At 38.2% G+C, this 57,671-nt stretch carries 54 protein-coding genes (1 of these 54 running past the window's edge); 24 read left to right on the top strand and 30 right to left on the bottom strand.

Going from position 1 to position 57,671, the window contains the following annotated elements:
• Positions 1-633 carry the 5' portion of an ATP-binding cassette domain-containing protein gene (locus A994_RS06665; RefSeq protein ID WP_004030623.1) on the bottom strand. It extends 309 nt beyond the left edge of the window, so only the first 633 of its 942 coding nucleotides appear in the window; the start codon lies at positions 631-633; its stop codon lies beyond the left edge, outside the window.
• 285 nt (positions 634-918) lie between these two features.
• On the opposite strand from A994_RS06665, the gene A994_RS06660 reads away from it, so the two are divergent.
• The 4 genes from A994_RS06660 to A994_RS06645 all read left to right on the top strand — a co-directional run bounded on the left by A994_RS06660 (position 919) and on the right by A994_RS06645 (position 4,679).
• Entirely contained in the window at positions 919-2,346 is a 1,428-nt protein-coding gene (locus A994_RS06660) for an MBL fold metallo-hydrolase (RefSeq protein ID WP_004030622.1), read from the top strand.
• A 144-nt stretch (positions 2,347-2,490) separates the two neighbouring features.
• Positions 2,491-2,964 (top strand): pyridoxamine 5'-phosphate oxidase family protein, encoded by a 474-nt coding sequence (locus tag A994_RS06655; RefSeq protein WP_004030621.1) that lies wholly within the window; start codon positions 2,491-2,493, stop codon positions 2,962-2,964.
• A gap of 264 nt (positions 2,965-3,228) precedes the next feature.
• Entirely contained in the window at positions 3,229-3,714 is a 486-nt protein-coding gene (locus A994_RS06650) for a TspO/MBR family protein (RefSeq protein WP_004030620.1), read from the top strand.
• Between the two features lie 191 nt (positions 3,715-3,905).
• Complete coding sequence (locus tag A994_RS06645; RefSeq protein WP_004030619.1) at positions 3,906-4,679, top strand: HEAT repeat domain-containing protein; 774 nt, start codon at positions 3,906-3,908, stop codon at positions 4,677-4,679.
• 208 nt (positions 4,680-4,887) lie between these two features.
• Here the strand turns inward: A994_RS06645 and A994_RS06640 are convergent, their stop codons facing one another.
• A complete protein-coding gene (locus tag A994_RS06640; RefSeq protein WP_004030618.1) occupies positions 4,888-6,657 on the bottom strand; it encodes a PAS domain S-box protein in 1,770 nt (589 codons plus the stop codon).
• Between the two features lie 302 nt (positions 6,658-6,959).
• On the opposite strand from A994_RS06640, the gene A994_RS06635 reads away from it, so the two are divergent.
• Both A994_RS06635 and atwA read left to right on the top strand, forming a co-directional pair.
• Entirely contained in the window at positions 6,960-7,544 is a 585-nt protein-coding gene (locus A994_RS06635) for a DUF134 domain-containing protein (RefSeq protein ID WP_048204129.1), read from the top strand.
• 150 nt (positions 7,545-7,694) lie between these two features.
• A complete protein-coding gene (gene atwA / locus A994_RS06630; protein ID WP_004030616.1) occupies positions 7,695-9,296 on the top strand; it encodes a methyl coenzyme M reductase system, component A2 in 1,602 nt (533 codons plus the stop codon).
• A 548-nt stretch (positions 9,297-9,844) separates the two neighbouring features.
• On the opposite strand, the gene A994_RS06625 is transcribed toward atwA, so the two are convergent.
• From A994_RS06625 to A994_RS06615, 3 genes are all read right to left on the bottom strand, one after another.
• Positions 9,845-10,168, bottom strand: a complete 324-nt coding sequence (locus tag A994_RS06625) for a hypothetical protein (protein ID WP_004030615.1) — start codon at positions 10,166-10,168, stop codon at positions 9,845-9,847.
• Between the two features lie 20 nt (positions 10,169-10,188).
• Positions 10,189-10,686, bottom strand: a complete 498-nt coding sequence (locus A994_RS06620) for an LRR adjacent (protein WP_100222268.1) — start codon at positions 10,684-10,686, stop codon at positions 10,189-10,191.
• A gap of 209 nt (positions 10,687-10,895) precedes the next feature.
• Positions 10,896-11,588: a DNA alkylation repair protein gene (locus A994_RS06615; RefSeq protein ID WP_004030613.1), complete on the bottom strand. Its 693-nt coding sequence runs from the start codon at positions 11,586-11,588 to the stop codon at positions 10,896-10,898.
• Between the two features lie 233 nt (positions 11,589-11,821).
• Between A994_RS06615 and A994_RS06610 the strand changes: the two genes are divergently transcribed.
• Positions 11,822-13,225 (top strand): MFS transporter, encoded by a 1,404-nt coding sequence (locus tag A994_RS06610; RefSeq protein WP_004030612.1) that lies wholly within the window; start codon positions 11,822-11,824, stop codon positions 13,223-13,225.
• A gap of 187 nt (positions 13,226-13,412) precedes the next feature.
• Here A994_RS06610 and A994_RS06605 read toward each other — a convergent pair whose 3' ends face one another.
• From A994_RS06605 to A994_RS06575, 7 genes are all read right to left on the bottom strand, one after another.
• Complete coding sequence (locus A994_RS06605) at positions 13,413-14,315, bottom strand: AEC family transporter (protein ID WP_004030611.1); 903 nt, start codon at positions 14,313-14,315, stop codon at positions 13,413-13,415.
• 107 nt (positions 14,316-14,422) lie between these two features.
• Positions 14,423-15,472, bottom strand: coding sequence for a prenyltransferase/squalene oxidase repeat-containing protein (locus tag A994_RS06600; protein ID WP_004030610.1), 1,050 nt, complete (start codon positions 15,470-15,472; stop codon positions 14,423-14,425).
• An 81-nt stretch (positions 15,473-15,553) separates the two neighbouring features.
• Complete coding sequence (locus tag A994_RS06595; protein ID WP_004030609.1) at positions 15,554-16,165, bottom strand: GyrI-like domain-containing protein; 612 nt, start codon at positions 16,163-16,165, stop codon at positions 15,554-15,556.
• 13 nt (positions 16,166-16,178) lie between these two features.
• A complete protein-coding gene (locus A994_RS06590) occupies positions 16,179-16,496 on the bottom strand; it encodes a hypothetical protein (RefSeq protein ID WP_237739710.1) in 318 nt (105 codons plus the stop codon).
• A 98-nt stretch (positions 16,497-16,594) separates the two neighbouring features.
• Positions 16,595-17,053 carry a GyrI-like domain-containing protein gene (locus A994_RS06585; protein WP_004030607.1) on the bottom strand — a complete coding sequence of 153 codons (459 nt, stop codon included), beginning with the start codon at positions 17,051-17,053 and terminating at the stop codon, positions 16,595-16,597.
• A gap of 68 nt (positions 17,054-17,121) precedes the next feature.
• The gene (locus A994_RS06580; protein ID WP_048204127.1) at positions 17,122-17,670 is read right to left on the bottom strand and encodes a PadR family transcriptional regulator; all 549 of its coding nucleotides are present in this window, start codon (positions 17,668-17,670) and stop codon (positions 17,122-17,124) included.
• A gap of 162 nt (positions 17,671-17,832) precedes the next feature.
• Complete coding sequence (locus A994_RS06575; RefSeq protein WP_004030605.1) at positions 17,833-18,657, bottom strand: ion channel; 825 nt, start codon at positions 18,655-18,657, stop codon at positions 17,833-17,835.
• Between the two features lie 168 nt (positions 18,658-18,825).
• Between A994_RS06575 and A994_RS06570 the strand changes: the two genes are divergently transcribed.
• Both A994_RS06570 and A994_RS06565 read left to right on the top strand, forming a co-directional pair.
• Positions 18,826-19,056 carry a hypothetical protein gene (locus A994_RS06570; protein ID WP_004030604.1) on the top strand — a complete coding sequence of 77 codons (231 nt, stop codon included), beginning with the start codon at positions 18,826-18,828 and terminating at the stop codon, positions 19,054-19,056.
• A gap of 161 nt (positions 19,057-19,217) precedes the next feature.
• Positions 19,218-19,967 carry a sulfite exporter TauE/SafE family protein gene (locus tag A994_RS06565; RefSeq protein ID WP_004030603.1) on the top strand — a complete coding sequence of 250 codons (750 nt, stop codon included), beginning with the start codon at positions 19,218-19,220 and terminating at the stop codon, positions 19,965-19,967.
• Between the two features lie 164 nt (positions 19,968-20,131).
• Here A994_RS06565 and A994_RS06560 read toward each other — a convergent pair whose 3' ends face one another.
• The gene (locus A994_RS06560) at positions 20,132-20,560 is read right to left on the bottom strand and encodes a YbaN family protein (RefSeq protein ID WP_004030602.1); all 429 of its coding nucleotides are present in this window, start codon (positions 20,558-20,560) and stop codon (positions 20,132-20,134) included.
• Positions 20,561-20,656: 96 nt separating this feature from the next.
• Positions 20,657-21,220 carry an archaeoflavoprotein AfpA gene (gene afpA, locus A994_RS06555; protein WP_004030601.1) on the bottom strand — a complete coding sequence of 188 codons (564 nt, stop codon included), beginning with the start codon at positions 21,218-21,220 and terminating at the stop codon, positions 20,657-20,659.
• 341 nt (positions 21,221-21,561) lie between these two features.
• Here afpA and A994_RS06550 point away from each other — a divergent pair, with 341 nt between their 5' ends.
• The 6 genes from A994_RS06550 to A994_RS06525 all read left to right on the top strand — a co-directional run bounded on the left by A994_RS06550 (position 21,562) and on the right by A994_RS06525 (position 27,362).
• Positions 21,562-21,951, top strand: coding sequence for a Fur family transcriptional regulator (locus tag A994_RS06550; RefSeq protein WP_004030600.1), 390 nt, complete (start codon positions 21,562-21,564; stop codon positions 21,949-21,951).
• A 312-nt stretch (positions 21,952-22,263) separates the two neighbouring features.
• Positions 22,264-23,514 (top strand): ABC transporter permease, encoded by a 1,251-nt coding sequence (locus tag A994_RS06545; protein WP_004030599.1) that lies wholly within the window; start codon positions 22,264-22,266, stop codon positions 23,512-23,514.
• A gap of 28 nt (positions 23,515-23,542) precedes the next feature.
• Positions 23,543-24,238, top strand: a complete 696-nt coding sequence (locus A994_RS06540) for an ABC transporter ATP-binding protein (protein WP_048204139.1) — start codon at positions 23,543-23,545, stop codon at positions 24,236-24,238.
• 275 nt (positions 24,239-24,513) lie between these two features.
• Positions 24,514-25,458, top strand: a complete 945-nt coding sequence (locus A994_RS06535) for a hypothetical protein (protein ID WP_004030596.1) — start codon at positions 24,514-24,516, stop codon at positions 25,456-25,458.
• 127 nt (positions 25,459-25,585) lie between these two features.
• On the top strand, positions 25,586-26,026 hold the full coding sequence (locus A994_RS06530) for a small multi-drug export protein (RefSeq protein ID WP_004030595.1): 441 nt from the start codon (positions 25,586-25,588) through the stop codon (positions 26,024-26,026).
• Positions 26,027-26,258: 232 nt separating this feature from the next.
• Complete coding sequence (locus tag A994_RS06525) at positions 26,259-27,362, top strand: inositol-3-phosphate synthase (protein ID WP_004030592.1); 1,104 nt, start codon at positions 26,259-26,261, stop codon at positions 27,360-27,362.
• 68 nt (positions 27,363-27,430) lie between these two features.
• Here A994_RS06525 and A994_RS06520 read toward each other — a convergent pair whose 3' ends face one another.
• From A994_RS06520 to A994_RS06505, 4 genes are all read right to left on the bottom strand, one after another.
• Positions 27,431-27,832, bottom strand: a complete 402-nt coding sequence (locus A994_RS06520) for a hypothetical protein (RefSeq protein WP_192812702.1) — start codon at positions 27,830-27,832, stop codon at positions 27,431-27,433.
• Between the two features lie 152 nt (positions 27,833-27,984).
• Complete coding sequence (locus tag A994_RS12895; protein WP_004030588.1) at positions 27,985-30,663, bottom strand: S8 family serine peptidase; 2,679 nt, start codon at positions 30,661-30,663, stop codon at positions 27,985-27,987.
• Between the two features lie 81 nt (positions 30,664-30,744).
• Positions 30,745-31,578 (bottom strand): caspase family protein, encoded by an 834-nt coding sequence (locus A994_RS06510; RefSeq protein ID WP_004030587.1) that lies wholly within the window; start codon positions 31,576-31,578, stop codon positions 30,745-30,747.
• 200 nt (positions 31,579-31,778) lie between these two features.
• On the bottom strand, positions 31,779-32,765 hold the full coding sequence (locus A994_RS06505) for a M4 family metallopeptidase (RefSeq protein ID WP_100222267.1): 987 nt from the start codon (positions 32,763-32,765) through the stop codon (positions 31,779-31,781).
• Positions 32,766-33,645: 880 nt separating this feature from the next.
• Between A994_RS06505 and oadA the strand changes: the two genes are divergently transcribed.
• The gene (oadA, locus tag A994_RS06500) at positions 33,646-35,364 is read left to right on the top strand and encodes a sodium-extruding oxaloacetate decarboxylase subunit alpha (RefSeq protein WP_004030584.1); all 1,719 of its coding nucleotides are present in this window, start codon (positions 33,646-33,648) and stop codon (positions 35,362-35,364) included.
• Positions 35,365-35,559: 195 nt separating this feature from the next.
• On the opposite strand, the gene A994_RS06495 is transcribed toward oadA, so the two are convergent.
• Together A994_RS06495 and A994_RS06490 are read right to left on the bottom strand one after the other, a co-directional pair.
• The gene (locus tag A994_RS06495; RefSeq protein ID WP_004030583.1) at positions 35,560-35,937 is read right to left on the bottom strand and encodes a roadblock/LC7 domain-containing protein; all 378 of its coding nucleotides are present in this window, start codon (positions 35,935-35,937) and stop codon (positions 35,560-35,562) included.
• A gap of 150 nt (positions 35,938-36,087) precedes the next feature.
• Positions 36,088-36,699 (bottom strand): V4R domain-containing protein, encoded by a 612-nt coding sequence (locus A994_RS06490; RefSeq protein ID WP_004030582.1) that lies wholly within the window; start codon positions 36,697-36,699, stop codon positions 36,088-36,090.
• Positions 36,700-37,019: 320 nt separating this feature from the next.
• Here A994_RS06490 and A994_RS06485 point away from each other — a divergent pair, with 320 nt between their 5' ends.
• Positions 37,020-37,334, top strand: a complete 315-nt coding sequence (locus tag A994_RS06485; RefSeq protein WP_004030581.1) for a hypothetical protein — start codon at positions 37,020-37,022, stop codon at positions 37,332-37,334.
• 126 nt (positions 37,335-37,460) lie between these two features.
• Here the strand turns inward: A994_RS06485 and queC are convergent, their stop codons facing one another.
• The 3 genes from queC to larC form a co-directional block, all read right to left on the bottom strand.
• Complete coding sequence (gene queC, locus A994_RS06480; RefSeq protein WP_004030580.1) at positions 37,461-38,150, bottom strand: 7-cyano-7-deazaguanine synthase QueC; 690 nt, start codon at positions 38,148-38,150, stop codon at positions 37,461-37,463.
• 122 nt (positions 38,151-38,272) lie between these two features.
• Positions 38,273-39,499, bottom strand: a complete 1,227-nt coding sequence (locus A994_RS06475; protein WP_192812701.1) for a hypothetical protein — start codon at positions 39,497-39,499, stop codon at positions 38,273-38,275.
• A gap of 199 nt (positions 39,500-39,698) precedes the next feature.
• Complete coding sequence (gene larC, locus A994_RS06470) at positions 39,699-40,889, bottom strand: nickel pincer cofactor biosynthesis protein LarC (protein WP_004030578.1); 1,191 nt, start codon at positions 40,887-40,889, stop codon at positions 39,699-39,701.
• Positions 40,890-41,148: 259 nt separating this feature from the next.
• Here larC and A994_RS06465 point away from each other — a divergent pair, with 259 nt between their 5' ends.
• Positions 41,149-41,592 (top strand): Hsp20/alpha crystallin family protein, encoded by a 444-nt coding sequence (locus A994_RS06465; protein WP_004030577.1) that lies wholly within the window; start codon positions 41,149-41,151, stop codon positions 41,590-41,592.
• Positions 41,593-41,681: 89 nt separating this feature from the next.
• Here A994_RS06465 and A994_RS13385 read toward each other — a convergent pair whose 3' ends face one another.
• Entirely contained in the window at positions 41,682-41,849 is a 168-nt protein-coding gene (locus tag A994_RS13385) for a hypothetical protein (RefSeq protein WP_004030575.1), read from the bottom strand.
• Entirely contained in the window at positions 41,849-42,355 is a 507-nt protein-coding gene (locus A994_RS06460) for an MJ1244 family protein (protein WP_237739709.1), read from the bottom strand. Before A994_RS06460 ends, A994_RS13385 begins: the two co-directional genes overlap by 1 nt.
• A gap of 310 nt (positions 42,356-42,665) precedes the next feature.
• Between A994_RS06460 and A994_RS06455 the strand changes: the two genes are divergently transcribed.
• From A994_RS06455 to A994_RS06445, 3 genes are all read left to right on the top strand, one after another.
• Positions 42,666-43,112 carry a phosphatidylglycerophosphatase A gene (locus A994_RS06455; protein WP_004030572.1) on the top strand — a complete coding sequence of 149 codons (447 nt, stop codon included), beginning with the start codon at positions 42,666-42,668 and terminating at the stop codon, positions 43,110-43,112.
• Positions 43,113-43,313: 201 nt separating this feature from the next.
• Positions 43,314-44,153: an adenosylcobinamide-GDP ribazoletransferase gene (gene cobS / locus A994_RS06450; protein ID WP_004030571.1), complete on the top strand. Its 840-nt coding sequence runs from the start codon at positions 43,314-43,316 to the stop codon at positions 44,151-44,153.
• Complete coding sequence (locus A994_RS06445; protein ID WP_004030569.1) at positions 44,154-44,708, top strand: tRNA methyltransferase; 555 nt, start codon at positions 44,154-44,156, stop codon at positions 44,706-44,708.
• A gap of 73 nt (positions 44,709-44,781) precedes the next feature.
• Here the strand turns inward: A994_RS06445 and A994_RS06440 are convergent, their stop codons facing one another.
• Positions 44,782-45,837 carry a PQQ-dependent sugar dehydrogenase gene (locus A994_RS06440; protein WP_004030568.1) on the bottom strand — a complete coding sequence of 352 codons (1,056 nt, stop codon included), beginning with the start codon at positions 45,835-45,837 and terminating at the stop codon, positions 44,782-44,784.
• 241 nt (positions 45,838-46,078) lie between these two features.
• Between A994_RS06440 and upp the strand changes: the two genes are divergently transcribed.
• A complete protein-coding gene (gene upp, locus A994_RS06435) occupies positions 46,079-46,714 on the top strand; it encodes a uracil phosphoribosyltransferase (RefSeq protein ID WP_004030567.1) in 636 nt (211 codons plus the stop codon).
• 57 nt (positions 46,715-46,771) lie between these two features.
• Here the strand turns inward: upp and A994_RS06430 are convergent, their stop codons facing one another.
• Complete coding sequence (locus A994_RS06430; protein ID WP_048204136.1) at positions 46,772-47,266, bottom strand: fumarate hydratase C-terminal domain-containing protein; 495 nt, start codon at positions 47,264-47,266, stop codon at positions 46,772-46,774.
• Positions 47,267-47,597: 331 nt separating this feature from the next.
• Here A994_RS06430 and A994_RS12890 point away from each other — a divergent pair, with 331 nt between their 5' ends.
• Complete coding sequence (locus tag A994_RS12890; protein WP_237739715.1) at positions 47,598-50,570, top strand: hypothetical protein; 2,973 nt, start codon at positions 47,598-47,600, stop codon at positions 50,568-50,570.
• Between the two features lie 459 nt (positions 50,571-51,029).
• On the opposite strand, the gene mfnA is transcribed toward A994_RS12890, so the two are convergent.
• From mfnA to rplJ, 3 genes are all read right to left on the bottom strand, one after another.
• A complete protein-coding gene (gene mfnA, locus A994_RS06420) occupies positions 51,030-52,172 on the bottom strand; it encodes a tyrosine decarboxylase MfnA (RefSeq protein WP_004030562.1) in 1,143 nt (380 codons plus the stop codon).
• 72 nt (positions 52,173-52,244) lie between these two features.
• Positions 52,245-54,536, bottom strand: coding sequence for a phosphoenolpyruvate synthase (gene ppsA, locus A994_RS06415; protein WP_004030561.1), 2,292 nt, complete (start codon positions 54,534-54,536; stop codon positions 52,245-52,247).
• A gap of 51 nt (positions 54,537-54,587) precedes the next feature.
• Complete coding sequence (gene rplJ, locus A994_RS06410) at positions 54,588-55,070, bottom strand: 50S ribosomal protein L16 (RefSeq protein WP_004030560.1); 483 nt, start codon at positions 55,068-55,070, stop codon at positions 54,588-54,590.
• Between the two features lie 1,193 nt (positions 55,071-56,263).
• On the opposite strand from rplJ, the gene A994_RS06405 reads away from it, so the two are divergent.
• The coding region (locus A994_RS06405) for a pseudomurein-binding repeat-containing protein (RefSeq protein WP_048204126.1) at positions 56,264-57,671 on the top strand (1,408 nt) is incomplete at its 3' end.

The following is a 57,671-nucleotide window of genomic DNA, read 5'->3' as shown; positions in this document are numbered from 1 at the left end:
CTGGTTGATTATAGCTATCTCATCACACAGTTTATCAGCTTCTTCCATGTAGTGAGTGGTCATCAAAACCGAAACATCCTGGTTCTGATTCAATTCCTGAATATATTCCCATATACTTTCCCTGGTCTGAGGATCCAACCCTAGAGTGGGTTCATCCAGGAAAAGAACCTTAGGACGGTGAATCAGACCCCGACCGATTTCCAGTCGGCGTTTCATACCTCCAGAATAGGTTTTAACAAATTCATCAGCCTTGGTACCCAGGGCTATCAGGTCCAGAATTTCTTCTATACGGTTTTCTCTTACATCCTTGGGAACTCCATAGAGTGAAGCATGCATTTCCAGGTGTTCACGGCCAGTGAGGATGTCATCCAGTGCCCTGGACTGGAAAACAATCCCAATGGATTCCCGGACCTCTTTTGGGTTTTTGGTAACATCGTAACCATTAACTGTGGCTGTTCCACCGGTGGGGTGCAGGATAGTGCACAGCATAGATATTAATGTGGTTTTACCCGCACCGTTAGGTCCTAAAACTCCATAAACACTATTTTTAGGTACTTTAAGATTCACTCCGTTAACTGCGGTGAAATCATCATATTTTTTGGATATATCATGGGTTTCGATAATGTATTCCATGCTCTTCCTCCAAGTAAAAAAAATTAATCTCTAGTATAAATGTGTTTTTGTAAGATTTAATAATATCGAAGTTTTTATTATATCGGAGTGAAGTTACCTCCCAATTAGAAATATCACCAATTAGGAGAATTAAAAATCATTCACACCCAAATTTATAAGCAAATATCATTATTTTTATTATCATTCTTTGTTTAAACTAATTATCGTTATTAGTTAAAATTATTAATTTCAGAAGATCCATATATTTAATATCTAAGTATTAGAAATTTGGGGGAAACACCATTGATGGTTAAACTAATTAAATCAAAGGGAATAGCCCATCATTCTTATTTTATTGAAGTCAGTGGTCGGGCAGTTGTGGTTGATCCTCGCCGGGACGTGGATGTTTACCTTCATCTAGCAGAATCATCTGAAATGGATATAACCCATATCTTTGAAACCCATCGTAACGAGGACTACGTCATTGGTTCATTGGAGCTAGCTTGTGCCACAGGAGCAGAGATATTCCATGGTAAAAACCTGGATTTTGCCTACGGAACTCCGGTAAGTGACCGGGACAAATTCCAGTGGGGAAGTATTGAACTGGAAGTTATGGACACACCAGGACACACCACTGAAAGCATATCTCTGGTTTTAAGAGATTTAAGTGTCTCTAAAGATGCTCAGATGGTTTTCACTGGCGATGTGATCTTTGCAGGGGAAACTGGACGTGTTGATCTCTATGGGCCTGATAAAAGTCAGAAAATGGCGGGACTGTTATATGACAGTATCTTTAATGGGATCCTGCCCCTGGGTGATCAGGTAATCCTCTGTCCGGCCCATGGCGCGGGTTCAGTGTGTGGGGCAGATATAAGGGAGCAGGACTACACTACCATTGGTTATGAGAGGAATACCAACCCGCAACTACAGTGCACCAGTAAAGAAGAATTCATCAAGATGAAGGTAGCTGAAGAGCTTTACACCCCACCCTACTTTAAGAAGATGGAATTCTACAACCAGAATGGGGCCCCAATAGCTGGTAGAATTCCTTATTTCAAACCTATTCCTCCTAAAATTCTGAAAGAAAAAATAAATAATGGAGCTTGTATCCTTGATGTTCGCAAACCAACCAGTTTTGCTGGAGCTCATATACCTGGTAGTTTGAATATCTGGAGGGATGGTGTTCCTGCCTTTGCTGGCTGGTTTTTGAACTACGATGACCCCATTATTGTGGTTGATGACCAGATCCAGGGTCTGGATGAGGTCCGTCAGGCCCTTTTCAGACTGGGTTTTGATAATATTTACGGCTACTTGGAGGGTGGTTTTCCCAGCTGGTACCTCCACGCAGGTCAAATTAACTCCATAAAGCTGTGGAGTGTACACCAGTTGAAGCAAAAACTAGAAAGTTTAAAAGAAAAGGGAGAAGGACTAACAGAAAACAGGAAAAAGTTCAAGGAAACTTCAGAAGAGGATTTTTTCTTACTGGACGTGCGCAAAATAGATGACCGCAGAAAAGATTACATTCAAGGATCTCACCACATCTACGTTGGCGACTTACCCCAAAGGATTCAAGAAGTGCCCCATGACATTCCCGTGGTTGTTTACTGTGATTCGGGTTATAAATCCACCACTGCCTGCAGTTATTTGAAGAAAAATGGTTACACTAAGCTAAGCACTGTTTTGGGCAGTATGACTGCATGGAAAAAAGCAAGCTACCCCGTCGTGAAGGCCTGATACAACTTTAGGAATTATACAAACAGATGAAATTCTAATAATTAACAAACACTCCCCTCCATGGTTTTAAACCCAATTAAGGAGATAAATATAACTGTAGTAGAGAATAAAATAAAAATATAGACATAATAACAGGTGATGATTTTGGACGTTCAAAAAATCCCTGCAATGGAAAGAAAAGAATATGATGCGTTTATCGCCAACCAGTACATGAGCAGAATCGCTTTCAAGGGAGATTATCCCTATGTTGCCCCATTTTTGTATGTTTTCAATGGGAAATTTATCTATTTCCTCAGTACCAGGTACGGCAAAAAGGTGGAACTTGTCAAGAGTGACCCTCAAGTTGCAGTGGAGATTGAGGATTACAGTAGTGATATGTCAGAATACCGTTTTGTGACACTTCAGGGCTGTATAAATGAAGTGGATAATGCAAGTGAAAAACTGGAAGTCAGGCAGATGTTCATAGAACTCATCCGGAAAAATAACCTCTCCCCAAATATACTGGCTGCCCTGGGACATTCCCCCCAAGACCCCTTGGAATCCCTTTTAAAAGAAGAAACATCCATTGTATGGAAATTAGTGGATGTCCAAGAAATTGTGGCACTTAAAAGTTCATGATTGGCCTTAAAAATTCTTGCTTAATATTGAAGTTCTGGAATACCCTGAAGTTCTAAATAAACCCTAAAATTTTAGATTAACCTTAAAAGTTCAAATTACATCTCGGGGGATACAATTTTACGATATATGTGATTTAACAAGACTTACGGTTAAAGTTAATGTAAATTCATATGTTACTCCATAATCAAGTACCATTATTGTGATAAGTTATAATTAAATAAATTATAAAAGCCGGTTAAATATAAAATGGAGGTTTGATAACTTATGGAAGGTTTTAAGTTAAATGAGATTCCGAAGTTAATTGCTTCAGTATTCATAGTTTTCATTTCTGGTGCTGTGGGAACCCTAGCCACTCTTCCCCAGATAACCACCTGGTATGCGGCCCTGGCCAAACCCAGCTGGACTCCACCCAATGATTGGTTTGGACCCATATGGACCACTATTTATATTCTTATTGGTATAGCTTTGTTCCTGGTGTGGAGACAGGGTTTAGAAAGGCGTGATGTGAAGTTCACAATTGGAATATTCGCAGTGCAACTGTTACTAAACGTTCTATGGTCCCTTGTATTTTTTGGATTGCACTCCATACTGGGCGGGTTCATACTGATCTGCTTGCTTTGGATAGCCATCCTGGCTAACATGATCGCATTTTATGTCATATCCAAACCAGCAGGACTCCTGTTCATACCATACATAATCTGGGTGAGCATTGCCTCCTACCTGAACTACAGCGTTCTTCTGTTGAACTAAATAATTACATCCCCACTTTTTTTATTTCTTTTAGTTCCAAACTCACTTAAATAAAAACCAATAAAACTCGCTATAAATCTAATAAAACCTAATAAAACTCGCTAATAAATTTAATAGAATCTCTGTTAATAAAATATATTTTAACTTATAAACCCCCCTAATTGGACTATGTCTCGGATGGAGCTGGATAAATGAAATATTATGACTTAACCAAGGAGGAACGGCAGAGTTTTGTGATTAAAATGGAAAATGAATTAATGCAGGACTTGGAAAGTAACAAAAACAGCCACATACTCCAGTACTCATCCAATGAAGATGTTTACATTCGAAAGAATGTTTCCAACATTTTAGGAAAAATTTACCGTGAACAGAGCCTTTTCAAAGAGGAAATAACTCAAGTAGCAGTCCAACTCCTGGAAAATGGTGATGAGAAGGTTAGGCAGACTGCAGTATATATCTTAGGGGAAATTGGGAAACAGGATGCAGATCCAGTTTTTGATTACCTTGAAATTGCCCTGGAAGACCCACAACACAGGGTTAAAAATGCAGTGATGAGTTCTCTGAAAGTTATGGGCCAAAAGAATCCCCAACCAACCTTAAACTTTGCAAAGGTTTTTATTCACCACCCCCAACCTGAAGTGCGGAAAAAAGTGATTCATGGAATTGAACTTAGAGGTAGAACACATCCCGAGGATGTTCTGCCATTATTGGAGGAATTACAGGATGAAACCAACCCAGCAGTACGGAAAATGTTAATCCATGTTCTGGGACAGATAAGTTATAAAAAAGGGTGTCTGGAAAAGGTGACTTCTGCACTTAAAACCTGGAAAAACAGGGAACTGGTGGAAGATACCATTCCTTACCTACTGGAAGTGCATGAAAATTATCCGTTCAGTGCCCTGAACCCTGAAGAAGCAAAAGAATATTTAAAAACAAATTTTAGTGAATTTAATATACAGCTCTAAACACAGTATACATCCCCAAATACTCAATATACCAGCCAAATACAGTTTACAGCCCCAAATACTACCAATATACAAACTAAATAGATAATACAAACTAAATAGATAGATAATGCAACTAAACACGGCATGAAAACTCTATTAACTCTTCTAAGAATAGATGAGATAAACTAGAATAGATGAAATATTCTAGAATAGATCAAATATGAAATTATATTCTCGTTTTGTAAGGTAATTCCCTGAATTTAATGGTGAATTTCGTACCGTTGCCCCTTTCAATTTCCATCAGACCATTTAACTGATTTACCAGCGTTTTGACAACCATTAACCCCAATTTTTTAGATTTCTTAGGATTAGCATCTTCGGGTAAGCCAATTCCATCATCTGCAAAACTTAAAATATAAAACTCACCATCTGATTTTAAATCTATTTTGATAGTGCCATTTCTATCTGGAAAAGCGTGTTTAATGCTGTTGGTTGCCAGTTCATTGATGATTAGACCACAGGGCATGGCAGTTTCAATATCCATTTTTAAACTTTCAATTTGTGTGTTTAAGTTGATGGATCCTTTATCCACATGGTATGAATTAAAAATATCATATAGCAACGTTTCAACATAGTTTCTGAAGTTTATGTAACCAATATCCTGTGATCTGTACAAGTTTTCGTGGATCATAGCCATGGTCCTGACTCTTCCCTGACACTCCCATAATATATCTGCAGTTTGTTTATCTTCCACCTGAATACGCTGCAAACTCAGGAGACTGGATATAATCTGAAGATTGTTCTTTACCCTGTGGTGAATTTCCCTTAACAGAATCTCTTTTTCTTCTAAAGAGTTTTTAAGACTATTTTCCACAGTTTTAAGTTCAGTTATGTCTTCCATAATCAATAATATGCCATTTATCGTATTTTTATCTTTTATTATGGATGGTCGAACCCTGAAAATTACTTCTTTCCCACTTTTATTTTGTATAGTCCATTCAATCTGTTTTAATTCATTTCCGGAGATCAGATGGTTGAAAACTATCTTGGCCGGGTTGTAATCCATTCCCATCATGGATACAATGTTCATAAAGTTCTGACCTATGATTTCCTCCTTTTTAAAGCCAAATATCTCTTCAATCTTATAATTGGATTCTATAATAATCCCCTGACAGTTAAACAGGATAATAGCCTCGGCTGCATTTTCAAAAATGCTTTTAAATTTCTCCCTGGATTCTTCAATGGCTTTTTTAGATACCCTTAACTCAGTCATATCTAAAATAGACATCATACTCTTCTGGTTGCCAGGTAACATAGCCACAGTTAAATAAACGTAGCGGATAGCACCATCACTAGCAAGTAGTTTTGCTTCATAATTTCTTGGAGCGTGATCTGGATTAATCCTGCGCAGATTGTGGTATTCTTCCATCTGCAAACGGTCTTCAGGGGCAAAAAAATCCGTCCACTTCATTCTGCCCTCAATTTCTTCCTTCAAATATCCAGTTAAGGTAGAAAATTCCATATTAACCAGGGAAATCAGTTTGTTTTCCTCAATAATTATGGTGGCAGAACTTGTATTTTCAAAAATAGTTTGGTAATAATTATCCTGAGATTGTTTAAGTTTATTTTCCATTTGTTTTTTATAAAGAGCTACTTCAATGGATATTTTTAATTTACGAGTATTAAATGGTTTGATTAAATAACCATAAGGTGCACTGAGGAGAGCTCGATTAACAGTGGAATCATCAGGAAGAGCAGTAATATATATAACCGGTATTCCTAGTTTTGAAATAGCATTTGCAACAGCTATCCCATCCATACTACCCTTCAAAATAATGTCCATCAGAATAAGATCAGGTTTTAAATTTTGTGCTTTTTCAACTGCTTCTTCACCATAGGATGCAATGGCAACCACATCATAACCCATTGATTGGAGGCTTATTTTTATGTTCATGGCCTCCACCATTTCATCTTCTACCAGGAGAATATTTGCCAAAATTTTGCACCTCTTATTCCTGATGATCCCTTCTTAATCATCAAAACTTAATTTTATAATTTATTGTCTTTTAGAATTATAATTCTTTTAGAATTAATATCTACTGTCAATCCCCAAAAAGATACACTTAAAAATGAGTGATATGCATTTTTTTGCGCATAATCATATATATTTCTTTATTAGACCAGAGATTGAATTTTATTTCAAATTAAAGTAGAAACCAGCAGTTATTACCATAAATTAGTATATGCTACTATATTTACAATAAGTATATATTGGACTATTGAATATATATTCATAACATGGCAAGACCCCGGAGACTAAGAAAAATTTCGGAAGAGCCCCATATAAGGTGCTTCAAACCAGAAAGAGACGATTTAGACTCAATGAAACCTATAGAAATATTTATAGATGAGTTTGAAGCAATCAGGCTAAGAGATTACCATGATATCCAACAGAAAAGATCTGCTGAAATAATGGGAGTGTCACAGCCCACATTTCATCGTATATTAACTTCTGCCCGGAAAAAAATAGCTAATGCACTGATTAATGGGAATACTATTGTTATAAGAGGGAAAGACCAGTTAATACGCTACAAATGTGATGATTGTGGGTTCAAATGGCAACATCCCTTTAAGGAATATAAAAAATGTCCAGACTGCGGATCTATCCGCATCATCTTATTAAAAGAGGATGAAAAGTCATCTCAAGACTCTGAAGAATCTTTGATGGATAGAAAATCTTATGGAGGAAAAGGACTTGGTGCAGGACCACCAGCAGTTTGTAAATGTCCTAATTGCGGTTATGAATCCCCAAAAACACAAGGAGTGCCCTGCAGCAATACCAAATGTCCCGAATGTGAAACCCCACTTTGTGGGAACCCTTGAACACTAAATAAAAATGACTGTCTTTAATCACGCTATTTAATCAAGAATAAATACAACAACACGGTTAATAAAAGATAAAATAAAATTAAAACTTAAACAAGCGTTTTAAGATCACTTTAAGGAGATTATAATAAAAAATTGGGTGATTGAATGTCTTTCATCGAAATAAAAAACATTAACAAAACATTCAATGGCGTTGAAGTCCTGAAAAACTTGAACATTAATGTGGAAGAAGGAACAATATTAGGAATTCTGGGAAAGAGCGGTTCTGGAAAATCAGTTCTAATAAACATGCTCCGTGGAATGAAAGATTACAAGCCAGATGACGGCCAGATAATTTATAACATTGCACTTTGTCCTGAATGCCTTGCTGTTGAACCACCATCCAAAGAAGGCCAGTCCTGTAAATGTGGAGGGCAATTTGAGAAGAAGGAAGTTGATTTCTGGAATTGTGACCGCCATATATTCACAGCCATCAGACGACGTATTTCCATAATGCTTCAGAGAACCTTTGCACTGTATGAAGACGAAACTGTGATTGATAATGTTTTAAAATCTATCACTGAACATGATGAAGAAGAAAGCACTTACATGGCCATTGACCTCCTTGAACTGGCCCAGATGACCCATAGGATCACTCACATTGCACGCGATCTGTCTGGTGGGGAAAAGCAGAGAGTGGTGCTGGCCAGACAACTGGCCAAAGAACCCATGATATTCCTGGCAGATGAACCAACCGGTACTCTGGATCCAACCACCGCTGAATTCATACACCAGGCCCTTATTGAAGGTATTAAAGGTCAGGGTTTAAGTATGGTAATTACCTCCCACTGGCCAGAGGTAATGAGAGATCTTTCTGATGAGGTGATCTGGCTGGATAATGGTGAAATTATCCAGAAGGGAGATCCAGAGCAAGTTGTGGAAAGCTTCATGGAACACGTACCCCAACCCCAAAAAAACAAAAAGTTTGAAACCGGTGGCCCCATTATCGAGCTCCAAGATGTTAAAAAGCATTATTACTCCATTGATAGGGGAGTGGTTAAAGCCGTGGACGGTGTTAACCTCAGTGTAGATGAAGGCGAAATATACGGAGTGGTAGGTCTTTCTGGAGCAGGTAAAACCACCCTATCAAGACTGTTATATGGCCTCACCGATCCCAGCAGTGGCCAGATAAAGGTGAAACTGGGAGACCAGTGGATCGACATGACTGAAAAAGGTCCTTTCGGCCGGGGCCAGGTAAAACCATATCTGGGGATACTTCACCAGGAATACAGTCTTTACCCCCATCGTAATGTGTTGGGAAACCTGACCGAAGCCATCAGCCTGGAGTTACCCGCAGAATTTGCCAAGATAAAAGCACTTTACGTTTTAAACGCAGTTGGGTTTAGTGAGGAATACGCTGAAAAGATCCTCCATAAATATCATGATGAATTGAGTGGAGGAGAACGCCACCGGGTGGCCCTGGCCCAGGTACTCATTAAAGAACCTAAAATAGTTATTCTGGACGAACCAACCGGCACCATGGACCCCATTACCAGAGTTCAGGTTACAGATTCCATTAGAAAAGCACGAAAAGAGCTTAATCAAACTTTCCTCATAATATCACATGATATGGATTTTGTACTGGATGTTTGTGACCAGGCTTCCATTATGAGAGGTGGGAAAATCCTTAAAACAGGACTCCCATCGGAAGTGGTGGAAGACCTTACCAGTAAAGAAAAAAACAAGATGTTGAAAAAGGGCAAAACCTGAAAAAATCAGTGTTAAGTGAACTTGAAATGTTACTAAATTGGATAATGTTACAATAACTTGGATAATTTACAATTAATTTAAGGCTACAATAAGCCAGATAATGATACAGTTAACTGTAATGTTACAATAAATGGATTAAATACAGTTCTTAACAAAATGAAGGATATGATCCTTCTTTTGACTTTTTTTATCTGAACTTTTTTTATAGATAATTTAATCCCTAATCTGGAAATATTTAGATGAATATTTAAAAATCAATTCGTAAAAGGTGAAAATGTGTATAAAATACTCTTATTGGCTTTAGTTATAGTGGTGGTTGTTTTTGTGATAATAAACGACCCTTTGAAAAAATATTGAAAAATAAGCCACCATTGTTTTTGTCGCTCACAAATGCACCTAATGCATATCATTCCCCATAATAATGAAAATGATAAGAATAACTGAGAATAATTAAGAATAAATGAGGTAATTGAAAATAAATAAGAATAACTGAGAATAAATTAGAATAAAGGAAAATAAATGAGAATAAACCCTTTTTTAAAACAAATTTACTTAGTTTTATGGGTTATTTCTAAACAGATTATAAGTAGTGAGATTAATCCTCCCACTACCCAGCAGAGGGGAGAAGTGAATGAAATTCCGGAAATAACTCCAAAAAAGATTGCCAGTATAGCCCACATGGCAAAAATAAGGAGAATCAAAACTCCACCGATTATTAAGCCAAAAATAACCACCAGACATCCTAATTTAAGAGCCTTAATTAGGTTAGTATCTCCTTTTTTGGAAGTTTCCAGGGGTGTCAACTGTGAATTCCCTTTTTCACCATATTCTGATTCTTGATCAGCTCCGAGTCCCTTTTCATGGTATTTCATGTTTATCTTAAAAATTTGAGTTATGCTGGGATTTTCTTTATTTTAAGGGTGTTCAGGATCTCTTTGTAGGCAGATTTATATTCTGATTTGAAATCCATCTGCAGTATCTTAACTGGTGCATCCGTAGATGATAACAGGATATAGATGTAAGGTCCATTGTTATTTTCTCCTTGCCATGTGCGGTATCCATTGTATTGGCCGGAAGAACCATCAGGGTATACTTTCTTCAGATTTGTCAGGTTACCTGTGGAAAAACGGATATTCCCAACGTAGTTACTGGTACTGGTTTGGTTGGAGTTATAAAAGTCTACTATGGTGTAATTTTCAAAGGTGTATTGCACTGCCACCAATGAAGTAGGATAATTGAATTTTACATACTGGTCTTCGAAAGTCCCATTACTGCTTATTTCCTTTTGGGAAGTTCCAGTTGCCCATAGTAATACAACCACCACTGCAATCACTAAAATCAACAACAATAACACGATGTTAAATTTCTTGTATTTTACTTTTTTAATCAAATCGCCTCCAATAGGGAGAATGAAACATACTTATCCAATGAATATTTAAATCAATAGTTTATCCTTAAATTCACAATGTAAACAGTTTGATATGTAAATATTATTGAAATATTAATATTATAACTAATAATTGACGAATCTTTATAAGAATATTTCCCCAAATTAGACCCAGATCAAAATCAAGTTATGAAAAGAAATAATCGCATACCTCAAATTGATTGTGATCGTTTATATAGTCTTTCCTGAACTTTTTCACTCTTAAGTTCCCTTAAAGCATCTGAAGCTATCCATTTAGCACTCTTTGAATCCATTTTCTTAATTTCACTTGCAACAACAATTGCCTTTTTGTTTAAGGAAGTATTCTTTTTCCCAATATGTCTTAAAGCCCAGTTAACAGCTTTTTTAACGTAAGTTCTATCATCAGTTGATTCTTTGATTATTAATGGGAAAAACTGTTCAAATTTTTCATCTGGTGCATTCTTATCATGAACTGCTAAGGCTGCGATTAAAGCAAATGCCGCCCTCTTTTTAAACTCTTCTTCACTTTCACTCCACTGGAAAATTTTCTGATAAGCAAATGGTGTCAAGCGGAATAATTTCATACAGCACTGGTCACATATCTCCCAGTAATCAAATTCAACAGCCCACAAATCCATCTGATCCGAGGTGACCTGTTTAGGATCCTCAATCATGCAGGCCAGTATCCGAGTTTCACGGTAACCTGCCCCCCACAGTCTCAATGCCAGTTTATGATTTTTTCCTGCCTTTTTAGCAATTTTTCGAAGTTCAGGAATGCGGACAGCATAGGTTTTTTGAGGGTTGATCCCAAAACGAGCCATTCCCTCCACATCCTGTGGGCTTGACAGTACTTCCAGTTCCCTGATGATCTCATCATATTCCATTTTACAACCTCAATATGATCTTATCTTATAAATTTCTTAAATATTAACCATTATTCGTATTAACAGTAGATCATAGGAACATTAGATTATAAGGGAATTTGTTAGAGAAGAATGATGTTAAAAAGGTTATTATCAAACTTTATGCTAATCTGTGCAAAAGTATAATTCCATTAAACAATAAAAAATCCATATAAGTGTAAATAGGGAAATGTTTTTTGAGGGTGGGGTTTTTAATGCTTGAAAGTTTAAGAGACAATCAAAAATTAACCTTACTGGTAATTTCACTGGCCAGTTTCATGTCTTTTCTTGATATTTCCATTGTGAATGTTTCCCTACCCACCATGGCTAAGTACTTCGGTGTGACTACCAACACTATTTTATGGACAATTCTAATTTATATCATTGTTTTAAGTAGTTTTTTAATTGTTTTCGGTAAATTAGCCCAGCAAAAAGGGTTTAAAAAGGTTTTTCTCACTGGATTTCTTGTTTTTATCACTGGCTCTGCATTGTGTGCCATTTCCACCCAGTTTCATGAACTGATTATTTTCCGGCTCATGCAGGCAGTGGGTGCCACCATGTTCTCCGGGATCGCAGCGGCCATGGTACTTCAATACCTCCCTGAAAACAAGCGAGGACGGAATCTGGGAATTGTGACCACAATCGGCTCCCTGGGTTTGGCGCTGGGCCCTTTACTGGGAGGTTTTATAACTGAATACATTAACTTCCACTGGATATTTTTTATCAACGTTCCCATCGGGATTATTGGCATCATACTGGGTTATGCCGTACTCCATGAAACAGATAAACATCCTGGTTCCCTGGACATACCCGGGGTGGTCATGATCTTCATTGCCCAGAGCACCCTTATCTTCGCACTTAACAAGGGACTGGATTATGGTTGGACGTCCACCATAATACTGGGTAGCCTAGTCTGCTCGGTGATATTCTGGGCCCTCTTTGTGTTCCAGGAATCAAGAGCCCCTGAACCTCTGATTGACCTTAACTTTTTGAAGATGAGGGAGATATCTCTGGCCAGTGCTGCTAATGTTTTCTCTAACATGCCCTTTGCCGGGGCAGTGGTGCTTTTACCATTCTACTTTGAGGTGGTGAAGGGAATGAGTACCAGTTATTCTGGTATGATGTTAACCCTCATGCCCATTGCCATCATTATAGTTGGCCCCCTGGCCGGTGTGCTTTCGGATAAAATCGCACCTAACCGGGTTACTCTTATGGGTGCGGCAATTGGAGTGATTGGGTGTCTGGTTTTATCCACTTTCAACCCCTCAAGTAGCTTAATCTATATAGCAATTGGGCTTTTGATTTTAGGGGCTTCGGTGGCCACTTTCAACCCACCTAACACTAAGTTCATTCTTTCAGAAAGCCCATCCAAGTACAGGGGGATAGCGTCGGGCCTGGTTAACACTTCCAACATGATCGGTAATGGTTTTGGAACCGGGATTCTGGGTACTGCAGCAGCTATGGTTGTTTATACCACAGTGGGCCCCAGTACCAGTGATAAATTAACACCAGCACTGGTCTCTCAGGGGCTGCACAATGCATTTATTATTGGGGCACTGGCCATGGGAGTAGCACTGGTTTTGATTGCCATGACCCGGTATAAAAAGTCTGTTGATTGAAAAGAAGAAATATCGACTGTTAAAAAGTCAAAAAGTCCCTGAAGAAGATTACTTACTAATATCCCTGAAAAACTATCACCTAATCACGGACTTTTATAAAGAATTAAAATCCCCTTAAACAGGGACTCCTCATTAATGAATTAGAACCCATTATCCAGATTAAAACCTCATTATTAGAATTAAAAGATCATATCAATAAGATTAAAATAGTGATGGATATCATGCTGAGGGCTGTGCTCAGGAATATGCAGGCGGCAGTTACTTTTATATCCAGGTCGTATGTGATGGCCAGGGCCAGACTGAGCATGGCAGAGGGCATACCAGCTTCCACAATGGTTACTGTCCGGTCTAGTCCTGTGAAGCCCACCAGTCCCACCACAATTAGGGCAATTAATGGTGAAATAACTAATTTTAGCACTGTAACAAAAGAAGCAACACCAAAATATTCTTTAATACCCTTAAATTCCAGGGACAAACCTAACGCCAACATTATCATGGGTATTGCAGCACCGCTAAGGTAAGTGAGAGTGCTGGGAATGACTGATCCCAGTGGAAGATGAGCTAAATTGGCAATAACTCCCAGGATAACTGCTAGTAACGGTGGGAATAAGACCGATCTTTTGATTATATCCTGGTAACTACCACCGTAAAGAATTAAGAAAAATATTCCGAAGGATATGAATAGTATGGTGGAGCCCACATCATAGAATACTGCCCTCACTAATCCTGTAGCTCCAAAGACACCCAGCACCACAGGATATCCCAAAAATCCTGAGTTGAAGAGGGTGGAAGCTGCAACCACTCCCCAGCGAGTTTTAGCTGGGTAACCCTTAAAGTAAGTGAAAAGGTAGGCCAGAATTCCAGATATGAGGCCCATTGTAATACAAATGAGGGTAATGGTTCCAAAAGTTTGGAAGTTTGATAGATCTGCGTGGTACATGGCCAGGAATATCAAGGATGGCATGGCAATGTACACCACAATCTTATTGATGGTTTGAGTATCTTCTGCCTTTAAAAATTCAAACCTGCGGCATATATAGCCAATAATAATCATTAATACAATGGCGATAATGGTTTCATAGGAGTTCATACTGTATAATGTATATCTCTTTTCATAATTTAATATTCTCGAATTAATTCAGATATTGTTAATTCTGGTGTTGATTAGGGATACCCTAATTTTGAGGACTTGTTTAATCAGAAATTCGAATAATATCGTTTTAAAACTCTTAAAACGTTTAAAGTAATCCATTTACTTGGTTTTCCCTTTCTTTCGATACTGGTTTGGAATCGTCCATTAAAGGTGTTCTCCAGGATCCACTGGCCTTCCGGGTTCTGTTTGGAAATCATGATTTTCAGGGCTTCATTCATCCTTTCATCTTGGTACCCTAATTTAGTAAGTAAGCCCAGCACTTCCAGAGCATCTACATTCCACATCAGTGGAAAACCAAATTCTAACCATTTAAAACTACCCTTGACTGGAGGCTGGCTTCTTTTATGAATATGGTGGTTGAGCATGTGTTCTGCGCCTCTGGATATGCAATTCTCAATTTCAGGAGTTCTGCTTTTTGGTGGTATTTCAGCCAAGGCTTTGAGGGTTTTTATTATGATACTGTGACAGGTGCGTTTGCCCCAGCATTGTTTCCATCGTTTATATGGCCATTCATCGGGAGCTTTCCCTGGTTCATCATCAAATCTTTGATATTTTATAAGCCATTTTATGGCCTTTTGAATCCTCTCATCATCCAGATATCCCAATCGAATAAGACTCCAGGTCATGTTGGCTGTGAGACAGGGCAAGACTCTTTCATGATCTCCGCCAACGTTACTGCTTAGGTTATTAGCAGATTTCCTACCCCTTACCTCTTTACTACTAATATATGAAAATGCACCACTTTCAGGATCCTGGGAGTTTTCAAGGATGAATTCACATGCATTTCTAATTCTTTCATCCCGAGGGTCTGCTTCTAGCTCTGCCAGTATTATAAGCTGCCAGGAAGTTCCTTTATACTTGCCACGAAGATAAAAATTCTCAGGGAGCCCCCAGTATCCACCAGATTCCTGTTTAGCCAGTATTTTTGGAACTACGCCCACTTCCATTATCTTTTCTCTGGTACAAGTGACATGGGAGTCATTTTGAGGCTTATCCAGAATATCAAGCATGGTAAAATATCTAACTGAAGGGTTATCCTCTTCCAGGAGCCATGGAATAGGATCTGCATTTAAATAGGATTTCCAATCACACATAAGTCATCTTGTTTTAGTAAATTTACTCAAATATCCCGAAAACCCTTTTATGAACCTAACCCTAATGAAATCATACCCTAATCATTCAAAAGGCTGTCTTATGACTGTTCTAAGTTTTTCAGGCTTGGTTCTGCGCATATCACTGATGTATATTTCGTGGTGTTTTCCCCTTAACTGGTAACCTTGATTTTCAATGTATTCATGTAATCTATTAACTGCTGGGGCTTCGGCTTCACCATAAGGCCCGATATGCATTATCTGCACAGTTTTCCCCTCTTTGAAAGTTTCAAATCGTAGTTTGGATAAGGAAGGTAAATCTTTCTTTTTTTCAAGTTCTTCTATAGCCTTGTTTATCAGAGTTTCATTGATAAAATCGGGTTGGCGGATCATCACCGTCCATTTCCAGAAACTTTTATCAGCAATGGAAAATTCTTCCATGTTTTCAACCCACCAAAGGCCTTCCAGAGGCATGACAACGTAATCCTGGGATTTTTCCTTTTTACTGGTGAATTTAGTTTTATATGAAACCGGGAACAATGTTTCCATGGCATCCTGGTACTCCTGAGAGGTGTTAGGGTCTCCCTGCCCATCAATCATTAAAAATTTCATCTCCGGCAGATCTATCACTGAAACATCACTGGTGGATGGATAGTAAAACAGCTTTTCTTTCTTTTTTAAGTCTAATTTAGGCATAATGTTCCTCCGTTTACATTTTATTTAGGTCATTTTTTCCAGTTAAATAACCCATTCCAATGGTTATGATAGGTATTATAAGATAAGTGATACCTATATCCATAAAATAACCGTTTATGCTCATCTGCATAGGACTGGGAGGTAAAAACAGGAACAGATCAATGATCACACTCATTAAGAACCAAACCACACCAATCAAGATTCCCTCCCCTAATAGATCCCCGTCAGCATTTTTAAGATAAATACCAGCCAGAACCACCGTGATCAAGGAAATGATTACTGGCATTACTGATTCAAAAAGTGGATTTCCTGCGGTTTTAAGTGGGTACATAAAAAATGAAACTATAAATGGGACTAACCAGACAAAAAATCCCAATAAAACTATTTTTAAATATTTGTTCACAGTTAATCCTCCTATTTCAATTAAATCTATTTTTTCAAGATGGGAAAACACATTTCAGTTATAAGCTCGTTTTCTGGGGTTTCATTAGGATCGGAAATGTAGGTTTCCACAGGAGGACCAATAATTTCATAGCCATTTTTATAGGCGTATTCAGCCAGTGCACCAATTGCCATACCACATCCACTATAAGGACCTTCATAAACAGTTGAAAGAACCAGTTTTTCCGGTTCCGTTTTGATTTTCACACGTCCTTCCTCTTTTGCATCTCCTGCAAATGGCATTCCCACCTCGTACTGCAGTTTTTCAACTGGCACTTCTTCAGGGCTGTTGTAGTAAACTCCGAATGGTGGCCCCATCATCTGCAGGCCTTTGGCCATTAAAAAACCCACAATTTCCCCCATTAGAACCGGGACTTCCTCATAGGATCCTTTATAGTTTATGTATGCTACCTGTCTTTTTTCCATCTTTTTTTCTTTTATTTCCATCATTTCACCTCATAACGTGATTTTAAGATTTCAAAGTATTAATCTAAGATTTTAAGGAGATGTTCTTTTCAAAGATTCTCCTCTTTTTTAATTTTTTCAATGAATTCTTCCACCCAGGCAATTTCTGTTTTAAGAGTGGCCAGTGGTCTGCTGAAAAGTGCCACCACATAATATGGGGCCCCTAATTCTTCCTGAGTCTTCACCGAACTTTCCAAAAATTTTATCCTTCCCTGTGCTGATTCTGTATAATTTTCCAGGCAGTTTATGACTTCCTCAGGTGGGAGATAATTAAGATAGGCTAGACCCAGGTCAATGGGTGAAATTATTTTTTTATTCCAGGAGAGAAGATCACGGATCTTCCCAGCCATGGTTTCCCTTCCAAGGTCAGTGATGGTGAAAACTTTGCGTGATGGTTTCCCCTCCACTTTTTCCAGTTTTGATGAGACCAGTTCCTTCTTCTCCAACTTCTTTAAGACGTAATAAATGGATGAAAATCCTATAGTTGTCCAATTACGCATCCCCCATCCTTCAATGGTCTTTTCAAGCTGGTAACCGTACTGGGGTTCCTCATAAATCAAGCCCAAAATGGATGCTTCCAAGTCCGATATTCTAACCATATTATATTCTATGTATAGAATAACTATAAAAATATTTCTAAAAAAAAGATTGCAAAAAGGAGATGAAGTCATTAAAAATAAAATACAAAAAATAAGAGGTTTAAAATCAGGACATATCAGGAAGTATGCAAAATAAATAGTTAAACTGCATGATATGGTTTTTTAAGGTTTCTTTTCCATTTCATCAAGTTTATTCTCGATTTCATCCATTCTTTTCAGGACTTTATCCAGTTTTTCTTCATGACTTTCAAAACTTTCCCTAAGCCCTTCTGCAGTTTTTCCCAGCTTATTAGATGCTTTTTTACTTTCTTTTCTGAATATTTCAATGAAAGAAAAAGCTAAAGTGGCTGTGACTAAACTCAGATATCCCATTCCTGTTAATATGAGGATTGTGCCAATTATATGGCCAATTAACGTAACTGGAACTATATCTCCATAACCTACAGTGGTCATGGAAACAATTGCATACCAGATTGCAGCTTCATAACTGGGAACCTCGGGGTTAACCCCGCTTTCGACTATAAAAAATAGGTATGACCCGAATATAATGACCAACAGCAGTAAAAATGTGGCGTAATCTAATTTAGTCTTTTGAGGATATTTACGGACCTCTCCTGAGGTTATTTGAAGGACCTTGAAGAGCGCATAAATTCTTACTATTCCAATTAATCCAATGAATATCTTAAAATTCATTAAATGGAATATATTGAAACAGATGAAGAATAACGGAACACTGGCAACTATATAAACCCAATTTTCTCGAATAAAATCCCAGGTATTCTGATTATCCCCCCTTATAACTCTGAAAAGTATAAAATCGATTAAAATAAGGATGCCAATTATTATATCCCAATTACCAAAAGCATAAACAGAGCCTGTTTTTATACCTGCAATAAATCCTATGGATACTAAAACCAGAAATAAGAGTTCAATTATTATCAAAACCGATAACAATGCTTCAAAAATTACTTTATAGTGTCGATCCATCTTTTCCCCCACAATTTTAAACCAGTTTTAAGACTCTCTTAAACTATTTGATTAAGACTTTATAATAACATCGCGATTAAGTTATAGATTAAAGTGCAAATATGATTACATCCTTGCCAAGAGTCAGCTTATTATACTGATAGTTAATTAGGGAAAAAATGGATTATTATGACTGATAATTTATGTTACAGGAAGGATAATGTTACGATATTTTTAAATAAGAATGAAACTTTATTCAACAATAAATTTAAATTATATATCATGGACATTTTATCCACAATATTTAGTGGCATGAGTGCAGTAATAATCGGAATTATATTAGGATTGATTATAGCCGCCATTATTGGAGTAACCGCACTTGTAATTATCAAAATCAGGGATAGGAATAAAGATCAGTAACCTTTCATTTTTAGGCTCAAAATCCGTTCAATTTGATGATTTGAGAATAAAGTGAAACCCAATGCTTGTTTTAAAGTGATAATCTTTAATAGGACTACGATATCGGACTATGCTAAAACAAAATCATTAATAATTCATACAATAGCGAATTTAATTATCATATGAGTGAATTGGTAATACTGTTATTATTTCTTTTCGCTGCTTTTATTTCCATAGTTATTGGTACTGTGGCCGGATTTGGAACATCGACCATTTTCCTACCCATTGCACTTATTTTCGTTGACTTTAAAAGTGCACTGGTGCTGGTGGCCATTACCCATCTTTCAGGTAGCATTGGGGCAACCACCTTCTTCCGCCATGGTCTGGATAAAAGATTGATACTACTTTTCGGAATTCCCAGCGTGATTTTAACTGTGCTTGGAGCTTATATTGTAATTTACATCCCCCAAAATATTTTAACAACTTTTTTAGGAATATTTCTCCTTTTATTTTCCATTTATTCCCTTAAACATCCCAATTTTAAGGTTAAAGCAGGGCAACTCAACACCATTATTGGGGGAAGTTTATCTGGATTCCTGCAGGGTTTAATGGGAATAGGTGGCCCTTTAAGAGGGTCTTTTCTTATTTCATACGACCTGGACAAGATCACTTACATTGCCACGCTATCAGCCATTGCAGTGTTGATTGACACCACCAGAATCCCCATATACTTTGCCAGCAACCTGCTTGATGCGCAGTTTTACTATTACATTCTACCCCTGATTGTAGTTGGTGTCCTTGGATCGTACACTGGTAAAAAAATTGTTACTAAAATTCCACAAAAAACCTTCAAAAAAGTTGTTCTGGTTGCAATTGGGTTGGCTAGTCTTTTATTAATATATAGTGGAATTTATTCCATTATTGTAACTTGATTTAAAAAGAGTAATATTATTCATTGCCATGCACGTGTTTTGGCGTGTTTTAGGGGCCCGCACACCCTCCTGATTTAAAGGTATTATCTCTGTGTTGCAAGTATAGGAGATCCTATTTTATTTAAAATCATATTCATTTCAATGGTATATTCTTTTTTTAAAGATTATATCTGCCCAGGATCTGTTTTCAGGATGTATTGATTCCCAACTGATTTTTTGGTTTTGAGTAAAATGATATGCAGGGTTACAGCCAATCCCACAATGGGTAATATGATAAGGAGATAACTTCTGTCCTGGAAAAGGTAACATGATACTGTTAACGTGGCCCATAAAAAAACAATGCTTTTAATTTTAATATCCAATGGTATTCCCTGTTTGGTCTGGTAATTTTCTATGTAACTTCCAAAATAACGGTTACTGAGTATCCATCTTTCTGCTCTTTTGGAACTTTTGGTAAAGCAAAAAAACGAGGCTAAAACCAGGGGAGTGGTGGGTAATACTGGAAGAACCACACCCACTGCTCCTACTCCAAGTAAAACAGCACCTAAACTTAAGAAAACTAAACGCTTTGTTTCCATGGTTTTACCTGACATTATTCTGAAATTTAGCTTATTCCAACTTTTTAAAGGTTAATCAGTTGTTAAGGAATCAGTTGATCAGAGATTAATCCGTTGATCACAGTTTATATGTTATTCAGGGAAATGCTTCCGGAACACTTCCACCATTTCATGAGGTTCTTTTAAAATATAAGTTTCGTACATCTTGGCCAGTTTTTCCACGTGCTCAACATCTTCCTTTCGGATGGTGATCTTCAGATCCTTCCCATCAGGAAGCTGGGTTATGGTCACTCCCTCTTCCACATCAGAAGGTAATATGTAAATGGGCACATCGGCTTTTTGACCCATTATTGCTGCATTGGAGATGAGAGTGTCTCCCATTCTCATTGCTATCTTGGCTACAGTGTTTGAGGTGGCTGGTGCAATTAGCATGAATTCATACTTACCCAGTTGGATATTGCCTGCTAAAAATGGTGCGTTTGCGTTGATTTCAACCCATACACGGTCAAAGTTACTTTCTATATCATTGGATATCCCGTAATATTTAACGACTTGGTCTCCAGATTTGGATATAAATACTTCTATGTCTACCTGGTCTTCAAATTCCAGTCGTATTTTCTCCATGACCTTCATGGTTTCCAGTATTTTATCCCCAGCACCGGTAATTCCCCAAGCGATTTTTTTCTTCTTTTCCATTTAAAATCCTCCAATTCTTACTTCAAAGATTTAGGACTATTTACAAAATTTTGGGATTTTTTTAACAGGTTTAAGACTCGTTAACTTAAAAATTTAGACTGAGAATTAAATCTGACTGATAGTTTAAATTTGACTGATAAATTAAATCAAAAAGGGAGTTGTTTAAACTTATCCCCTTTATTGTGATGTTAATTATTTCGTGAGATTTATTTCGTTAAATTGTAAGTCTTTCATCCTTCACTTCTTCAATTACTTTATATAAACTTAGTTCTATATAGAACCTGGTTCTATATAAGTTTTTGTCCGATAGTTTTTTATTACTCATCCACCAACAGTATTCCATGGAAGAGAAATTAAAAGCAGAAAAGATTAAAATCACCCCCCAGAGAAGGGAGATCATAAGAATATTAACTGAACTGGAAAAAACACATCCCTCTTTCAACCAGATTTACCGGGCAATCAAAGAAACCCAGCCCAATGTAAGCCGTTCCACAGTACATGAAAATCTGAAACTACTGGTTCAAAGGGGAATTATATGGAGTTTTAATTATAAAGGTGAAACTCGTTATGAAATGAGTCCTGAACCTCACGTGAACTTAGCCAAGTTCAATGGTGAGATTAAAGATATAGAAAATGAAAAATTAGATGAAAAGTTAGATGAAATAATAAAAATCTTAAATGAAGAAGAAGGTATTGAAATTAAATCTTTACTAGTTCTTGTGGAAAAATAAAAAGTTAATTTCACAATGAAAATTCTACTGGAACTTAAATTTACTCTCTCCAGGAAATACTCATTTTACTACCACATTATGATTTATTAACTTATAATTAATGTATGTCATTATATGTCCCAAAAAGCTCTAAAAATAGCTTTAATCCCATTAAATTATATTTTGAAGTTTTGTTTAATTGAATTCTATTGATATTTTTTTCTACTACTGAATAATGGATAATGCAAACCGGGCTAAATCTGAATAGAATTGGTATAACCTGGGTGTCAATTGGGAAAAACTACTTTTAAAGTCTTTTTTAGAGTATAGGGCATGAAATTTAGAAGTTTAATTATCAAAAACATTTTTAGGAACAAAACCAGAAGTTTGCTGGCTATTCTGGGTATTGCAATAGGAGTAGCCACCATACTGGGCCTGGGCCTGGTAACAAATGGACTGGCAGCTTCCACACAACAAGCACTCACTGCAGATGCAGCCGATTTCACAGTGATTGCTGGAACCACTGGAGGGGGTGGAGGTCCTGACGGGGCTTCCGGAGGTGGTGCTCCTGGTGGACAGGGAGGTCAACAGTTAATTAACCAGACCAAGGTAGCTGAGATCCAGCAGATATCTGGAGTTGGAACTGCTGCAGGGGTTTTAAGAACTAACGTTGATCTAAATGACACCAACAGCAGCACTAACAGCACAACTACAACTACAACTACTAGTACCAGTGGATCTTCCAACGGGAACACCGGCCCGGGGCAGGGCAATTTCAGGATGATGTACAGTGTAATTGGAATTGACAGCAGTAACTTGGGTCTGGATGATATCGTGATAACCAATGGTACAGCATTCTCCAATGACAATCAAGTTATAATCGGAGAAATGGCCGCTCAAAGCCTTAATAAAACAGTGGGAGATACCATTACCCTTTCCAACCAGACCTTCACCATCACTGGAATCTATGAAACTGGGAACTTCCAGGATGATCGGGGAATAGCCATGTCACTGGGAAAACTGCAGAGTTTGACTGGAAATACTGACCAGGTATCGTTGATCCTGGTTAAAGCCGCCAACGGCACTAGTTCCAGTACACTGGCTGATACCATTGAGAGTAAATATCCCAATGAACTTTCCACCTCCACCTCTCTTTCAGGGATGGAAAGAATGAACAACGGGCTGGAAATCATCGAATCGGGTGCATGGGCTGTCACCCTTCTGGCCCTGTTAATAGGTGGTATTGTGGTTGTGGTTACCATGGTAAAATCAGTGGTAGAAAGAACCAGAGAAATAGGTGTGCTGAAAGCAGTTGGATGGACCAATAAGAGAATTCTAACCATGATAATAGGAGAATCTGTGGTTCTCTCATTACTGGCCGCTGTTGTGGGAATAATAGTTGGTGTAGGCGTAGTGGAAATCATATCCAGTGCCCATCTCATCATGGGTGTTGAACCTGCATTCTCAGCCGGTTTATTCTTGGAGTCACTGGCAGTGGCTATCTTCCTGGGAATAGTTGGAGGAATATACCCAGCCTACCGGGCTTCCAGACTATCACCAACCGAGGCGTTGCGTTATGAATAATCAAACCACTATGAACAATCAGATTACTATGAACAATCAGATCAGTACCAAAGAAAACATAATCACCCTCCAGAACCTTAGAAAAATGTTTGATGATGGACAAACCCCTGCACTTAATGGGATCGATCTTGAAATCAAAAAAGGAGAGTTTGTTTCCCTGATGGGCCCCTCAGGCTCAGGGAAAACTACTCTTCTCAACATGATCGGGGCTCTGGACCGGGCAGATGATGGGAGTATCACTGTGGCCGGCCACAATCTGATGGAAAAGAAAGACTTCAGTTCATTTAGATCAAAAGAGATCGGATTTATATTCCAGTTCCACAACCTGATACCCAATCTCACTGTTTCAGAAAATGTTCAAATACCCATGCTGGAAACCGATGTCCCAGATGAAGAGATGGCTCAAAGAGCAAAAAAACTATTAAAATCTCTAAATCTGGGAAATAAAGTGGATCAAATCCCCACTAAACTTTCAGGAGGGGAAAGACAGCGCGTGGCCATTGCCCGAGCCCTGATGAACCATCCATCCATTATACTGGCGGATGAACCCACCGGATCACTGGACTCAAAAACAGGAGACATAATTCTGAACATACTGCGTGAAATCCACCAGAAAGAAAATGTAACCATCCTCTTAGTAACTCATGAGCCATACGTGGCAAACATGGCTGATCGAAAGATAAACTTGATGGATGGGAAGATAAGTGAGGAGAATGTATCATGAAAGTCAGAAGAAGCATCCCAGATGTAAATTAAAAAACAAAGATCAGATTAAAAAAACCCCATTTAAGAGTGTAAATTAAAAAAACATCTAAGAGTGTAAATTAAAACAATATCTACAATACATGATAACCTATTGGTTATAGGGAAGCCTCCAGACGCTTTTTTTTATCCACCTCCATGGAAAAACCTCCAATATCTGGAGGCTTCACTCCCTTTTATTATTTTTACCTTCACTGTGAAAATATTAAAATATGGAGATAAATAAAATTATTATACATGTTAAAGGTTCCAAATATTAATCTGGGATTGATAGCAGTTATTTTTGTTTTATTAGTGGTATCTATTTCTGTGGCATGTGCCCATCAACCTCGATTGGTTATTGGTGATAATGCCTCCAATGACAATCCTATTGTAATACAAAATCCAGAAGTTTCGCAGGCTTTTTACGGAGAATTACAGGGACAATCCAACTATTACCAGATAAAGTCTGATAATCAATTTAAATTTTATCTGAATTTACTGGTGCCAGCCAGTCCAGGAATACCTCCAGATTTTATTTCAGCACAAGTTCTGGACTCATCTGGAAACGTTATACTCACTTTAGACGGGACTAATTCCACTTGGAACTCCTATTTTGAGGAATTTGGAGGAGATTATTATCTTAAAGGTCCAGAAACAAAAGCAGATTTACCCGCAGGTACTTACTATATAAAAATTTTCAACACAGCTAATCAGGGAAAATACAGCATAGCAATAGGGGAAGAAGAATCATTCCCTCTTGATGAAACTATGAAAGCTCTGGTGACTATTCCCCTCCTTAAAGAGCAAATCTTTGGAAAACCAGTACCCACACTATTTTTCGAATTTTTAGGAATAATCATAGCCTTTGGATCAACATTGGTCCTCTTTGCCCTGCTCTTAATGTCCAGAAAATCCAAAGAAATCACCCAGTTAACAGTTACGCTTAACAGTATGGTTAAACCAGTGATTTGGTTAGGTATTGCCATCACCACCATTGTATGGTTATACGTAATGTACAAAAATCCATTCAACATAGAGGGAATTGTAAACACAATTCTATTGGTTGTTCTCATAATCTTTAACTGGTATATTGGTTCAAAACTGGCAAAAACAGAGTTTGGTAAGTTACCCCTAATTAGTATGACCGTGTTCATCATCCTTTGGTTGATTTACACCTACTTGGCAATCGCTTTAATTTGAGCCAGGAATAATAAGGACCTGACTTAGGGTCAAACAAAAATTTTTTTATATAATCTTCATTATATCCTGAGGCGACTTATCTAGGGTTTTAATCACTTTTTTATACCAATACTCACTAATTTACTCTATGAATCTGGAATCTATTCTAATAATTTTTGTAGCCAGTGTGGCTGAACTATGGCTGGGTATCCCCATGGGATTGGTTATGAATGTTAATCCCATAATAATCGCCATTGTCGCTGCTGCAGGTGCTATAGTAGCTGCAGTTTGTGTTGCCCTTTTGGGAGATAAATTAAGGGCCCGTTTATTGAAATGGAAATACGGTGATGAAGAATCCTTAAAAGAAACCCGTTTATATAATATATGGAATAAATATGGAGTAATAGGATTGGGTTTATTATCACCACTGCTTTTTGGGGCCCCTTTAGGTGCTGCAGTGGGTATTGCACTTGGTGCACGGAAAAACGTGCTTATACTATGGATGAGCATAGGAATTATTATATGGAGTATAGGTTTAACTATTGCTGGATCAATGGGATTATTAGCCCTTGAAACCATGGCAAAATAACATTAGAAACAATTTATAGCCATTAACCTCCTATTAAATAGCAACATCAAAACTGCTTTTCACAAACTTTTAATAGATGATTGGACGAAACATTTAATAGTATATTAGGCTAACTTTACACTCAGAAGAAGTTAATTAAGCTTATGAACCATAAAATGAGGGTATTGATTTTATCATAACATCAAACATCACTATTAAGGTGATATTGATGTTTTTTTAGAAGGTGTTAAACTTGGAAAAGATAAGGGTAGCGATAATTGGTATTGGCAATTGTGCCAGTTCACTGATCCAGGGTATTTATTACTATGCGGATAAAAAGCCAGAAGAAGCAATAGGCCTGATGCACTGGGAAATCGGAGGATACAAACCATCAGACATAGAAGTAGTGGCTGCATTTGATATTGACGCCCGTAAGGTTGGAATGGATGTAAACGAAGCTATTTACGCCCTACCTAACTGTACTACGGTTTTCTGTCCAGATATTAAACCCAGTGGAGTAAAAGTAGAAATGGGCTCTATTTTAGATGGTGTAGCTCCACATATGGCAGAATATCCTGAAAATCACGCTTTCGTGGTTTCAGAAGAGTCTGAAAAAAGCAAAGAAGACATTGTTAAAGTACTGCAGGAATCTGAAACTGAGATCCTCCTGAATTATCTGCCAGTGGGATCAGAGAAGGCTGCCCGTTTCTATGCAGAATGTGCCCTGGAGGCAGGTTGTGCATTCATAAACTGCATGCCAGTTTTCATTGTCAGTGACCCAGAATGGTCTGATCGCTTTGAAGAAAAAGGAATCCCTGCGGTTGGAGATGATATTAAAGCCCAAATCGGGGCAACCATCACCCACCGAACACTGGCCAACCTCTTCCGTGAAAGGGGTGTCAAACTGGATCGGACCTATCAGCTTAACACCGGTGGAAACACTGATTTTTTAAACATGCTTAACCGTAACCGGTTGGATTCTAAAAAAGAATCAAAAACCGAAGCAGTACAGTCTGTCCTAAAAGAAAGGATGGATCCAGATGATATCCACATTGGTCCATCAGATTACGTGCCCTGGCAGAAGGATAACAAGCTATGTTTCCTTAGAATGGAAGGTAAAACCTTTGGAGATGTTCCCATGAACATCGAACTCCGCCTCAGTGTGGAAGACTCACCCAACTCCGCAGGATGCGTGATTGATGCTGTAAGGTGCTGTAAACTTGCTCTGGAAAGGAAAGTGGGTGGTCAGCTTACATCCATCAGTGCATACACCATGAAACACCCACCTGAGCAGTTCACAGATGATGTGGCCGTGGAAATGGTGGATGAGTTCATTAAGGGTGAGAGGGAAAGGTAAATCTGCCATAGTTAGTACAAAATGAATATTTAATTCATTTTATTTTTCTGAATTTTAAAGCGGATTCCTTAAAACAAAACACCAGGTTTAGTCAGGGAAACTCCTTCGACTACATCTTCTAACTCTTTAATTTTCATTAAAGGCCTGGAACTTAGGTAAATAGTCCGATTTTCAGCACTTGATCTGTTTTGACTAGGCCCATGATCATCTAGTTTCCCCAAATATATTTTAACTTTAAAAGTTTTCTCAAAAAGTTTTAATGGTCCAGAAATAGATAAAGTAATCCCTTTAGCTTCAATGGTAAATCCTAATTTTTTAAATTCATTTATAGCCTTTTCATAAGTTTCGGGTGCGGCCAAGTAGGGAGTTACATCATACTGTATTGCTTTACCCTCTTTAATCAGACTTCTACCAGTTTTGGATCTCAAGAAAACAGTTGCCATTATTATATTTGATTTTTTGATTCTCAAGGGTTGTTTCATGAACAAAACCTTTTGTAAGTGAGTATTGCTTGGATGAAAATTTTAATATTTTAAAATATTTTTTTAATGATACTTATTGTTTTATTAAAAAATAAGTGGAAGACATTGTATATGTCAATCCCACCTGATACGCCGATTTACTATCGCCAGGAACCACCTATGCAATACGCACAATTGTCATATCCCCCGCGATGAGCCTGTTCTAAATCACCCATGGGAACTTGATGGTAGGGGCGCATTTTCTCAACCCATGGACAACCCTTTTTATGCACTTCACGTGTGCTTCTATTACCCACAAATGGATAGTGAGAAATTCTTGCCACATCAGTGTAACTGTTAGAAGGATTCCCATCTACAAGTAAAGATGCTATAATTGGATAATCCCCCTCAGGTGTATTTTCAGGCATAGAGTAAATAATTGTAACCTTACTCTTTTCATTGGACTTTAAATTCATACCCTTTAAATTACCAATACCTCCCATCATTTTAAAAATGTTATAAAGGTCTGACTGACTATCTAAATACATGTTTTCTGAAGTGGAAGTGTCTGTAAAACGCCTTAATACTTTAATCAAAACAGGAGCATCAGCTGGAAACTTACTTAAATCCATCTGCAGATCAGCCTGGTGTCCTTTGCCCTGCGGACCTTCCATATAGAAGCTGTAGGAATGAGAACCACCCGGTACCATTGGTGTGATGTCAATGTTTTTCCAAGCCATGTTGTTCTTGTCCCGTACCATACTACAGAAATCATCGTATGATTGTATGGAATTTAGATTAGGAGCAGGATCAGAAGAACTATCTAGAACACTAATCAGGCAGTAATGAGCAATCTGAGGAGATGCTGGGATTAAATTATCCGGCCAGATTATTGGTCCAACCACCCTTAACTCACCAGGATTTAAATTGGATATTGACAAGGGAATGTTGTTAATTTTTGTCCAACTAGTTGGATTGGAAAACATGCCAGGATCAGTGAAGTATACTGTGGCTGTGCAGTCTCCTGGAAGTTCTCCCCTGTTTTGAACACGTAAATAGATGTAATTATCATGCCCATCCTCTGCATCATCACTCAGGTCGTAACGGTGTTTAACAGTCTGACCAAGTTCATCCTGATGGTTAACAACCTGTTCATTGCGAACAATGATATCTGGACTGCTGAAAAGGTTACCATCTATTCCCGGTTCATTACCATTATCTTCAACTCTGTCCCTGATGAATACATTGAATTTACCGGTTTCCAAATAGTCTATTGCTGCTTGACCATTTATAAGACCGAAACCAGTTGCTGCATCCCAACCTGGAGCAGCATTATCACCATTACAACTTGATCCAGTTTGGATATCTCTGGCAGAATTTTCCAGAATATTTTTCACTGCCATGGGCGTCAAGTTAGGATACTTCTGGAGAAGCAATGCGACCATGCCCGCAGTTTGAGGAGCAGAAGCAGAAGTACCACTGCAAACACACCATCCATCATCATTAGCTGTGTTATCCCCATTTGGAAACGATCCGTAGTTTGAGTACATGTTATCCATGGTGTTGTTCGGTTCTGTGGGTAACATTATTAAACAGGCCATTGGCTGTTCACCTACCAAACCAACTATATCCGGGATATGCCTCTGAGGATTGGTGTAGATTTCGCTTTCAAAACTACTGGAGTAATCAGATGCACGGAATCCTCCTCCCTGGATGGGGTAAGCCCCACCAACAGAAATCAAGTTGGGATGGGTTATAACACCATGATCCTCAGTATGACCATTTCCTGCTGAAAAAATGACTACAATACCATTAACTACTGCATTAACTATTTCTAAAAAAATCTGTGGTTCATATGCCCCCCAACTACAAGTGATAATATCCGGGTTCTGATGTTGAACAGCTGCTTGGAAGCCCGCCAGAGGATAGTCAATATTTTTACCTATTTTGACAAATGAAAGAGTGCATTCCGGTGCGGTAGCCATTATATTTGCTGCTTCTGCAGTCCCATGGCCAAATTCATCAGTGTTAACATCCGTTCCACCTACCGCACGTATATCATCAAGATTGTAACCCTGAGATGTATAGTGAGGATGAATGCAACTGTAAACTATCTCAACATCTGTATTGGCAGTTGGGAGTGAAGTTCCCAGATTGATGGTCTTACCGTTGAAACTGCCACCTGTAAAGTAATTGGTACCAGTATGTCCTGGATCACTAGCCAGCCAGACCCCCTGTACATCTCTCACATCATGATTCACATCTAACTGGTTACTGTTAGTGGACTGGTGAGTTTCATTAACCCTGGTAACAAAACCAGTATCAATCATAGAAACACGAACCCCCTCACCAGTAATTCCCGCGGAATGTAATGTTGAAACGTTCAACCGGTCTGGAAGATCATTGAGTAAGTCCAAAAAGTAATAGGCAGGTGAGGGAGTGGGATGATTAGCATTGTGAAATGGGATACCTGGTGTTGATATCTGTACTGTTTCTGCTAAGTCCACTATCCTGTCACTCATCATTGGTTCTTTTGATTCAAAGAATTCCACTCTTCTAGGCTCTACACCCATCTCTTTTTGAACAATTTCATTTTTTTGTATTGAAACTCCAAATTCTGATTCAAAAAGTTTTTTAGGTCCTGAAAATGATATTCCAACCTGTGTTTGAGCTTCAATGGTGAAACCTGCTCCAGTGAGTAATTTAGCCACTTTATTCACATCTTTAAGTTTTGGACTAAATTCTTCTAACTTATTAAATGAAAATTTATCCAAATCTTTATGAATAGACAAACCACTCCGTGATTTGAGAGTAACTGATGCCATTATTATATCATTCAATTTGATTCCCCCAGGTTAATCCTTAAATTAAGTTCTGTAAACTATGATTTTATCTCTAGATTTTATTTCAAAATCAATAGTTTATTCTTTTAACCAATTTTTATCCCTAACCGTAGCTTCACATTCCAATTGAGGCGTTTGAGTGTAATTACCTGACTGAAGGTCACCTCTTACTTTTTCCAGCACTGCACTTCTGGCCAGTTTGTTCTTACTGGCGTTCATTTCCTTACAGAAGAAGTAGGTGAAAGCCCCGTGCCATCCCCCACCTATACTGGCATCAGCACTGGTCTGATCAGCCCGGCATGCTGCCCATAGTATATGATGAGTTATACCATTCTCTAAAAGTGCTTTGTTAAGTCCTCGTTGTCTTTTTCCATCAACTTCCTGGAATGCTTCCATTGATGGTGGTGGTAAATATCTAGGTTTACGATCTAAGAGAAGGTCAATTGCTTTAAGACCAGTTCCACTGTGACAAGTGTCCAGATACACCTCAAGGAGCACGTTTTCCGGGAGCTGTATGAATAGATCGCGGAGTTCATCATCGGTGATTATGTGCTGAGGATCCCACACATTCCCTTTTTGAGCCAGATCATGGGGGCAGAATGCTTCATCAGCTCGATCTGGTTCATCACCACTTAAATCCGGCACTTGAGTACCGTGACTGGACATACTGAATACCAGGTAACTGTATTTCCCAGATTTCGCCCCTTCAACCATTTCTTTAAGATTTTTAATTATATTAGCCTTGGTGGCCTTGTTGTCAGTGAGTTTAACTATATCCTGCGCCTGAAACCCTAATAACGTTTTTAATAGTTTTTCCATGTCATCTGCATCATTTACACAACCCTGCAGTGCAGCTGAAGGTAAATTTTTGAATTTGTTTATTCCCACACACAATGCTTTTTTAGCCGTCATAAATATCCCCCTTATTTGGTTTTATCTAAAATCCAGTTTTTGCCCCTTTCAATTAGTATTAAGAGGAAATTTTTATATAAAAAAGTCACAAAACCTGAATTTATCCCCCCTAGATTTTAACATCCATGAATTTTAACATCAATTCTCAAAACAATATCCCCCCTGCCGGTTAATACTGCATTAAAATATTGAATTTTAATCTATTTCGGCAATCCCACCTCTTTAAATGCCGTTCTAACCTTTTGAGTGGCTCCTTGGGGAACAGTCTCATCTTTGACCAGATCTCTGGTGGTTTCCACGATGATCTTAACTGCATCATTGAAGTTTGCATTGGGCCACAATTTTTGGAGGGCCCGGTACCAGATTAAAGCAGCTTTATCTGTGCCAATTTCTAATGATGCCAGATAAAAGGCCTTGTTTGGTATTCCACTGTTTACGTGAACACCAAAATTGTCAGCAGATCCCTGGTAATAATTATCCATGTGGTCGGGCTGTTGATCCTTTCCCAGTAAACTGTTATCATAGGCTGTTCCTGGTTCACTCACAGAACGTATGGACTCTCCATAAAGCTCAGGCCCCATTATTTCATTACCGATCAGCCAGTCTGCATCGTGGGCATTTTGATTGGCAGCATGTTGGGTTATGGCACTCCCAAATACATCAGAAAAATGTTCATGTAGCGCTCCAGACTGTCCGCTGTATTTGAAGTTGGCAGAAAACTGGGTTATTCCATGGGCCAGTTCATGGGCAATTACATCCAATGATTTGGAAAAATTAGAAAATAACTTACCATCACCATCCCCCAGGATGATTTCATCCCCATCCCAGAAGGCATTCTGGTACTTTTCACCGAAATGCACATTGATCACCAGATCCATGCCCAGGTTGTCAATGGAATTACGGCCCATTACATCACGAAAATAATCAAAAACCTGGCCTACATAGTCATAGGCATTTTTAACTGATTCATCAGTTGAAGGAGATCCTCCTTCACTCATAACCAGTTTAACTCTTTTTTCATAGGTATTATTTGAATCATATACTTTTCTACTGGCTTTAGTCTCTTTTGCCGTGCCTAAAAATGTTTCCATATCCACCATTCGTTTTGATCTGCTTCGCCGAATTAAGCGACTCTGTTGGATGGTTACACGGGCCTCTTCTATTCCTTCCCTGGCCAGGCCACCCATTATATACGGTGGGATAAAGCCAAAATATTGATTGCCTGCACTAATTTGATTTGGACTAAAGTGATTTGGACTAAAGTGATTTGGACTAAAGTGATTTGAACTGATCTGATTGTTTGGACTTATTCTGAAGAGATTCATCCAGTTATGAACCATTAACAACACCCCCTCATCATTAAATTTTAAAAACTCTAATATCCTGAAATTAAAGAATATCCTTAAATTAAAGCATTTATATCTTTAATTCCAGAATAAATACCATTAAAAGCTTAAACTGTTATGAACAGTTTTCTGATTAAAGTTCAAAATTTCATATCTAAAAAAAAAGCAGTTATCCCCCCCTCTTTGATAGTTTATCATAATCACCCCCATGATCATGAGCATTATATTCCAAGACCCTAATTCTGTTCTATGAACAAGTTTGAGACATGTTAGTAATACTATATTATATTAATTTTTTATATTTTCACATAATATTGCTATTAAAAAGCAATATTACGAATTTTTATCATGTAATTTATATTCATTGATCTTATTTATGCATTAGAGAACTATATATTCATTTTTTATTGTATTTAAAGGTTTCAACTTAGATTATAATTAATATTTTCATAATTTTATATAATATATTTATTTAGCAATTACTAACTTTATATAAATGAAAAACCATAAAAAATTGTTTTTATGATGTTATTCTATTTTTAAAAAAATATTCATGGAACTAAAGATTAAACCCAATGAATCCCACCTTTTTAAATTATCATTTATTCTTCTGGATACATGTGGTGAAATTTTAAGGTAAGGATATAAGGAAGTTTACACTATCTATATAAGGAAATTAAGATTCTATTAATAACAAATTTATCAATATTTGAGGGTCACTATGACTAAAATAAGGCTAATTGAAACCGCTTTTAGAGATGCACACCAGTCACTCCTAGCTACAAGGATGAGAACCAGAGATATGCTCCCTATTGCTGAGGAAATGGATAAGGTGGGATTTTTCTCTCTGGAATGTTGGGGAGGAGCCACCTTTGATACCTGCATCCGCTACCTGAATGAAGATCCCTGGGAAAGATTAAGGGACATTAAAGAGCTGGTGAAAAAAACTCCACTTCAGATGCTCCTACGTGGTCAAAATCTGGTGGGTTACAAGCACTACCCTGATGATGTGGTGCGCGAATTCGTTGAAAAATCCTATGAAAATGGTGTAGATGTTTTCCGAATATTTGATGCCCTGAACGACGTTCGTAACATGGAACTGTCCATTAAAGTTGCAAAAGAACAGGGAGCCCATGTACAGGGAACAATCAGTTACACTACCAGCCCATACCATACTATAGAAAAATATGTGGAATTTGCTAAGGAATTAGAAGCATTAGAATGTGATTCTCTTACCATAAAAGATATGGCTGGACTGATATCACCTCATGATACTTATGAACTGGTTAAAAGTTTGAAAGAAGAAACTGATCTTTTGATTAACCTCCACTGTCACTGTACCAGCGGTATGACTCCTATGAGTTATTACGCCGCATGCCAGGCAGGTGTTGATCTTTTAGACACTGCCATATCCCCATTAGCATGGGGTGCTTCCCAACCACCAACTGAAAGTGTGGTTGCAGCATTACAAAAAACACCCTATGACACAGAACTGGATTTAAAGCTTTTAAACCAGATTAAAAAGTATTTCGAAGAAATAAGGGAAAAATACAGTGGTATTCTCGATCCAATCACCGAACGCGTGGATACAGATGTGCTTCTATACCAGATCCCTGGAGGAATGCTCTCCAACTTCGTTTCACAACTAAAACAGCAGAATGCACTGGACCGTTACGAGGATGTTCTATCGGAAGTTCCACGGGTGCGAAAAGACCTGGGTTACCCCCCACTGGTGACACCTACCAGTCAAATTGTAGGTATCCAGGCAGTCATGAATGTTCTTGGTGGAGAAAGATATAAAAATCCTTCTAAAGAAGTTAAAGAATACATTAAAGGATTTTATGGAAGACCACCGGCACCCATTGACCCGGAGATTGCCCACAAGATCATTGGAGATGAAGAACCCATAACCTGCCGACCTGCAGATCTACTAGAGCCGGAACTGGAAAAATTCAGAACAGAAGGAGAAGAAAAGGGAATCATCACCAAAGAAGAAGATGTGCTAACCTTTGCCATTTACCCTGCTGTGGCCCCTAAATTCCTGAAAGGAGAAGCAGAAGAAGAACCATTGGCACCACCAAAATCGGCGGCTCCTGAAAGTGTTCAATCAGCAATGCCCACTGAATACCAGGTTGATGTGGATGGTGAAAGTTTCCAGGTTAAGGTAGTTCCAACAGGATACCTAGAAATTGAAGCCATGGAAGGAGCTAAGCCCTCCGGCCCAGTCGAAGGCGGAGTAACCTCCCCCATGCAGGGAATGATCCTGAAGCTTAAGGTCAAAGAAGGAGATAAAGTCACAGAAGGTGATGTAGTTGCAGTTCTGGAGGCCATGAAGATGGAAAATGATATCCACTCCCCTAAATCAGGGATAGTTCAAGGGATCTTCGTGAATGAAGGAGATACTGTAAGTACAGGAGATACTTTGATGGTTATAAAATAACACCATCACCTTATTTTTTATTTATAAATGAATACTAAAAAACTTAGAATAAGTAATTCGATTTTTTTTAAGGAAATAAATTTCTTGGAAAAAGATTTTATCCTAATTTTATAATTTAAATCAAATCTACCATATCTAATCCAATAAGTTAACCCAATATACAATAAACTATAAAATAATGACTAAAATTTAATTTTAAGTCCCGTGAAGTATCTGTTCAACCTCTTTTGCCTTTTCTTCCATCTCATAAAGTATAAGTCCAATTTGGGCTTCAGTCTCAGTTAAAGTAGTTAAAATAGCCTTTGATCCTGCTGGAATTAAAACTATATTCCCTTTCTCAGTTTTAAGAGAAACTTCACTCACAGATCCTGTTTTCATTTGTGTTGAAGCAGCTTCAGCAGCTCCCAGTATGGTGGAACAGAGTGCTGAAAATATACGGGCATCAACATCAGGAGGGGTTCTGGAACTGATGAGGAGGCCTTCTTTTGAAACAATTGCACATGCTTTAATTTGACCTACCTGTAAAAATGATGACAAAACATTATCCAATTTCTCTTTTTTAGTTTCTACCATAACTAACCCTCAAATTCAACAATTTAATTATCTCTATAAAATTTCTGATAGACTCATGGTTACTGACAGACATGGCTCCTGATAACTTATGGTCATTATAAATTTCATACCATTACAATAGATAAAATCCCCTTCTAAGTCTCATCTATTTTAATCTTTTATTTCAACATCAAATTGACAGAACGAATAACCACTGGTCCAGCATCGTATTTCCTCAGCAAAAACCTCTTTATGAGTTAATTCCCCCAATATGCCAATGATCATGCCTGTTTCATAGTAACAGATAGGTTCTCCTATGTTAGGTAACCCTGCGCACTCAATACATTCATAAACTCTAATATCGAGTCTTTTTCCATTTTTTATTTCTTCTTCTTTGAAAATATCAAGAATACCTACTTTATACTTGGCTAAAAACTCAGAGATATCATCAAAATTTTTGATAATACCAGTTTTAACCAGGTTAACTCCCATTTCTATTCCTGCAATTATATCAGTACCATAACCCGATTTGGCAAGTGACATTGGTTTTTTTAAATTTCCAATCCTAAATGTGGTAACGTATACCGAATCAAGATCACCAGTCACATCTTTACCTAAAAAAGACCTTTCAGGATTGATTATATCGTTTAAATCAAGATGATCCTTCTTTATGAGCGTTCTGGGACCAATAGGTTTGCCATCAACAATTTTTTCACTTGCAATTTCCTCTTGAACCAAAGAACGGTAAAAATCTATGGCCTTTTTTAGGTCCTCGTTGTTCATCAAAAAATCTCCATGATTTAGCTTGATAAAAAAGATTTATTTTGGTAAAAAATAATATGATATATCTTGTTTAAATTTTTTGCTCAAATACATTAAATTTATCATCAAATAAAAATTTTATTACAAAGAGCAGCACCATATTCATATAATTAATATTGACACAACCACAGTAGGTGATTATATTAATAAAACCCCACTTATTAGTAAAAGACACTGATAAAGGATAAGGTAAAAGGCACAGCATTAAGGGTTTAGAAAAAGACACCTCAGTAATGGAGACATATCAATAATGGAAGACACATTAGTAAGGGGGAAATTCCATGAGTTCAAAAACCAAGTATTCCAGAAAAATATCATCAAAAGAAGCGAGTAATGATTTTATATTTATTTTAAAGAATAAATTATCATTTTTTCCACCATTGGGAGAAGTTTTTGAACTTAAATCAGAGAACTCTTCCTGCAAGGTCCAGGTAGAATCATACCCCTGCACATGTAGAGGACCGGACCTACCTCATGAACATTACTTCATCAAATGGGAAGGACTAGAACAAGGGGATAAGCTGGAAATTAAAAGAAGTTCATCTAAAACTAATGAATATCTTTTAAAAATAGTAAGTCATGAAATGTACCCATGAATGAACTTAATATGAGACCTGAAAACTAGTAACAACCCATGCTTCAGTAGCAAGCATTACACCCAGCATCAAGTCTAAAAACTCAGTATCAAATTATCATTTACCAGATTCTGTATTTACTAAGTGCTACTTTTTATATTCTGTTTTATCTTCAACACCAGTCAATTCAAAAGCCCTTTTACGTCTCATACATGATTCACATACACCACAATGGTATTCATCACCCATGTAACAGGAATAACTGATATCAAGTGGTGTACCTATATCATCGCCCAGTTTTACAATTTCTTTTTTATCCATCTGGATCAAAGGGGCTTCTATTTGAATATCATCCAGAGAACCAATTTTCAGGAGGTTGTTGAAAGCATCCAGGAATTCCTTGGAATTATCCGGGAATGTAGCAGCTTCTTCAAAATCCCAGCCAACAATTATCTTCTCTGCACCTTCTGCCTCTGCAAATGATAATGCAATGGATGAAAAAACAACATTCCTACCCGGGACCCATACCTTCCGGGCACTTTCATCACAAATTTCTTTATCATCCAGTTCATCCATTTCAAGCCGTGGAACCTCCTCTTCTGAACTGGTCAATGCTGACCCCCCGAGTTGTGCCAGCCATGGCAGTTCAATAACCGTGTGCTCCATACCTAATTTTTCACATATGGCCTTTGAAGCTTTAATTTCCATCTCTGCACTTCTTTGACCGTAATTAAAGGTTATTGCATGCACATTGTAATCTTTAGCAAACAAGGCAGTGGCTACTGTTGAGTCCAAACCTCCGGAGAGGACAGATATTGCTTTCTTTGACTTTTCCATGAAAATTGTTCTCCCTAATCTAATCTTGATTGTTTCTTGAATTGATATTTTATAATAAACTTATTTTTCTAAATTATATGTATGTACATAAATGTAATTAATTAAGTTAAATTTTCTCGTATTTAATTTAAATTGTTCAATTGTTTAGGGGACTCATCAAAACGCTGGTAAGGATAAAGATAGTATAAATTCTCTGATTCTTTTATTGTTCCATTCTTATCCATCAGGAAATAGGCCACTATAGCACCACCACTGTGAGCTATTTCATTTGTCCAAAATCTCCTTTTTGTTTGGTTATTTCCCCCTGCTTTTACCACCTTAACGTAAAGCATATCTATTTCCTCATTTTCCTCATTTTCTGGATTTTCCACTTTTGGATTTTCTGATTTCACATTATGTTCCGGCTGGAGTTCCGTATTTAAAATTTCGCCCTTTATCAATTTTTCCAGTCTACTAGTTCCTGTTTTTTCATCAATAGATACTAAGGCACTTTTTATTTTATCATAAAGGCCGTTTAACTCACTTAACTTGTCAACATCTTCCTGACAGTTTCCATTTTTTTTACAATCTTCGATTATTTTAAGGGCTTCATCCCTACATTTATCTAAGTTGGATATTTCAGTTAGAAACTTATCAGGAACATTTATCCTGAAGGGAAGGTATATTGGTTTTATCTCTTTCTTTTCTGGTGTGGTTTTATCTTTCAAAGCCTTTACTAACTCTGCAATCAATGCTTCTTCAACTATTTCAACATCCACTCCCTTGATGTCCACATCTGTCCTAAAAAGAGAAGCAAAATCAACTATTGAACTTAAAACTGTTGAAACTCCAGTTAAGGAAGCAGCCGCCATAATAGCCCGAGCACCATTACTTACTTCTTCCGCTTCAATAGTTAAAGCCCCATCATATTCAGTTTTTAAGAGCTCTAACTGTTTTATGAATATTTTATAGGAGAAATAATTGTTAAGATCGTTACGATCACAGATAACCACTTTTTTCGTCGTGGGATGTTCCTTTTTGATCTTTTCACTTATATAAGACACAATCTTAGAAACAGCCCGATAAGCCAGTACCTGACATTCAATATTTACATCAGTAGCAGTTATTTTACCCTCCGGACCTTTCGCACTAAAATCAGGCAATTCTGCTTTTAAAGTATCTTTCTGAGCTTCGGCAATTGCTTTTTGCTGTTCAGCAAGTGTTTTTGCATTTTCCATTTCCGAAGGATTTGCAGCTGCCTCTGCTTCAGCTTTACTCTTCAGAGCATCATAATATTTTTTTTCCTTTTCCCATTTCTTAGTTAATTCATCCAATTTTTCATCAGATAATCCACTCAAATCTTCTGGCATGTCCATTCCCCCTCACCCCCGAGCCATTGAATATTGGCTAGGAAGCTTAATTCAAATATTTTCATATTAACATATTTTTACGTAATATGAGATCCACAAATTATTTTAATCTTTCCATACTTGAAAATGAAATTAATGGAAAAATAGAGTAAAAAAATAAAAATAAAAAGAGGATTCCACTTAAAACAGATTTAACAATTTAAAAACTAATTTTTTGATTTATAAATCTTATAACATCTTTTAGGGGCATTTGAATCTCTTCTGAAACCTTTCGAGCATCTTCGTATTCAACGGTGACGTTAACTATCTCCTCACCAATCTTAGCAACTTTAATCCGCACTGTCTTTGGTTGTCCATTAAAGTCAACCTCAACTGGAATTATCTCACGGCTTACAATGTTCCGGTGTACATAGGGAATTGTTCTAACACCAAGAGTACCTGTTTCCCGAATTATGGTCTCTGAAAGAATAGAATTCATGCTGGATTTACTGATCACTCTTAAAAGATGAGCTGGCCTGTTTTTCTTGGCAATAGTGGGGATTATGGTCACATCAAGTGCACCTTCCTCCATAAGCCTGTCCACAGTATGACCTAACACTTCCCCAGTAACATCATCCAGATTTGTCTCTAGAATCGATATTTTATCGGTGGGTATGGGAGATGTACCCAAAACTAGTCTTAAAACGTTTGGATAGTTCAGATCATGGCTTCCAGCTCCATATGCAATCTTTTTGTTGGTTATTAGGGGATAAAATTCTGAGAATTCATCCACCATGTTCACCAGTAAAGCTGCTCCCGTTGGTGTGGTAAGTTCATGATTTACAGGTCCACCCATAGCTGGAATGTTTTTAAGAATTTCAAGGGTTGCCGGGGCAGGGACAGTTAGATTTCCATGATCACTCTTTATCCTACCTCCTCCCAGGGCAGGTGGAAGTCCATAAACTTTTTGATGAGATAACCCTAATTCATGGAAAGCATAAGAGGCACCGATTACATCTGCCACCGCATCAGCCGCCCCGACCTCATGAAAATGTATCTTATCCATATCTACTCCGTGAACATGAGATTCAGCTATTGCCAGTGTTTGGAAAACTTTTTTGGCAAAGTTCAAAATAGGGGAAGTGATTTTTTCATGTTCAATTTCTTCTAAAGTTTCCAGTAAAATTGGGTAAGCTATGGGTTTATGATCAGAACATTTAACATTAACAAAGGTTGTAGAAATTCCTGATTTATTAACATCTTCAATCTTAACAGTTATCTCTCCAAAATAGGAACCATAATGCTCCATGATTTCTTTAACTATTTCTGCAGTTGCCCCTAAATTTATCAGGGCCCCTATGACCATGTTTCCAGATATCCCTGCCTGTTGTGGATCAATAATTAATGCCATGACTTTGAATCCTCCTTAAATAAATCCTTAAATAAGAATAATCAACCAATGATGTTAAACGTATCATTCCTTCTTAATCCGGGTCATTTCTACCTTGTTTCTTAACCTGACTACTTCTTAACCAAATCACATTGATTAATATTATTATCTTTCCTCATCATTATTTTTTTTGTTTTCTGGGAAATTTTATATAATTGATTGAGAATTATAATAATTGACTCAAAAACGAGTTTGTACTCATAACTATGAGGTGAAATAAATGAAGAAAAAACGGACTATTTTAGATAAGAAAGGATTTGTTGAGAAGATGATGGAAGATACTGCCAAAGCTATTGACAGTATCAGCAAAGACATCGGAAAATCCGTTGTTGATTACACCTTCGTCCCTGGAAAAGATATTCTGGAAACAGATGATAGTGTAATTGTTCACGTGGACCTACCCGGTATCAAAAAAGAAGACATTGATCTGGATGTTACTGAAACCAGGGTTAGAATTAAGGCCAATTTTGATATAACACAGGAAATCAACCGTGGAAGCCACATGACTCTCCACGACCGAAAATCAGGAGTTATAAAAAGAACGGTTAGACTCCCCAAAAAGGTCATTGCCCAGGAAGCTGAAGCAGAATACGAAAATGGTGTTTTAAAGGTTGAAATCCCAAAACAGGAAAAAACTGAAAGCTTCAAAGTTGAGATTAAATAGATAGGTGTGTTAAACACTCCTATTTTCTTTTTTAAATCATTCCAAATTTTTAATTATATATCAATGGTTTCCCTAGATTTTTAAATTCGTCATTTGCGGGGCAGATCCACCATATGGAAGGTGTAATATCTGCTGAATCCACATTCACGGCAGCGTATTTTAATGTTGAACTCATCGACCTCTATATCATGAGTGGTAGCATCTCCGCAGTTATAGCAGTTGGCTCCCTTTTCAAGTTTCCATTTTTTAACTGCCATCAGCTTCCCTCCTTTTCCACACCTTTTATAAGATAGTAACGGGCTGCACCGCAATTGGTACACCATATTTTAGCTTTGTTCATGTCGATTCTTATCCTTTGAACAGAATTTTCACCACAATAAAAACAGGGTACTTCTTTCTCCAGTAACCATGTTTCAGCCCTTTCTTTTTCAGGGTCCTGGTTGTTGACTATAATTCTGCGGATAGGTACTTCCAGAATAGTGTATTTTTCACCTTCCAGTGCCTGCATTACAGATTCTACTATTTTATCTGTTTTTTCTTCGTCCACTACGCTGCAGACCAGTACTGCATCGGTGGCATAGTCCTTGATAAGCCCAATAGCCGATTTTGGGTCTTCTTTAATTGAGAACCCTTTCCAGTCCTGAGGAGACATGCCTTTGTACTCCAGAATATAGAATCCAGTGATTCCGGCATCAGCAAGGGCATTCATAGCTTTTCCCAGGTTTTCTACCTCTACAAAGACTCTAAGATGAACTTTCAACATAACACCCCCTTATATTGACAATCACCATTTAAAGGCCTTTAGGAATATTAAATCCATTTTAGTACTTAATATTCCCATATTTTCCATCCTGTTAGATAATTCTAGTGTTATTTATGTGGTCAATTATCTAAATAATATTCGTTTTGATAATTTTCTGGAAAGATATTAAATTTACGTAACAAATTACATACAAAGGCTACAACTATAAGACTACAAAAAGAAAAGTTACACTTAATGAGTTCTTTATTATTTAGAATAAACTATTTTAGATAGTGCATACCTCTTAATATTATAGATTATGGGTGTTTTAATGAAAGATAATGACGTATCCAGCTCAATTTATGACTACATGAGCGAAGCAGGAGTTGAAGTACCACAACTGGTGGAAGCAGGTTTGGAACTTCTGGCTGGAGTCGAAAAAACTGAAGAATTGGAAATAAGACTTGAAGAACAGATCAAAAAGTCATTGACAGATATTAATGTTATAGTATTGATTATAGCAGGTATTCGAGTTGAAGAGGACCTCTTAGATCACCGAATTAAAGGTGTGGATGTGGATGATGATCCCGCCTACCTCTACTCCGACGAAGTTTTGGGGATGGCCATTGCCAACCAGATAGCTGGAACCAAGGCTATTTTTAACTTTAAACGGTATGATGAAGCCAAGCCAGGGATTATCGGGACTCTGGGGCCCATGCTGGACGATGTTTTCGCAGGCCTAATTGCAGGTTGTATGTCCAAATTATTTGAGGAATAAACATTTCCCAATAAAGAGTTAAAGTGTCCTAAATGAATTAAAAGGCTCAAAAATGATTAAAATGCCTAAAAGAAACAAATATGCATAAAATGAATTGAAAGTACTTAAAGAGAATAAAAAATAGCCCAAATAGAATAAATAGTATTCTAAAATGAATAAAAAAGTTTAAAATCAATAAAATTGACTAAGAAGGAATGAAAAGTGTCCAATAAAGATCTTCAGGGAAAAGTTCCCCAACCTCAGATGACCAGTAAAGATGATGAATCCCAGTTCAGCATACATGGGTTCTTAGGTCTGGTATCATTCTCTACAATACTACCCCTAAATATTCACAGCACCATCCCTGAGATGGCAAAGTTTACTTTTATCTGGCCAATAATTGGAGCTTTCATTGGAATTATTGTAGGTGGCTTTGGATGGCTACTTATGTATCCACTACATCTATCTCAACTCTTATCAGCAGCACTGATTTACAGTTTGGCAATTAGCTTCACTGGGTTCCATCACCTGGATGGCCTGGTTGACTTTGGTGATGGCCTCATGGCCCACGGAGACCCCAAACGGAAGATAGAAATAATGAGGGATAAAAGGATAGGCACTGGTGGCCTGGCCTTGCTTTTAATTGTTTCCATGGTAACTGTCACCTCTATTACATCCTTATCCGCAGTTTACATTTTACCAGCCGTTTTTGTGTCGGAAGTAGCTGCCAAACTCAGCCTGGTGACCTGTGCAACTTTTTCCCAACCATTAAAAGATGGTACTGGCCAGTACTTCATCAATAACATGGACTGGAAGCTCCTCACTGGATCAGTTGCCCTCTGCATCATTCTAGGATTATTAGGTTTCAACTACCTGGGAGTAACTGGTAGTTACACTGGAGTCATCGGCATACTGGGTGGTCTTGTTTCAGGATTGTTAATGATCCTCATCACCCGAAGAAATTTCAAATGGACCAATGGAGATATTCTGGGCGCATCCAATGAAATGGGAAGGATGTTATCCCTTTTATTCATAGTTATATTCATTTCATGGAGTGTTTAAATGGAAGTTAAAGTTTTACGATTGGATCATCGCCGGGTTCGTGATGCCAGGATCACCACTCACGTCTGTCTTACTGCCCGGGCACTGGGAGCATCCGGTGTTTATTTAAGTGGAGATCATGATAAAAAGCTCATGGAGAATGTTCAGGATGTGGTTAAGCGTTGGGGCGGTGATTTCCAGGTGGAATACCGTAAAGGTTGGCAGAATTTTCTGGATGAATGGAAAAATAATGGTGGAGAAATAGTTCACCTCACCATGTATGGAGAACCAGTGCAAGATATCACTCCCAAAATCAGGAACTCAAGCAGGGATAAACTGGTGGTGGTTGGTGGTTCACGCGTTCCCAGTAAAGTGTATCAGGAGGCAGAATGGAATGTTTCCGTGACCACCCAACCCCACTCTGAGGTCTCTTCACTGGCCATATTCCTCCACATGTTACAGGAGGGGAAAGAACTGGATCTGGAGTTTACAGATGGAGAGATGAAAGTAATACCCTCAGCACATGGTAAAAATGTGGTAATGAAAAACAGATCTGATGGTTCTGGAAGTGATTAAAATATTTTGGCTGGTTTTCTTTTAAACTATTTTTAACCAGTTTTACTTCAAAAGTACCATAAAAAACTTAAAATCAACTGATTTTTATTTTTAATATTTTATCATCACCGGTCTGGGGAATTCCCCTTCCATCCCGGTTGGAAGTGCTGATGTAGAGGTAGCCATTATGTTCCACCACTTCACGGATCCTTCCCATCTGTCTGAAAAATGCCTTTTCCCCCATGACTGAATTACCATCATCACTCAAAGTTACTTTCCTTAATTGAGAACCTCTTAAACCTGCGATCCAGATCGCGTTCTGGTAGAATGCTATTCCAGATGGTGCCAGGGTGAACTCAGTGTATCCTCTGATGGGTTTTATGTATCCGGTAGCAGTGTCATTTCCCTGATACAGTGGCCAACCATAATTTCCACCTTTCACGATAATGTTAAGTTCGTCATTGGCACTGTCCCCATGCTCTGATGAATACATGGTCCCTGTGGGGCCCCAGGTGATCCCCTGAGGGTCACGGTGCCCATAACTGTACACATAGCTCCCCAATGGATTATCCGAGGGCACAGAACCGTCGGAATTTAATCGTAGTATTTTACCACCTAATGAGTTAAGGTCCTGGGCCAGGGATGAATTACCCGCATCCCCAGTAGTGGCGTAGAGTTTTCCATCTGGTCCGAACTTCAACCGGCCCCCGTTGTGAATGGAAGCAGCAGGGATATTTCCAACTAGGATGGTTTCATTGCCGAGTGTTTCATTCAAAACAAACCGGGAGATACGGTTGTTATTTCCACTGGTGTAGTACATGTAGATGTAGTGGTTCTGGTTAAAATCAGGGTCAACTGCTATTCCCATGAGTCCTGACTCACCATTAGTGGTTACATTGATTTTTCCCACATTTTTAACATTACCACTATCAATGATGTTGATTTCTCCTCCCCGTTCAGTGAAGATAAGACGGCCATCAGGCAGGAAAGCTATGGCCCATGGTACTTCCAGGTTTTGGGCAATTACTTCAGTACCAAAACCAGTTTCATTGGTACTGGTACTCTGCGGGGATAAAAGGAAGAAAAATGCTATGATTATTATTAAAATGAGTGGTACTGCTGCTATAAAAATTACACTTACCCTATTCATTTTAAAACCCTGTTTAAAATTTATGAGTTTAATGTTAAATTAAATTTTTTAAAATTAAAATAAATTGATGAAATAATAATTGATAAAATATTTTTATGCATGAAATTAATATTATAACAGATATCCCCTAAAAATGATACTCAACTGATAAATAAACATGAATCAGATTTGATAAATTCATTTTTTACATTATTTTCAGATTAATATTGAGCAACTCATCACCCCCATTTCAGGAGAAAAAATGATAAAAATCATAGACCACTTACTGGTGCAGGAAAAACTCACCCTGATCAGAAGGGATGGAATAGATGGCATCCATTTCAGAGGAGGGATAATAGAAATAGGGCGCTGGTTGGCCTATGAATTATCCAACACCCTTGAAAGAGAATATGTGACTGTGCAAACTCCCCTTGGAATTGCAGAAGGGGTGAGGATAAAGGATAAAAATGATATTGTAGTGGTGAGTGTTTTAAGAGCGGCTATTCCCCTGGTTGAGGGGATTATGAGGGTTTTCAGGAATGCACAGTACGGGGTGGTAGGTGCATCCCGGAGGGATGAAGCACCATTTAAAGTGGATATTGGTTACTTTAAACTACCCCTACTGGATGATAAAATAGTGGTAATCGCTGACCCCATGCTGGCCACTGGAAACACCATGAACGCCATTTTGGACCGTATTAAGGAGAAAGGAAATCCACGTCGCTTGGTCTTACTCAATGTGATAGCATCCAGAAAGGGCATAGACCAGGTGCAAAAAGAGCACCCTGATGTGGAGATATGCACCTGTGCAGTGGATGAAAAACTAAACCCGGAGGGTTACATTATCCCGGGTCTGGGTGATGCAGGGGATAAGGCCTTTGGAAAACCAGGAATTTGAAACAAAAATAAACCATTATTTAAATTTTGATAGAAACTAATTCAAATAAAAACTAATTCAATAAATTGATTCCCCGTGGGCTACCGCCACTATCCCTGGAAAATCCTTAACTTCAATCTGGTGCAGGGCCTCCATACCCTCCTCAGGGAAGGCTAAAACTTCAGAAAATATCATTTTACTGGTTAACAGGGCAGCAGCTGGTGGAGTTACCACAAACAGAGAGTTGTTTTCTTCTAATAATTCTATTGTTTTTCCAGAGAGTGCACCTTTACCAATGTGCATCTTCACCCCTGCCTGAGATAATGGACCAATACTAGATTCTATTTCTGTTTTATTACTGCTTGTGGGTGCAATGCCTGCTGGACTGACAGCAGTATGCATTATAGCTGCACCTTCCAGCGTAATTGGGCTTTTATTTTCCTGGGCCAGTTTCACCAGGCGGGGGAGCGCTGCATCCCGGCCAGTTAAGATACTGCCAGATAGCATTATTTGATGACCTATTTTAAGATTTTTAATGATTTTTGAAGTTAAGGGAGTTTGAATATGTTCCATTTGTTGAATAGGTTCCAAGTGAATATCCTCCATGTGTTGAGTATCATCCCTGTGAATATCATTTGTATGCTGAATATCCCACATATGCTGAATCAGCTATAACTGAATATATAGTGGTTTTAATATAATTTCATTGGCCCTGTTTTCATTAACTTTATCCATATTACCCTATCCACAGTCTGTGGTTTTATAATTTTTCAATTTCCAAGCAAACTTCCCTCAGGGGAACATTTATTAAGTCAAAAAGAGTATTATGAACGAGTATGATATAATACTCATAAGATATGCATAAGTTCTCTTTGAATAAATGGGGGAGGTAAATATAGTGAATATGAAATCAATTTTGTATTTGACGTTGTTTTTTGCAGTTATAATTTTTTTGAATGTTAGCGCTGTTTCTGCTGAAAATTCTACTAATTTTACAGTCAGTGAAATATCCAATGCTTCGGTTGCTGTGCAGAACCATATTGACACCAACAAGAAGCTACCTGATAATGTAACTATTGGTAATCAAACTATCAGCACGGCACAGTATCTGCATCTGGCTGTTGATGCAACCAATCAAATACAACAAAACAATAGCAAACCTATAAGTTTAGAAAATGACCAGGCCCCCAGGTACAGTGAAGAATCACTGGGAAGTGGTAGTATCAGTCGATCAGATTACCTGGATTTTGCCAATCGTGTTGACGATTACATGAATAACAACCAGGAAGCACCACCCTATGGATACATAGGACTCGGAAAAATCAGCTACCAATCCCAAGTATATCTCTTCAGTCGAATCCTGAGCATTTACTACACCAACGGCACACTACCTACTTATGTAAGCCTGAAACCATTCACCCCTAGCAACATACCCATACTCTACACACCACCAACCACTTTCACCCCTGCACAAATAGTAAGCGCAGCAGTTACTCTTAAAGACACCATAGAAACCACCAAAACCATACCCACAACAATAACTATCAACGGAATCACCATCTACACCGCACAATTCCTTCACCTAGCCACACAAGCCACCACACAACTGGCCAACAAAAACTACGATCCTATCCTCTTACAAAATGATGATCAACCTACCTACAGTGAAGAACAACTCAACTCTGGAACCATGACCCAAAACGACTACCTCGACTTCGCCCAGAGAATAACCAACCACATGAACCAGAACCATCAGGCACCACCATACGGATACATAGGACTCGGAAAAATCAGCTACCAGTCACAGGTCTATCTATTCACAAGAATACTAACCATCTACAACAGCACCGGAAGTCTGCCAGTGGCAGTAACCATGAAACCATTCACCTCCAACAACATACCCATACTATACACACCACCAACCACTTTCACCCCTGCACAAATAGCCAGTGCAGCCTCAGAACTGAAAAATACCATAGAAACCACCAAAACCATACCCACAACAATAACTATCAACGGAATCACCATCTACACCGCACAATTCTTGCAACTTGCCACACAAGCCACCACACAACTGGCTAACAACAACACCACACCGATACTACTAACCAGCAACGAAAAACCAAGCTACACCGAGGAACAGTTAAACTCTGGAACCATGACCCAAAACGACTACCTTGACTTTGCCCAGAGAATAACCGGCTACATGAACGACAATCATCAGGCACCACCATACGGATACATAGGACTCGGAAAAATCAGCTACCAATCCCAAGTATATCTATTTGCCCGTGTTCTCAGCATATACAACAGCAGCGGAAGTCTGCCAGTGGCAGTAGCCATGAACCCATTCACCTCCAGCAACATACCCATACTATACACACCACCAACCACTTTCACCCCTGCACAAATAGCCAGTGCAGCCTCAGAACTGAAAAATACCATAGAAACCACCAAAACCATACCCACAACAATAACTATCAACGGAATCACCATCTACACCGCACAATTCTTGCATCTAGCAGTAAAAGCAGTTAATCAGATTGAAAATAATGATTACAGTCCCATACTCTTACAGAGCGATTCCCAGCCCACTTACAGTGAAGAATCATTTAAATCTGGAATTATGACCGTGTCTAATTTCCTGGATTTTGCCCAGAGAATAAATGATTACATGAACGATAATCACCAGGCACCACCATACGGATACATAGGACTCGGAAAAATCAGCTACCAATCCCAGGTATATCTATTCAGCCGGATCCTTGATTATTACAATTCAACCAGTACTTTACCAGTGAATATCGCCATGAAACCATGGAATTCTGGCAATATACCAATTACTGGGATTAACATAACTTTTACCATAGATCAGGTGGCTGAAACTGCCACTGGCGTGAAAAATAACTTTGATATCTACAGTTCCCTACCAGAAACTGCGGATGTTGCAGGAATCACGGTAAATATTTCCCAGTTCTTATATCTACTCATTTCCAGTGTAACTCAGATAAACAGTGGCCTTAACCATGCTATTATCCTTGAAGACTTTTCAATGCCATCAGCCAGTTACGAACAGATGAACAGTGGATCCCTATTGAAGGCAGATTACATTGACTTTGCCAATAGGATATTGGATTACATGAACACAAACCAGCAACCCCCATCATACGGAGTTACTGGATTAGGTAGAGTTAGTTTCCACTCTCAGGTTTATGCTTACAGCCAAATAATGGATTATTATAAAAATTACAGGCATTTACCTGATGATATTTACTTAAAAAGCTGGAAAACCATCACCTATCTGGGAAGTACTGATTATGGGGAGGTTGTTAGACTGGGACCCTATGGTAACCTAATGTCCCCGGTTAAGATCGCCTACATTGTAGGGGTTCATCCCATTGAACAGGCCTCACACCAAGCCATGATGGAAACCATCGGAGACTACGATAATTCACTGCAGTACTGTTACTACATTTATCATGTGACTGTAACCCGAGATGCAGGGGATTATGACAAAGGTAGGATGAATGGACAGTTATTGGCCAATAGCTTCGTAGTTCCAGATATAATCAGTAAAAAATTCCAGCTGGCCATTGATATACATTCCAACGTTGGTAACTGGGCTTACACCCGATTTGTTTTCAGTCCTGTTTCTGGAACTTCTTCGGAGTCCTTTGCCTGGGCCATTAAAAATGGAATATCCTGGTTAACCTACTTCTCACCACCCGGCCAGACCAGTCCGGCTTACGTTACAGTGCCATTGATACAGGCTGGTATTCCGGCGATACTTTACGAGACGTACACCTACGAGGATTATGGAACCACACGAACACATGCCAATGAATTCGCCCGAAGAGTAGATAGTTTGTCGTTTTAGACCCTTGAATTGAAAATTAATGAGTGTACTTTGAGTACACCCATTATATTTTATTTTTTAAAAGAAACTTGCATTAAATTCAATCCTTAAATACTAATCTTATTCTATGTAAATAAACGAATCTTAGTTAGATTACTGATAAGTTTCGGGATTATGTTGCTAAAATTACTGCTTATTGAAGTTTATCGAATAATAAAAATTAACCAGTTATTAATTTACTTGTGATTGAAGTTTCTGGATTATAAAAATTAACCTGTTAAAAAGTTAAAATTACAGGTAACTTAAGTATGGGTTCTATTTCGAAGATTATAAAATCCATTTTGAGAATTAAAATTTGAAAAAAAGGGATCTTCATTAAAAATGAGATTATAAATGAGATTTAATTAAAAAAATTAAAAAAATAATCTCAATTAAAAAAAGGTAGGAAGTAAAATAAAAAAAATAAGTTTTAATTACTCTTCAAATTTCCTTTAAATCCCTGATAAATGCATCAACATGTTCTTCTTTCAGGTGGGGCATTACAATGACCCTTATGGCTCGGGGGTATGATGCCAGGGAGACTGCCCAACCTTTAGCCTCCAGTCTTCGTGCAATTTCTTTTACTGGAATTTCAGAGGAATGAAATGGTACAATGTTCAGTTCTGGTTCGGTTACCAGTTCAAAACCTGCTTCTTTAACCCCTTCAGCCAGTTTATGAGTTATTTCCATACAATGGGTAGCAACTTCACGGTATCCTTCCCGGCCCAGGTGTTTTAAGAGTGCCCAGGTGGCTGCGGTGGCTGCACCTGTTCGGGTACCCACCACTGTTGACTGGAGATCCTCAGTGAGGTATGGTGTTTCAACAGCTATTGCTTCCAGGTACTCGTGTTTGCGGAAAAGAATCCCACCAGTGGGGATTGGAGCAAGACCCATCTTATGTGGGTCTATGGTCATGGATGAAACTCCAGGTAGGCTGAAATCGAATTCTGGTAAATCATACCCAGCTTCCTTGAGGAAAGGTATGGTGTAACCTCCAAAAGCAGCATCAACGTGGAAGTAAATATCATTATCCATACAAATTTTGGAAAGATCCGCTATTGGGTCTATTTTTCCAAGTTCTGTGGTTCCAGCCACTCCCACAATGGCTACAGTGTTATCTGAAATTAATTCCTCCACTGATGAGGTATCCATCCTGTAATCTTCGTCCAAATCTGCCATTTTCAAATCAAGACATAACATGTCTGATGCCTTTTTGAAGGAGAAATGTGCTGATTTAGGAACAATGATCTCTGGATTATCCAGGTTTCTCATATTACGGGCGGCTCTCATTGCCATGAGGTTGGCTTCAGTCCCTCCAGTAATAATGTGACCATGAACATCTTTTTTTCCAAGTAAACCCCCGAGTATGGTGATAACTTCGTCTTCCAGGGCTTTTGTTCCGGGGAACAGTCCTGGATCTCCCAGGTTTGATTCTAAAAACATGGAATATGCCCTGACTCCAACTGGGTGGGGACAGGTGCACATTGATCCCAGTATTCTACCTGAGCGATGGGTGAGGTCTTTTTCTTTGTATTCCCTGAGCATTTGGTATACTTGCTCTTTGGATATTCCCTTGTCTTCCATTTTTAATCCCTTAGAAAAATAATATATCCAAAAAAATAAAGTAAAATGTTTAAAATAAAAAATAAAGAGTTTTTATTCCTGCATCAACTTACGAGCTGCTTTGAGGAGGAGTTTCTGTTCTACTCGTGCTACAGTTTCTCTTACTGCGGCTACGGCATCAGTGTTGGCTGATACTGAGGTTATACCCAGTTCCACCAGCTTTTCCACAATTGCAGGTATGCTTCCAGCCTGTCCACAGATACTGGTTTTGACTCCAGCCTTGTTACACTCAATTATAACCCGTTCAATGAGTTTTAGAACTGCAGGGTGACTTTCGGTGTAAAGATCCGCCACGTTTTCATTGTTCCGGTCAATAGCCAAGGTGTACTGGGTTAGGTCATTGGTTCCGAAGCTTACAAAATCAATACCTTCTGCTATGAAATCCTCGATGGTCAGTGCTGCTGCCGGTGTTTCCACCATCATCCCGAATTCAATGTTTTTCTGTGGTTTCAAACCAGCCTTTCTGGCAATTTCTTTAGCCTGTTTCAGTTCATCAGGGTGTTGCAGTAACGGTAGCATGATTCCAATATTGGTGTATCCCTGTTCGTGGAGTTTTTTAATGGCCTTGAACTCTGCCAGTAGGATTTCTGGTTCGTCCAGTTCCCGGCGTATTCCTCTCCATCCCAGCATAGGGTTGTGTTCGTATGGTTCGTCTTCCCCACCATCCAGTGATTGGAATTCATCGGTAGGAGCATCAAGGGTACGGTACCACACTGTTTTAGGGTAGAATGCATCGGCCACTTTCAGGACATTTTCCACCAGTACCTTAACCAGTTCTGCTTCATTACCCTCTTGGATGTACTTCTTAGGGTGTACTCCAGTGGTGAGCATCATGTGTTCGGTTCTGAGGAGTCCCACACCATCTGCACCGGTTGCGGCTGCTTTTTTAGCTGCTTCGGACATACTCACATTAACTTTAACTTCAGTAACTGTTAATGGTGCCTGTAAAACTACACTAGGTTCTAGAGTGGTTTCCTCTTTTTTAGTAGTTTCTACCAGGAGTCCTTCCCAGACTATTCCCTTATTCCCATCAAGGGTTACCTGACTGTTTTCAGGTAGCATGGATGTGGCATCTCCAGTTCCCACTACACAGGGTATTCCCAGTTCACGGGATACAATTGCTGCGTGACAGGTTACTCCACCTTCATCGGTGATGATTCCATTGGCCCGTTTCATGGCTGGTACCATGTCCGGGGTGGTCATCACTGTAACCAGAATGTCACCCTGCTGGACTTTATCCAGTTCATCGGTGTTCTTTACGATCTTAACAGATCCAGCGGCCATTCCAGGGCTGGCTCCTAATCCTTTGGTAATTACAGTCCTGTCACCGTCATTCAAGGTTTCACCCCCTACACTTGCCATGTCCAGGGTGGTTACTGGTCTTGATTGTAGCATGAATATTTTTCCAGATTCAATGGCCCACTCTGTGTCCTGAGGGAACTGGTAGTGTTCCTGAATTTTCTTCCCCAGTTCAACCAGTTGTGCGAGTTCTGTTTCATCCAAAACTTGTTTGGTTTTAAGTTCCTCTGGGACCGGTGCCTGTACTGTTTGACCATTTTCGGATTTTTTCTGGAACATGGTCTTTTTCTCACTGACCTGTTTCTCCAGAATTTCCCCGGTGGATTTATCCATCCAGTAGGTGTCGGGGGTTACAGTTCCAGATACCACTCCTTCTCCCAGGCCCCATGCTCCTTCTATGAGAATTTTTTCCTCACCAGTAGAGGGGTGTACAGTAAACATTACACCAGCTTTCTCAGCATCCACCATTTCCTGAACTACCACTGCTATGTAAACCTTGGAGTGGTCGAAGTTGTTTTCTTCCCGGTAAAATATGGCTCTAGCTTCAAATAATGATGCCCAGCATTTCCTGACGTATTTTATCAGATCTTCCTGGCCTTTAACATTAAGGTAGGTATCCTGTTGGCCTGCAAATGATGCTTCTGGCAGGTCCTCGGCAGTTGCAGATGACCTTACTGCTACAAAAGCGTCTTCCTTTCCTATACGATGGCAAAGCGCGTTGTATGCTTCAATAATAAGACTACTTATTTCATCAGGTATTTCAGTATTGATGATGATATTTTTTATTTTTCGGGCGGATTCCTGAAGTTCTTTGTTGTTGTTAACATCCAGGGCATTAAGAATGTCCAGTATTTCCTGGGTGATTCCAGTTTCATCCATGAACTTCTGATAGGTAGCTGATGTTATCACAAACCCCGGGGGAACCGGTATCCCTGCTTGGGTTAGTTCTCCAAGATTAGCTCCCTTTCCACCAGCTATGTCCACGTCTTCCTTTTTTAGTTCCTCGAAAAATTCGACATACTCCATGCTCATACACCACTTAGGATTTTATTGATATTTTATTCGGTTTAATATTATTTATTTGACTAATTCTGCTCCTTCATCAACGATTATCCTACAGGGGACCGGGAATTTCATAGCAGCCCTTCTAAGGGCGTCTTTGGCATCAAGGAAATTCTTCTTGTTGGTTTTAATGGTTAAAACCCTCTGATTTGCTTTTACCAGAGCTACGGAGCTCACTGGTTTTCCAAATGCTTTCCTCATACCATCCTGCACACGGTCTGCACCGGCACCAGTGGCCATTGGATTTTCCCGGACAATGTGATGTGGGTAAACCCTTATCTTCAAATGATAACCCATCCTACCGGATTTTCGTTGCATGTACCGGTTAGTGGCTATCCTAGCAGCTTCCAGAGCGTTGTGAGATAACTGGGCCTTTTCTTTAAGAGCCAAGCTCACTGTTAAAGGGAATTCTCCAGAGAGGTTTCCCATGTCATATTGAACAATTCTGGAACCCGGAATTTTACGTATGTAATCTTTTCTAGTGTATGCTCTTACCATCTATTATTCCTCCTTATATAAATGTTATTTAAAGCTTGAAAGACAATATTAAAGCTATAAACGTTATTTCTCCTCCTGGAAAAAGGTTAATATGATATCAATCAACCAGGTAGAAATCAATAGTACAATTAGTATGGAGAATTATATTATATAAAATGATCAATGGAGTAAACCACCTATTTATATAAAAAGTCTCAGCAGTTCAATTTCATAGTCTAATTTGAAATATTTAAAAAATTCATATAATATAATTTACTGATTGTTCTGCTATTATATATAATATATTGAAAAGTATTTAGATCAAAATAATGATTCTTAATGAGATCAATTATAATATATTGAAACACAATCAGGTTAAAATTAAATATTGATTTTTAATGGGATAGAATATTATATTGAACTGTATTATAAATTGAATTAAATGATTGATTTTTTATGATATCCACGTTAACCTAATGAAAGTTTTAGATTACTATCATCCCAATAATCAAATAATATAGAAATTGAAACTTAACAGTTAAACTGTTTAATTAACTGGTATAGTTCAATATAAAATTCATAAATTATCTAATTTTTTAAATCTCTGTAATGAGTTATTTTGGCAAAAATTTTGCTATTAACAGATATAAATCATGAAAAATGTCAAATAGGAGTTATCAGATATTTACGACGGTAAAATCAAATTGAATAAGTTTTTTATTTAGCCATAATTACATATTATTGGATTATACTTGGGATAAATCTTAGATTGGGAAGTGTTTGTCAGTGTACCACCAATAAAGACTGCAAAACATCATAAAACAGTGATTTAACCTGAGTTTTGATTGATGATCGCTTTTATCCATATAAACACCATTAAGACATTTGAATAAGATTTTGTATTGTTTATTATGGAATAAAACGTTTTAATTGAAGTTTAATTTTAAAAACAGCCCAAATCGAAGGTAAATTAGAACAATTGAATTTTTATCCCATTTAAAGATGTCTCAAAAAGAAAAAATGACTCTGAGATAGTTTGTTTAAGGGTTTTAAATCAAAAATTTTATATGTTATGCCATTTTGATTTAAATACGTGTCCTAATGATTCCCAAAAGTCACCATTAGGCGATTTCATTGGGAATTATAATTCCAAATGATCCTATAAATTCAAATAAGATCATTTCGGACACGGAGGCGATAAAATTAAGCGAAAATTGTCTTTAGCTGTGCTTTTATTATGTTTTATAGCACTGCTAAGTGTCAATGGCATATACGCCACCGACCAAAACCAAAGCATTAGCAACAACAGTGAAAATACAAATATTGTAATCAGTAACAGCACTAACGGAAGTAGCGATGAAATAATCGTGAATGAGAGTACTTCAAGTGGAAATGACACTGAAAACAACGCAAATAAAGTGACGGATAATGAAACTGGAAACAGTACCACCAGCACTACAAATTCTACCACCAGTACTAATAGTACTAGTCCGGTGAATAACAGTACCAGCCCTCAATCTGGTGCAGCAGGTTCAGCTACTGTTACCGATAACACCTTCACTAATGTTCAGGCTCTTTTTGTATGGTCAACCTCTCTGAGCACTATTGATCCTAGTTACCTGGCAAGTATCGGAATTACCGATATTTATGTTTACGTTCCACGAACTGGAGCGAACCTAGGAAGTTTCGTTGAAAAATTCGCTGGAAGTGGGATTCGTGTTTGGGCATGGATACCATGTTTCGTGGATAGCAATGGAAACTGGCTCGTTGCAGGAGAATCAACAATTAATGGCATTGATGCCAGAGAATGGGTTAAACAACAAGTTAACAGCATAGTTTCAACCTACAATGTTACAGGTGTTCTCCTTGATTACTGCAGGTATCCTGGAACTGCTTATAAACATCCCAGTGAAGCTGAGGCAACATCAATCATCACCAATTTTGTGGCAGATGTGCGTTCCTTACTCGACACAAAAAGTGCGGAAAAAGGGAGTTACATCTATCTCGGAGTATGTGTGATGCCTGAATGTGCGGCAAACACTTACTATTACGGTCAAAGTTACGAACAGTTATCTCAGTATGCTGACTTCCTGGTACCCATGATTTACAAGGGAAACTATGGGGAAGATACTGCCTGGATCGGTAGTACCACTTCATACATCGTAAATCATTCCTCAGTACCTGTAGTTGCAGCAGTGCAGACCTATGAGTCAGACAGTAATGCCACACCAATAAATGGCACTGAACTGACCAACGATGTGCAGACTGCTGTTGATAACAACGCATCAGGATACGCCCTCTTCAGGTATGGATTAGTTAGCAGTTACCCCGACATTTATGGCACTGCCAATTTAACCATTGCAGAAATCCTGGAAGCAGCACAAAAAGTCAAAAACTACATAGAAACCAACAAAGCATTGCCTTCAACCGTTACCGTGGGAAACGTCACCATTAACATGGCACAATTCCTATATCTAGCCACAAAGGCAACAGTAGCACTTAACAATGGACAACCAGTCACTACCAACTTAACAGTAGGAGATTATACTCTACCCAGCAGTAGTAGTGAAAGTCTCACCACAGGTACACTATCTCTGGATAGTTATGTGAACTTTGCCAGTA

Source organism: Methanobacterium formicicum DSM 3637 (assembly GCF_000302455.1).
In the GTDB taxonomy this organism is placed as follows: Archaea; Methanobacteriota; Methanobacteria; order Methanobacteriales; family Methanobacteriaceae; genus Methanobacterium; species Methanobacterium formicicum_A.
Note: the sequence above shows the minus strand (reverse complement) of the source record. Positions and strands in the feature narration are given on the sequence as shown.

Excerpts from the sequence above, each read along its gene's own strand:
- A994_RS06605 (WP_004030611.1), bottom strand. The coding sequence starts at position 14,315 with ATGAACTCCTATGAAACCATTATCGCCATTGTATTAATGATTATTATT.
- A994_RS06660 (WP_004030622.1), top strand. The coding sequence starts at position 919 with ATGGTTAAACTAATTAAATCAAAGGGAATAGCCCATCATTCTTATTTT.
- A994_RS06465 (WP_004030577.1), top strand. The coding sequence starts at position 41,149 with ATGAAGAAAAAACGGACTATTTTAGATAAGAAAGGATTTGTTGAGAAG.
- A994_RS06510 (WP_004030587.1), bottom strand. The coding sequence starts at position 31,578 with ATGACGGCTAAAAAAGCATTGTGTGTGGGAATAAACAAATTCAAAAAT.
- A994_RS06535 (WP_004030596.1), top strand. The coding sequence starts at position 24,514 with ATGTTAAAGGTTCCAAATATTAATCTGGGATTGATAGCAGTTATTTTT.
- A994_RS13385 (WP_004030575.1), bottom strand. The coding sequence starts at position 41,849 with ATGGCAGTTAAAAAATGGAAACTTGAAAAGGGAGCCAACTGCTATAAC.
- rplJ (WP_004030560.1), bottom strand. The coding sequence starts at position 55,070 with ATGGTAAGAGCATACACTAGAAAAGATTACATACGTAAAATTCCGGGT.
- A994_RS06590 (WP_237739710.1), bottom strand. The coding sequence starts at position 16,496 with ATGTACCCACTTAAAACCGCAGGAAATCCACTTTTTGAATCAGTAATG.
- A994_RS06600 (WP_004030610.1), bottom strand. The coding sequence starts at position 15,472 with ATGTGTGATTGGAAATCCTATTTAAATGCAGATCCTATTCCATGGCTC.
- A994_RS06485 (WP_004030581.1), top strand. The coding sequence starts at position 37,020 with ATGAGTTCAAAAACCAAGTATTCCAGAAAAATATCATCAAAAGAAGCG.
- atwA (WP_004030616.1), top strand. The coding sequence starts at position 7,695 with ATGTCTTTCATCGAAATAAAAAACATTAACAAAACATTCAATGGCGTT.
- A994_RS06635 (WP_048204129.1), top strand. The coding sequence starts at position 6,960 with ATGGCAAGACCCCGGAGACTAAGAAAAATTTCGGAAGAGCCCCATATA.
- A994_RS06645 (WP_004030619.1), top strand. The coding sequence starts at position 3,906 with ATGAAATATTATGACTTAACCAAGGAGGAACGGCAGAGTTTTGTGATT.
- A994_RS06560 (WP_004030602.1), bottom strand. The coding sequence starts at position 20,560 with ATGTCAGGTAAAACCATGGAAACAAAGCGTTTAGTTTTCTTAAGTTTA.
- A994_RS06585 (WP_004030607.1), bottom strand. The coding sequence starts at position 17,053 with ATGGAAATAAAAGAAAAAAAGATGGAAAAAAGACAGGTAGCATACATA.
- queC (WP_004030580.1), bottom strand. The coding sequence starts at position 38,150 with ATGGAAAAGTCAAAGAAAGCAATATCTGTCCTCTCCGGAGGTTTGGAC.
- A994_RS06550 (WP_004030600.1), top strand. The coding sequence starts at position 21,562 with ATGGAAGAGAAATTAAAAGCAGAAAAGATTAAAATCACCCCCCAGAGA.
- A994_RS06530 (WP_004030595.1), top strand. The coding sequence starts at position 25,586 with ATGAATCTGGAATCTATTCTAATAATTTTTGTAGCCAGTGTGGCTGAA.
- A994_RS06570 (WP_004030604.1), top strand. The coding sequence starts at position 18,826 with ATGACTGATAATTTATGTTACAGGAAGGATAATGTTACGATATTTTTA.
- A994_RS06625 (WP_004030615.1), bottom strand. The coding sequence starts at position 10,168 with ATGAAATACCATGAAAAGGGACTCGGAGCTGATCAAGAATCAGAATAT.
- A994_RS06580 (WP_048204127.1), bottom strand. The coding sequence starts at position 17,670 with ATGGTTAGAATATCGGACTTGGAAGCATCCATTTTGGGCTTGATTTAT.
- larC (WP_004030578.1), bottom strand. The coding sequence starts at position 40,889 with ATGGCATTAATTATTGATCCACAACAGGCAGGGATATCTGGAAACATG.
- A994_RS06475 (WP_192812701.1), bottom strand. The coding sequence starts at position 39,499 with ATGCCAGAAGATTTGAGTGGATTATCTGATGAAAAATTGGATGAATTA.
- A994_RS06650 (WP_004030620.1), top strand. The coding sequence starts at position 3,229 with ATGGAAGGTTTTAAGTTAAATGAGATTCCGAAGTTAATTGCTTCAGTA.
- A994_RS06460 (WP_237739709.1), bottom strand. The coding sequence starts at position 42,355 with ATGTTGAAAGTTCATCTTAGAGTCTTTGTAGAGGTAGAAAACCTGGGA.
- A994_RS06490 (WP_004030582.1), bottom strand. The coding sequence starts at position 36,699 with ATGAACAACGAGGACCTAAAAAAGGCCATAGATTTTTACCGTTCTTTG.
- A994_RS06610 (WP_004030612.1), top strand. The coding sequence starts at position 11,822 with ATGCTTGAAAGTTTAAGAGACAATCAAAAATTAACCTTACTGGTAATT.
- mfnA (WP_004030562.1), bottom strand. The coding sequence starts at position 52,172 with ATGGAAGACAAGGGAATATCCAAAGAGCAAGTATACCAAATGCTCAGG.
- afpA (WP_004030601.1), bottom strand. The coding sequence starts at position 21,220 with ATGGAAAAGAAGAAAAAAATCGCTTGGGGAATTACCGGTGCTGGGGAT.
- A994_RS06440 (WP_004030568.1), bottom strand. The coding sequence starts at position 45,837 with ATGAATAGGGTAAGTGTAATTTTTATAGCAGCAGTACCACTCATTTTA.
- A994_RS06540 (WP_048204139.1), top strand. The coding sequence starts at position 23,543 with ATGAACAATCAGATCAGTACCAAAGAAAACATAATCACCCTCCAGAAC.
- A994_RS06505 (WP_100222267.1), bottom strand. The coding sequence starts at position 32,765 with ATGGGTGGCCTGGCCAGGGAAGGAATAGAAGAGGCCCGTGTAACCATC.
- A994_RS12890 (WP_237739715.1), top strand. The coding sequence starts at position 47,598 with ATGAAATCAATTTTGTATTTGACGTTGTTTTTTGCAGTTATAATTTTT.
- A994_RS06615 (WP_004030613.1), bottom strand. The coding sequence starts at position 11,588 with ATGGAATATGATGAGATCATCAGGGAACTGGAAGTACTGTCAAGCCCA.
- A994_RS06430 (WP_048204136.1), bottom strand. The coding sequence starts at position 47,266 with ATGGAACATATTCAAACTCCCTTAACTTCAAAAATCATTAAAAATCTT.
- A994_RS06445 (WP_004030569.1), top strand. The coding sequence starts at position 44,154 with ATGGAAGTTAAAGTTTTACGATTGGATCATCGCCGGGTTCGTGATGCC.
- A994_RS06565 (WP_004030603.1), top strand. The coding sequence starts at position 19,218 with ATGAGTGAATTGGTAATACTGTTATTATTTCTTTTCGCTGCTTTTATT.
- A994_RS06495 (WP_004030583.1), bottom strand. The coding sequence starts at position 35,937 with ATGGTAGAAACTAAAAAAGAGAAATTGGATAATGTTTTGTCATCATTT.
- ppsA (WP_004030561.1), bottom strand. The coding sequence starts at position 54,536 with ATGGAGTATGTCGAATTTTTCGAGGAACTAAAAAAGGAAGACGTGGAC.
- A994_RS06455 (WP_004030572.1), top strand. The coding sequence starts at position 42,666 with ATGAAAGATAATGACGTATCCAGCTCAATTTATGACTACATGAGCGAA.
- A994_RS06575 (WP_004030605.1), bottom strand. The coding sequence starts at position 18,657 with ATGGATCGACACTATAAAGTAATTTTTGAAGCATTGTTATCGGTTTTG.
- A994_RS06545 (WP_004030599.1), top strand. The coding sequence starts at position 22,264 with ATGAAATTTAGAAGTTTAATTATCAAAAACATTTTTAGGAACAAAACC.
- oadA (WP_004030584.1), top strand. The coding sequence starts at position 33,646 with ATGACTAAAATAAGGCTAATTGAAACCGCTTTTAGAGATGCACACCAG.
- A994_RS06595 (WP_004030609.1), bottom strand. The coding sequence starts at position 16,165 with ATGCCTAAATTAGACTTAAAAAAGAAAGAAAAGCTGTTTTACTATCCA.
- upp (WP_004030567.1), top strand. The coding sequence starts at position 46,079 with ATGATAAAAATCATAGACCACTTACTGGTGCAGGAAAAACTCACCCTG.